This window comes from Pseudoalteromonas sp. APM04 (genome assembly GCF_022809815.1).
GTDB classification, from domain to species: domain Bacteria; phylum Pseudomonadota; class Gammaproteobacteria; order Enterobacterales; family Alteromonadaceae; genus Pseudoalteromonas; species Pseudoalteromonas marina.
This window is the reverse complement of record NZ_CP094442.1, coordinates 57,672-115,342: the sequence shown is the minus strand read 5'-3', so window position 1 is coordinate 115,342 and position 57,671 is coordinate 57,672. Positions and strand designations below refer to the sequence as shown.

The window sequence follows — 57,671 nt, the reverse complement described above, 5'->3', positions numbered from 1 at the left end:
TTCATTTACGAAGGTATTTTAGACTTTGAAGTGCTTACTTCACGTGTTGACGAAATGCCAAACCTACCAATGAAAGTAATGATGAACGTGGGTAACCCGGACCGCGCATTCGACTTTGCACGTTTGCCACACTCAGGTGTTGGCCTTGCACGTGTTGAATTCATCATAAACCGTATGATTGGCGTGCATCCAAAAGCATTATTAAATTTTGACGCACAAACAGATGCCCTTAAAGAAGAAATAACCGACATGATTGCTGGTTACGATTCACCAGTAGAGTTTTATATTTCAAAACTTGTTGAAGGTATTTCAACGCTAGGTTGTGCGTTTGCTCCCGAGCGAGTAATTGTTCGTATGTCTGATTTTAAATCAAACGAGTACGCTAACTTAGTGGGTGGCCAACAATACGAACCTGAAGAAGAAAACCCAATGATTGGTTTTCGTGGTGCAGCACGTTATATATCAGAAGACTTCCGCGACTGTTTTGCATTAGAGTGTGAAGCAATCAAGCGTGTGCGCAATACTATGGACATGACTAACATTGAGATCATGATTCCTTTCGTACGTACACTTGAAGAAGGTAAACGCGTAATTGAATTATTAGAAGAGCATGGCCTAAAACGTGGCGAAAATGGTCTTAAAGTAATTATGATGTGTGAGCTGCCGTCAAATGCATTACTTGCCGAAGAGTTCTTAGAACACTTTGACGGTTTTTCAATTGGATCTAACGATTTAACACAGTTAACACTAGGTTTAGACCGAGATTCTGGTTTAATTGCTCATTTGTTTGACGAGCGTGACCCTGCAATTAAAAAGCTTCTTTCTATGGCAATTCAAACAGCCAAAGCAAAAGGAAAGTATGTAGGTATTTGTGGACAAGGTCCTTCAGATCATGAAGACTTTGCTGCATGGTTAGTTGACCAAGGTATAGACTCTGTATCATTAAACCCAGATACAGTAATCGAAACTTGGTTATACTTAGCTAAAAAATTAGCTTAGTAACCTGTTATAGCTATGTAAAAGCCAGCATATATTGCTGGCTTTTTTGTTGGTCAATTTATTTTAACTGCGTGCTAATTTTTTATCTAAATACTGACAAGATTTAGTCAGTGCTTTTTGGCAAAGGGTCAAATAACGCGCTTTTGGGTAATAAAACGAATAACACAATAAACCAGCCATAAAAAATATAAGTGATGGACCAGGTACAACCGCAAATATTAATCCTAATAAAATAAATAACGCACCCATGATCTGTAATACAATTTTTTTCATATAAATGACCTCTCATGTAGTTAACTTGATTATAATTACAGCAGCGCTTAAATCGACTAAAAGAGTGTTACAAACTGTAAATTCTTCAATTTCTATTAGCAATCAGCATGATATAATTAACCAAATGTCTAAAAGTATGCCGTTATGATCGCAACAATTACTCAGCAAGATGCCGCGTCAGACCTTGTCGCAAATTACCTAAATACATTACAAAAGCAAGGCTTTACCGGTGATACCGATGCAAGTTATGCAACACGTATTACCGCTTCAACCGATAACAGTATTTACCAGCAATTGCCTCAAGGTGTCATTTTTCCAAAAAATGAAAAAGACATTCAACTTGCTTTGCAAACTGCATCACGGGACCCTTTTTTATCATTAACATTTGGACCGCGCGGTGGTGGAACAGGCACTAATGGTCAGTCTTTAACACCAGGTATCGTTGTTGATTTATCCCGCTACATGCGTGAAATTCTCGAAATTAATGTCGAAGAAGGGTGGGTTCGAGTTCAAACTGGCGTAATAAAAGATCAGCTAAATGACTTTTTAAGACCTTATGGATTTTTCTTTTCTCCTGACTTATCTACCAGTAATCGTGCAACTATAGGCGGTATGATCAGCACCGATGCTTCAGGGCAAGGTTCACTTGTTTACGGTAAAACAAGCGATCATGTTTTAGGCCTTACAACCTATTTAGTAGACGGTACACCAATGAGTACCGCTCCAATAAACGTCGAAAAAGCAAAAATAATTGGAGAGCAAGACACGCTAGTTGGCACAATATATAAAACTGTACTTAATATAGCCATTGATGAACGAGATGCTATTTTAAATAAATTTCCTCGGTTAAATCGTTTTTTAACCGGCTATGACTTAGAGCACGTCCTAAGTGATGACTTACTTACTTTTGATATGAGCCGTTTAATAACAGGTTCAGAAGGTTCACTAGGTATTGTCACCGAGGCAAAATTAAACCTTACACCGATTGCCGAATTCAAAACACTTATAAATATTAAATACGATAGCTTTGATTCAGCACTTCGACACTCTCCATTTTTAGTTGATGCCCGTGCAACTTCAGTTGAAACTGTCGATAGCAAAGTATTAAACCTTGCTCGCGAAGATATCATTTGGCATTCAGTATCGGACTTAATAACCGATGTACCAAATAAAAATATGCAAGGGCTCAACATGGTTGAGTTTAATGCAGTATCACCCGACGATATAAAAGACAAAGTAGATACGCTTTGTAAATTATTAGATGAATGTGTAGCCAATCAAACCAATGGTGTAATAGGCTACCAGCTAACAAATGATAAAAGTGACATTTTAAAAATTTACGCAATGCGTAAAAAGTCAGTTGGTTTACTTGGAAACGTAAAAGGCAGCCAAAAGCCATTGGCCTTTGCAGAAGATACTGCAGTACCGCCTGAAAATTTAGCCGATTATATAGTTGAGTTTAGAGCCTTACTCGACAGTCATAATTTACAATATGGTATGTTTGGCCATGTTGATGCCGGTGTTTTACATGTAAGACCCGCACTGGATATGTGCGATCCTGAACAAGAAAAACTTTTACGTACCATTTCAGATGAAGTGGTTAAACTCACAGCCAAGTACGGCGGTTTAATGTGGGGCGAACATGGTAAAGGCTACCGAAGTGAATATGGACCTGAGTTTTTTGGTGAACATTTATTTACCCAACTGCGCATCATTAAAACAGCGTTCGACCCATATAACCGAATAAACCCAGGGAAAATATGCACACCTATCGATAGTGAAGACTCACTAGTTAGTGTTGATGGGCAAAAAAGATCGTGGTTCGACAAACAAATTTCAATCGATGTTAAAACGAGTTTCAACAACGCCATGACCTGTAACGGAAATGGTATTTGTTTTAATTATGATGAAAACTCGCCAATGTGTCCGTCGTATAAAGTAACAGGCGATCGCCGTAACTCACCAAAAGGGCGAGCAAGTTTAATGCGTGAATGGCTACGCCTTCAAGAATCTAAAAGCATAGATCTGCTAGGTGTAGAAAAAGAATTAAATAAAGGTGAAGTAATTACCTGGTGGGAAAGGTTTGTACATAGCCGCGAAAAAAAGAAAGGCCTTTACGATTTTTCACACGAAGTAAAAGCATCTATGGATGAATGTTTAGCCTGTAAAGCATGTACAACTGCTTGCCCTATTAAAGTGGATGTACCTACTTTTCGAGCTCGCTTTTTAAATTATTATCACAGTTACTATGCGCGCCCACTTAAAGATTACTTAGTGGGTAACATTGAAAGTAGCGCGCCACTTATGGCTAAATTCGGTAAAATAATAAACCCAATTGTTAAAACAAAATTTGTTAGCAGCATAATTAAAAACACGGTGGGTTATGTTGATACACCACAACTTAGTATTCCGTCACTAGCAAATCGGACAAACAAAGCACAGCAATTTAATTTTGAATTTTTAAATAATTTAACTGCCGAACAACAAAGTGAATACGTCTTAATAGTTCAAGATCCGTTCACCAGCTTTTATGAAGCCGAACTAGTTGAAAGTTTTATAACCTTAATTACTCAACTTGGTAAAAAACCAATGTTGTTACCCTTTAAACCCAATGGTAAACCGCAACATGTAAAAGGTTTTTTGCACGAATTTAAAGTAACTGCCAAAAATGCCGCAGAATTTTTAAATCAGTTAAACGATATTAATGCGCCATTAGTAGGATTAGATGCGTCTTTGGTTATGTGTTATCGCGATGAATACAACACAATTTTAGAAAATAACCGCGGCGATTTTAACGTACAACTTGCTCACGAATGGTTGGAAACGCAATCTTTTAAAGGGCTAACTGCAAATAATAATGAAACTGAATTTACATTATTAAGTCACTGCACAGAAACTACATCTTTGCCAAAAGCAGCTAATGTTTGGAAAACTATATTTACTGATATCGGACTAACTTTAAATACAACTAATACCGGTTGCTGTGGTATGGCGGGTACTTACGGACATGAAGCACAAAATCAAGATAACTCACGCGCACTTTACGAAATGAGTTGGAAACCCATAGTTGAAAAAACTAAATCAGAGCAACTTTTGTCAACTGGATTTTCGTGTCGTAGCCAAGTAAAACGCTATGAAAAGTTTAAGCCTAAACATCCTATCGAATTACTTGCCCATGTACTAAGTTAAAATTTTTTTAAATATATTTAAAAGGCGTAACTTAAATTTAGTTACGCCTTTTTTATTTTACTTTGCACTTTTAAAACTATCAGCAATCGGTTTTGTACTAATACCATGAATAAATACACTAAACAAAATTGTAGTCATGGCAATGCTCGCAATCTGAAATTTATTTTCTATTTGCTCGTCAATCACCATAAGCGTAAATACAATTGAGGCCAATCCTCTTGGCCCAAACCATGCAAAAGTAAAACGCTCTTTTAAATTTAAAGATGTAAAAAGTAGTGACAACATTACAGGTATAATTCTTATCAATGTAGTACTTAATAATGCATACGTTACTATTTCAAAATTTAATTTTGGCAAGACTAAATAAGCACACGCATAACCGAATAAACACCAAATCATCAGAGACGTAAAATCAGCAATATGTTCTGAATCTTCTATTAATTCAGTACGCACTGTTTTAGTTGAAAACTTATCAAACAATAAACCTGCTACAAACACAGCAATAAAACCACTGCCATGCAAATATTGGGTAACAGAAAATACCGCCATTGCAAAACCTAATAATAAAAATGGGCTAGTGTTTTGAGCAAAGTAATGCCGCCTCATTGCAAAATTTAAACTTGGAATAAAAATCGAAATACTCGTTATAGCAACAAGTAATGCAATACCTAACTCTCTTGAAAATACACTCACTACATGAGAGGTTGTAATTGCCGACTCAGGATTTTTTGCCAATAAAATAAATATTAAAAATACGGGTACACATAATCCATCATTTAATCCGCTTTCGGTATTGATCCCTTCACGAATTTTTTCGGGCACTTCACTGCTTGATAGTAATCCTTTGCTAAGTGCTGCATCTGTTGGCGTTAAAATAATAGCAATTAATGCCGCTTGAATTAACGAAAGCTCAGCAAACAAAAATAAACCAACCGCAATTCCCAGTAATAATGTTAAGGGGAGGGCAATAAATAATAATAAGCCAGGGTATTGAAAACTATGCCTTAATACACTTAGTTTAGATTTAGCCGCATCCGAAAATAAAAATATACTCAAAGTTAATTCTATAAACGGCAGTAATAAATCAACGCCCGCTTTTAACTCACCGCCATTATTGGGCATTAAATTGGCTAATGTAATACCGCCAATAACAAAAAACATTGGGCCAGTTACTTCTGTTTTTTCTAGTTGGCGAAGCGTCAATGAATATATTAAAAACAAAGCGCCTATAAACGCTATCACTAAGTAGGTCATTAAATTTTCCTTTTAGCTCCGGATTTTGCTCGCTCTTTAATATTTGTTTGAATATAAATTTGATCGGTGGTCGCAATTTTTGCATGTCCTAAATCTTCAGATAAATGCTTAAGTGGCCGCGTTTGCGCATCGTGTGTTGCTCCCGTATGGCGCAACCAATGGGCAGTTGCAGCACCTAGTTGTTCAGCATCATCTTTAAAACCATCATCCAACAATGATTGTTGCGCATAATCAAAACTTTGTTGAACTAATCGCCTAATTTGCCTAACAGTCATACCACCTTGGCCTCTAATTTTATGAACCAGTGGCTCGGCTTCATCAACGCGGGGAAGGGCAGGCAGTCCTCTGTATAATCTATAACGTTTTAAATATTCAACAAAATCATCACTTAACGTAACATCTCGTAGCTTGTTACCTTTACCCATTATTCGTAAAAACCAAAAGCCGTCGTTATCTTGCCAAAAGTGAGACATAACTGGTGACCATTGAGGTCGCTCAGATAATTCAGAAATTCTTAAATATAATCCCTTTAAACACGCTAGGGTAAATAAGTTTCGTTCTAAATCTGGGTTTTGTTCACATAAATCGCGAGTTACTCCAAACACATACTCCCATTGTATATCGCTTAATGTGTCTGGGATCTGAATTTGAGATTGCACAACTAAATACGGGCTATTTTTTTTCACTACTGGTACAAAGTTAGCAAACGTTTTTTCTTCAAGTAATGAAAATTTATAAAATACATTCAGCGCTGTAAACATAGCCGACAATGTTTGTTGGCTAGCCGTAGATTCTTTAAGCATAAAAGGGCGCCAGTTTTTATTTAATCGGCGAATACCTTGCTCATCTTTATAACGCCACTGAACAGAAGTCGATGCCCACTTTTTATCGGGTTCAACCATAAAATCAACATAGGCTTCAATTTCTTCACGTTTTAATTCGAATACTGACTTTTCGGCAATTAACCACGACCATAAATAAAATCGTTCAAGTTCGTTTCTAAATCGACTGTATGTTGCTTCTGATTTTCGGCCATAGACATATAAAAATTGATATAAAAATTTAAGATCCGATTCTGATTCAGTTACAGTCAAGGCAACTTGCTGTATAAAGGTTGCAAGTTCTGGGTATTCCGAATTAAGAGTACCGTCATCAAGATGAGCAATTTGATATCTTAATTGTTTTAACGTATCGACCAACGCAACAAGCATAGTATATATATTCAATTAAATAAGTTAGTTACAGAATAACCTTTAAGTCCGATACTGTCTAGTATTGGACATAGTAAATAACTGTTTATTTTAGACTATGCTTAAATGGCCATGCCAAACCTTATTAAGGAAAAGTTATGAAACAAGTTAGTATATTATTTTTACTTACACTCTCGTTAATACTCACAGGTTGTGCGACTACTGGTAGTGCATCTCCTAGTGAAAAACGTTCTTTAGTACAAAGTATGAAAAGTAACACACTTAGTAAACTTTATACTAAAAAGCCAGATGTTAAAACGCAAATAGCAAACTCTGCTGGTTATGCTGTTTTTGATAACGCGAATGTTAACGTTATTCTTGCTAGTTTTGGTGGTGGTTATGGCGTAGTAAAAAATAACCTAACAGGTAAATCTACTTACATGAACATGGGTGAAGCTGGTTTAGGGTTAGGTTTAGGTGTTAAAGATTTTAATGTAGTTATGGTTTTTCATACCCAAGCAGCAGTAAATAGATTTATTGAACACGGTTGGGCATTTGGTGGGAACGCAGATGCTGCAGCAAAATACGAAGATAAAGGTGGAGCATTGGTGGCCGAAGCCATTGCAGACCAAGTTACTGTATATTCTGTAACCGAAAATGGACTTGCTCTACAAGCTGTTCTAAAAGGGACTAAATTTTGGGTAGATTCTGAGCTAAATTAACCGTTAATAACTCTCCTAAAAGCGGGCTGATTTGTATAATCACGCTCGCTTTATTATTAATGATTCAATTTAACATAACGTAATTTATGGGTTGTCAGTTGTCAGTTGTCAGTTGTCAGTTGTCAGTTGTCAGTTGTCAGTTGTCAGTTGTCAGTAACATGAAAAATTAGAACCGTTTAAAATCAAACTTAGCCGTATCTAAATCTTTATCAAATGCTTCTGCCAATTTTTCGGTTTCATTAAAAACGGTATTCCAATATTTTATACGCGTGTCGGCATCAAGATCGGTAAAGTCGTTTCGGTCTGGAATTTTTCCGTAAGGTAAGCCGGCTATAAATTCTTTTGATGGGGTGATCATCACCACATTGTCGTAATTTTGTGGTGCTACTTTGCGTTTTAAGTTTTTATCAAACCACCCTGCTTTTGGGTCGCTGTTAAAATGTGGATATAAAATTAAGCCAGGGTTATTAATTTTTACATCAAAGTGGTAATCAATTATTCCGCCATCGCGATATATGCCTTGTGGCGAGCCTGCAATATTTTTTATACCTTGCATAACAAGCGGTATAGAGCCCGATGCAAGTAAGGCATCTTTTAAGTTTGTTTGGTTAAGTGCTATGTTTTGCGTTTTAAAATTATAACTGTCGGTTATTGATAAATTACTGTTTGGCGCACCAAAAATAAAACGCTCGTATTGCGAGCCTAATAATTTTCGGTTAATTCTGTTAAGCATGTAACTTTTTGATAAACCTAAAAGCTGAATTAATTTATTTTCGCTGGCGATAAAGCCATTAGATTTAGCGACTATAAAATGTGCTTTAAATACGGGGTTATTTATTATTTCGGTCACGCCATTATCGCCAAATACATCTTCAAGTAATGCGCGGGCTTTAATTGTAATTTCAGCAGGTGTTGGTTTATTACTTGAATAACGCGTTTGCGAATACGATGTTGCTAAACGCTCAATGGCGGCAACCGGGTCGTTTTGTGCAAAACACGCAGAGCGAAATGCGCCAGCTGATGAGCCAATTAAATTAAGCGGTTGGGTTCGGTTTTTAAAAAATTCACCAAAAATATATTTGTCTAATCCAAATAAAGTAAACCATTTAGGCCCACCACTTGCGCCTAAAAATGAAGTAAATAGTTCAGGCCTAAAGCCTTGCTCGTTTATTATTTTTGCTGCGTTCTTCCCTGCGACAATGTCGATCATGTCTGTATTTTTACCTTTTATATATGTATTTTAAACTCTTTAACGCGCTACAAATGTGAATAGTTATGCAAAATTAAAAAGCGGTTTTATGCTGCCATAAAACCGCTATTTGTAGTTAAAGTTAGCTAAAATACATGAATTAATCCCAAATGCCGTCTTCGCATTTTCCCTGAACTTTTACATCTTTTACTTTAAATTCGGGTTCTATACCTTTGTCTCTTTGCGTGTGGTAATCGTGCGTTACCGACAAAATAGTAGGTGTTAACAGTATGATAGCTATTACGTTAACGACTGTCATTAACCCTAACGCAATATCGGCTAAATCCCATACTTCTTTTAATGTGGCCGATGCGCCCCACAACATCATTGATAAATATAGTAATGTGTAAATACCACGCCCTACTTTGTTATCAAGCTTAAATAGATGTAAGTTACTTTCAGCGTAGGCGTAGTTAGCTACCACCGAAGTAAAGGCAAATAACGTAATGGCTGCAGCTACAAAGTACACGCCACCTTGCGCCAAATGCGCGGTCATAGCGCTTTGTGTTAAACGTATGCCTTCCATTTCGCCGCTTATATCTACATCGGCTAATAAAATAACAACTGCGGTACAACTACAAAGTACAATGGTGTCGAAAAACACGCCAAGCATTTGTATGTAGCCTTGTGTTACTGGGTGATTAGGAATGGGGCTCGCGCTTGCTGCAGCATGCGGCACACTACCTGCACCGGCTTCGTTAGAATATAAACCGCGTTGAATACCATTTTTAATGGCAGCGCCCATTGCACCTGCGCCCGCTTCTTGCAATCCAAAGGCTGACAAAAATATATCTTTAAGCATGGCCGGTACTTGAGTAAAGTTTATAACGGTAATAATAACGGCGGCTAATACAAAAATAATGCCCATAATGGGCACTACGCGCTCTGCAAACCGGGCAATGGCTTTAAAGCCGCCTAATATAATTGAGCCTGCAAGGACTGTAATAACAATACCTGAGTAAAACGTGGGTACTTCAAATGCGTAGTTTAGTGCATCAGTAATCGTATTGGTTTGCATTGCGCTAAAAGTAAACCCGTACCCCAAAAATAAGCACGCGGCAAATACAATTGCGAAGGCACGGCTTCCCAGCCCTTGTTGAATGTAATACGCAGGGCCACCTCTAAATTCGCCGTTACTATCGCGAATTTTATACACTTGGCCTAATATACTTTCTGCAAATCCGGTTGCCATGCCCAATATAGCAATAACCCACATCCAAAATATTGCACCACTGCCACCAAGCGATATAGCGACTGCAACACCGGCTAAATTACCCGTACCTACCCGAGCACAAAGCCCTGTACACAATGCCTGAAATGATGAAATATCATTTTTATTACATTTACTGCTGCCTTTTAATAGGCTAAACATATGCTTAAATTTAACTATTTGAATTGCTTTTAAACGCACAGAAAACCATACGCCGGTGAAAAGTAAAATATAAATGAGTACCTGACCTTCTCCCCACAAAAGGTTATTTACACTTTTTACTACCGTATCGAACATTGCAGATTCCTTATTATATTTTTATAGTTATGCGCTTTAACATAGGCATTTTAAAATGTACTGGCAACGCTTAATATTTTATACGTACTAAAGGCAACCTTGTTGCCTTTAGTTTTTGTTATTTGCTTTGTAAATGTACCCCTGCAATCATACATCTTACTGAACCACCAGCAGATTCAATGGTAGGTATGGGCAAAGGCACCAGTTTAGCCGTTTTTTGTATTGCAATTATTTGCTCGGCTGTTAGCGCATTATAGGCGGTTTGTGACAGCGCTAAAATTCGCCCATTTTTACCTTGTAATTCAATGGCATTTCCGCAAAAGTTATTTATTTGCTCAACCGACAAATCAATTACTTCGTGATGGCTTTGTAAAAAATGCCCTACCAGCTCACTGCGTTGGTCTTCAGGCACCATATTTAAGCCAATCATTACAAACTTGCTAGCCACACACATTAGTACATTAGTGTGATACACCGCTATACCTTGCTCGTCAGTTGCGTTAAACACAACCGGCTTAAACGAAAGTAAATTACACACCGTATTAACGACCGATCTTGTTGTGCGTTTGGATTCTACCGCGTAGGCAAGTTTATATTGGTGATCGAGCACCAGTGATCCGGTCCCTTCCAAAAATGAATTTTCTTTCGCTAAATGCGCATAATCAGTCACTACCGCCACTTTATAGTGATCCGTTAAAAAATCAATTATATCTTTACGATATTCTAATCTTCTGTTTTCAACAAACATTGGGTAAATAATTAATTGCCCATTTTGATGGGTAGAAAACCAGTTGTTTGGAAAAACCGAGTCGGGTGTGTGTGTTTGCTCATCTTCAAATAAATGAACGGTTACACCTTCGCTTTGTAGTAACTCAACCGCGTGGGTCACCTCTTTAAATGCTTGCTCGCTTTCATTTTTCGCTTCACATTCGCTTTGAAATGCATTGTCGAGCATGGTTTGTGGATTAGACGTAAAGTGATGCGGACGCACCATAACAACCGCGCTCGGTGCTTGTTGTGTTAGGCTCATGCTGCACTCTCTTTATCTTTATGCGGTATTTCAAGAACTGAAAATAAATTGCGCGGGTCGCCCTGCTGAGTGATCAGGTCAAGTATTTCGTATTCTCCTGACTTAATAAGCTGCTCGCGAATATACACTAACGCGCTAAAGTCTTCGCTTGCAAAGCCTACACCGTCAAAAATAGTAAGCTCTTTTTCGCTTGTACGACCAAGGTGCTGTTTATTAATTACTTTATGAAATTCGGTTACAGCAAAATACCTGCTCATTTGTTGAATTTCGCCCTCTACTCTAGTTTGTGGTTCGTACTCTACAAATACATTAGCACGCTCCAACAACGCTGAATCAAGCTCAGTTTTTCCAGGACAATCGCCTCCAATCGCATTAATATGAACACCTTGTGGGATCATATCGTTTGTTAAAATGGTTGCGTTGGTTTTATCGGCCGTGCATGTGGTAATTATGTGCGCGCCCTTTATTGCTTCCTCTACACTTTTACAGATAGTCACGGTTAAGCCTTTATTGCTTAAGTTATTAAATGCTTTTTGAGAAGCTGCTTTGTCTATATCGTATAAACGAATGTGTGTAATACCCAATACCGCTTTAAATGCTAAAGCCTGAAATTCTGACTGAGCCCCATTACCAATCAGAGTTAAGGTTGTTGAGTTTTTTGGTGCTAAATAAGTAGCCACCAGCGCTGATGTTGCAGCAGTACGTATTGCGGTTAATAGGCACATTTCGCTAATCATTATCGGATAGCCGCTATCAACATCTGACAAAATACCAAAAGCCGCAACCGTTTGAAGCTCCTTAAACGTGTTTTTTGGATGGCCATTGACATATTTACAGCTAAACATTTTTCCATCACTTACCGGCATAAGCTCTATTACACCATCCGGAGAGTGAGCTGCATAACGCGGCGATTTATCAAACTCATGCCACCGAGCAAAATCCTGTTTTAACTTGTTAGTTAGGCTAACTAATACGTTTTCTATTCCTAATGTATTTATTAGCTTAGCCATAGCTTGAACACTTACAAATGGAACGCCTTGTTTTGGCTCTGCTATAAAATGACTCATGACTACCTCTGTAATAATATGAACTAATTAAAATAAGTTTATCGACTACAGATGCCATTTAATATGGCAATACTTTACACAAATAGTAGTAATTTTTATCAATTTGCTATGCATAAATGTAAAGTTTTAGTATTTTGTATGAAATTAATTAGAGGTAAGCGAATGATCCCATACATTTACGACTCATTAGATAACGCCTTAATAGCCGAATTAAGAAAAGATGGGCGTGCTTCTATTTCAGCCCTAGCCGATGTTTTAAAGGTGTCGCGCGGGACAGTTCAAAATCGTTTAGACCGTTTAGTTTCATCGGGCGCTATATTAGGCTTTACCGTGCGTGTACACGAACACATAGAAACCGAAGCTGTAAGAGCAATAATGATGGTAGAAGTGGTGGGTAAATCTACATCGCAGGTAATTAAAACTCTGCGGGGCATACCAGAGCTCACTAAATTGCATACCACTAACGGCGCTTGGGATTTAGTAGCAGAAATACAGGCGGCAAATTTAGGTGAGTTTGATGGCGTACTCAGGCAAGTGCGCGAAATAGAAGGCATTTTAAATAGCGAAACCAGTATATTATTATCATCTACATAGGTTTATTAACGCCATGTTTTACTTAAAGTATTTTAGGCAATACTCGATTTATTTATTAGGTAATGGAGTAGGCAATGAATAAGCTTTCTATTCGGTATTATTCGCAAGATATAAAGCGCCACCAGCATAATTACTATCAACTCGTTTTACCCCTACACGGGGAAATTTTCATAACGTTAAATAATGACTTTAAAACAACGGTGAGTACGGGCAGTTGTATCGTTATAGAGAAAAACGTAGTGCATGCTTTTACAGCCGATGAAGCCGCGCGTTTTATTGTGGCAGATTTAGACGCGCTTCCTGATAACCTTATTAACCTTTTATGCCCTAAAATCCCAATAGATAGCCGTTTATTAAGTTACTTACAGTTTATAGAGCAGCAACTGCTCGTTGTTAACGACGAAAAGCTTACTAATTCAACTTTTGATTTATTTTACTTATTACTTTGTGAGCAAAGCAGCCACAGTAATATTGATAAGCGAATAGATAATGTAATAACCACTGTTAAGCAAAATTTAGCCTACCCCTACACGTTAAAAGAGCTGGCTGATATAGCCTGTTTAAGCGTTACGCAATTTAAAACTGTGTTTAAAAAAAGTACCACTATGAGTGCGCTGCAATATTTAACTATGTTGCGAATGCAGCACGCTCGCGCCCTTTTAACCCATTCAGACTTACCGATTGCTTTAGTAGGCGAGCGCATCGGTTATAACGATGCCTCTGCGTTTAGCCGCCGGTTTAATTTATACTTTGGACAGCCATCTAAAGCATTTGCAAAGCAGTAATGTAGATAACCTACACACGAGATAATAAATAAAGCTCAAGCAGAACGTAGTTAAATAGCGTCAGAGCAAACAATAATACCGTCTTTTTAGCATATTTTTAAAAGCCTATATTGATACACTTAGTACATAGTATTTACGGAGGGTAATTAATGGCAACACACATAGGTTTTTTAGCAATATTTTCGTGGGGGCTTTTAGCTTTACTGGGTAATTTAACCAAAGCGCTCCCTGCTTTTCAGTTACTTTTTATGTGCTTTGCACTTTCTTTTATTATTTTATTAGTAAAACGTTTTGCTACAAAACAGCCATTATTGACCCCTCCAAAGCTTTCTAAAAAACAAATTGTAATAGGTGTTACCGGCTTATTTGGTTTTCACTTTTGTTATTTTATGGCTTTAAAATACGGTCCTTTAATTGAGGTAAGTTTAATAGTGTATCTTTGGCCATTATTACTTGGTGTCTTTGTGGCTACCCCTGGGTCTAAATTTAAAGCAATATTGGGCGGATTACTGGGATTTTTAGGCACGCTTAGTTTAATTACCGATGGCAGTGGGTTATCTATCAATAGTGAGTATTACTTAGGGTATTTTTTTGCAGGTTGCTGCGCAGTATTGTGGTCTAGTTATTCTTATTTAATGTCGCAATTTAATAGCCATGTAGATGACATAGGCTGGCTTTCACTTATTGTGGCTGTGCTTGCCCTTTGTGCACATTTTTATTTTGAAACAACCGTTACTAGTTTGTCTGTTTCACAATGGCTAGGCGCTATTTTATTAGGGTTAGGCCCAGTGGGAGGTGCATTTTATTTATGGGATCATGGTTTGAAATTTGGTAACCGCTCTCTATTAGCCTCGTTAAGCTTTTTAACGCCGGTGCTTTCTACTTTTATTTTAATACTCGCCTCGCAGGCTCCCTTTAATTGGTCAGTATTTATTGCTTTAGCACTTATTTTATTAGGCGCGGCAATTAGCAATAAAAAACCATCGATAAATCTAAAAAAAGCATCGCTTTAATTTTGCCAAGGCACTTTATTAACGCTTAAACTTAAGTTTAAGCGTTAATCACAGCTACATGGCGTAGCTGTGTGCGTAATCTACAATACGTGCATTTTGGCTTTTTAAGTATTCTCGGCCTGCTTTTACACCAAGCTTATGATCTTTACGTAGATCGTCGTTTGTACTGCCTAATAATTTGCTGTGCAGTGTTTCGTCTGCAAAAATTTGTATAATTTCTACATCGCTTGGCGGGTTTGCCATAAAGTTTAGTTCGTCTAAGTAAGCTTGTTCGTGCTGAATTAGGTAGTCGAGTGTTTTTGGGCAGTAACCGGCAGCTGTAGCAAGCGATCTAAGTTTTTGAACCCATGCAGATTGCGCTTGAAAATCAGCATCTACCGTTCTAATAACCACAATTTTACGTGCCCCACGGTTATACGCTTCGCGTACTGGTAATGGTGCTGCTAGCCCACCATCAAGAAAAAAATCTTCTTGGGCTTTGCTAATTTGCGTGGTTTCGTTAGCCGCTTGCGCATTTAACCAAGGCGTTAATTTAACACCTTGTTTGTATAAAAATGGTAAAGCACTTGACGCTTTTAATAGTTCTCTCCATTGATGCTCTTCACCCGTTGGCGATAAGTAATAGGCTTTTCTGTCGCGTGCGTTTGTAGCAGTAATAAGTAACTCACGTTCACCTAAAGACGTTTTAGCTGTTTTAAAGTCAATCGCTCTATTTACTTCTTTTGTTTTATCAAAGTACCAGTCTAAATCAACAATGTGTTTTCCCATTAGGCCGCGACCTAGCTGAAAAAAACGTTTATTACGAGACAGCCCTCTAATTAGGCGTTTAGCGTAACCTTTTTGACGTGCTAAATAGCTTGTTAAGTTTTGTGAACCTGCCGACGTGCCAATAAATAAATCGAATGGGTCGTAGTTTTGCTCTAACCACGCATCAAGTACACCTGCGGTGAAAATCCCTCGCTGTCCGCCACCTTCAGCAATTAACGCAACCTTAGGCTGTGCTATTTTAGTTACTGAAGAAGCTGTTGCGCTGTTTAGAGAGTTCACGGTGTACCTGCCTTTAATTTAATAATGTTTGTTTCAATGAATACATTTTATAGAATTAAAGTAATGCCTTAAAATTGATTGTTTAAATCAGTTTGATTGATAAAATAGAACAACAAACCATCCATTAGTACACTTAGCTAATAATGACCAATGCGTTTTTCTGATTTTAAATATTTAGGCATCACATCAATTAATTTAAATTGTAAATTACTGATTGATGCCACTACTTTAGCAAGCCTTAGGTGTACGCTTGCTTAACTAAAATAAAAAATGAGTATTGACGAGTGTATTAAATAGCTAAGTAACCTATTTTACTTAGCTATAAAAAGTTAAGCCGTTTGTTTATTAGCTTGGCGCTCTAACTTGTAGCTTTCTGAATTTAAGCCTTTTTTCCAGTAACCTGATGCCACTATGTTGCCCCTTGGTATAGAAAGCCTGTTAGTTAATGCCGCTTTAAGCTCACGCACTAGCCCAGCTTCAAGTGCCATAAATACAATAGGTGGCTGTTCATAATGCTGTAGTGTGGTTAATGCATTAGCCATCTCAACCTCTGGCGTTGTAGTTATTAACCAAGTGACTTGGCGCGTTGAATCTAAGCTGATTATATCCGCATCAGTTGGGGCGTGAATAAACGCGTCAATTTTGGCGTTTATTGGCAATTGCTTAATGTAGCCTTTTATAGCGTTTACTGAGGTCAAATCGCCCATCAATATATAACGAGGGTGGGTAAAATTATCTAGCTTTTTAGGACCGGGGCCTGCAATAGCCAGTTCATCACCTACTTTAGCGGCTTTAGCCCAGTTAGTTGCAGGGCCTTGGTGCATATTAATAACAAAATCGAGCGTAATTGCACCATTACTTTTATTTACATTTTGTATTGTGTACGAACGCATACACGCTGTTTTTAAATTGAAGTCGGCCACACCGTTTTTTGGAATAAGCACTTTTACATAACTACCAATATGATCAAAAGTTAAATCTGTAAACTCTTCAGAGCCTAAAACTATACGTTGTAAATGCGGGGTTATTTGCTGTGTGCTTAATACTGTTGCTTTGCGTACTTTTTTTGCCATATAAATTAACCTCATTGATTAAAAATCACTGCTTTATAAAGCAGACATTGCACAACGCCCCATTGGTTGATAAAATCAACTATATAGATTTAATTGACTTTGTCAACCATTTGGAATGTATTATGAACACCTCTTTAGCCAATACGCTATTTATGTTAATGCAAAACTACCGGGTAACCATACGCGAAGCCATTAATGCCAGCGAGCTCGGTTTAAATGCAATGCATGTACGTTGCTTACATATTATTGCAAGTACCTCGCAGTGCACAGCAAACGACATTGTGAATAAAACCCAACGAGATAAGGCTCAAATAGCGCGGCTTGTAAAAGAACTTATAGCTTTAAAGCTTATAAATAAGTGTGCCAGCGAACACGATAAGCGCTGTTTTATTTTAACGTTTACAGATCAGGGGGCCGTGCTTTTTGAAAAATTACTGGCCGCTGAAAAACATATAAACGATCAAATGTGTAAAACGTTAAACCCAAATCAAATCAATGACTTTTTAAACACGGCTCAGCAAATGATCAAAAATATGCAATGATCTTTACTTCATTACTTGGCATAAGTTAAACAAAACACATATACTGTACACTTATACAGTATATGTGTTTTGGTTGTTTATTTATGTTTGTTATTCCTATTTATATAGAAGCAGGTATTTGCGGGTTTGAATCTCCTGCCGCACAATACACTGAGCTTGGCGTTTCCCTTGATGAGCTATTAATAAAGCACCCTGATGCCACTTTTATTGGTATTGCGTCGGGTAGCTCTATGCAAGAAGTAGGGATTTTTGAGGGTGATTTACTCGTAGTAGACCGAGCAGAGCACGCTAAAGATGGCGATGTAATTGTGGCTAATTTAAATGGCTTATTTGTGTGTAAGCTACTTGATAAAACAAACGCTCGATTGCTATCGGCTTCGCCTTTATATCAACCCGTTAATATTACGCCTAGTGATGAGTTTCAGCTTGAAGGCGTAGTCAATTTGTCAATTCGGATGCATCGCCAAAGCCCTGAGTTACTTTCATGTATGCCTTAGTCGATGCCGTGGCGTTTTATGCCAGCGCCGAAAAAGTATTTGATCCCGCCATTCGCTCAAAACCTGTCGTAGTACTTACCAATAACGATGGCTGCGTTTGTGCGGTATGCCCTATTGCGCGTAAGCTTAATATTCCTAAATTTGGCCCTTATTTTAAAGTTAAGCAGTTATTAGAACAAAACAATGTGGTTGTACGCTCTAGTAACTATGAACTATACGCTAATTTAAGCGACCGAATGATGAGTGTGATTGGTCGCTTTTGTGATACCCAGCATATTTACAGTATTGATGAATCGTTTTTGCACTTTAGCGGCTATGAAAACGTTGTAAAAGATTGGCATACTTACGGGCACCTTATTAGACGAACCGTATGGCGAGAAACAAAGCTCCCCGTGGGCGTTGGTTTTGGGCCAACGCCTACTCTTGCAAAAGCGGCAAATCATGCAGCTAAAAAATTAACAGGCTTTGGCGGTGTTGCTGTCATAAATGACGAAGCAAGCCGGCGAGCTATTTTACAGCGCATGGACTGCCAAGATGTATGGGGAATTGGCAAGCGCTTAGCTAAAAAGCTAAAAATAATGAACATAAATACCGCATGGCAGCTTGCTCAACAAAACCCAAAAACTATGCGCCGCGCTTTTAGTGTGGTGGTAGAGCGCACAGTAAGCGAGCTTAATGGCTTAGTATGTTTAAACTGGGATGATGTACGCCAAGATAAACGCGAAATTTACTCAACTCGCAGCTTTGGAGAGCGTATTTATGAACCAACCGCTCTTAAAACCGCTTTAATTAACCATGTCACTATTGTGGGCAAAAAACTAAGAGCCCAAAAGTCGCTAACAAAGCAATTATATATTTTTGCATCTAGCTCATCTCATGAAGATGTATTTTATAAAAAGTCTTATATGTATCAGTTTAGTATGCCAACAAACGATACTTGCGTTATGGCCAATGCGGTGTCTGAGGTGTTTGAAAAAATTTACCAACCTGGCGTGCGGTTTTATAAATGTGGTGTAGGTGCACTAGAACTCACCGCTGAGCAATTTCAGCAAAGTGACTTATTTGCACCACAACAAGATAACCCAAAGTTAATGGGCTGTTTAGATGCTATTAATACCCGATACGGCAAGGGTATGTTGGGCTTAGCAAGTAGTAAATTAAACGATCGCTGGCATATGAACAGAGATTTTTTATCGCCTCAGTACACAACCCGCTGGCGGGATATACCAAAAATAAAATGCGATTTATAGACGCTTTAATTCAAACTTGCACTGAACACTAGCATTTTTAATCAAGTATTCTAACTGTGTATCAGAAACAAAATTTAGCGTACGGCTAACATCTAATGTATCGTTATTATTGTCACACCGGTCTTGGCGTAAATCCATTGTTAAACCAATATTCGTATATTTAAACTTTGTAGTCACTAGGCAAAAATCAGGGACTTTATTAGTTTGTGTACCATTATGTAAATCAATAAAAGAAATTAAACTGCCAAGTCTAAAACCCAAATCGGTATTATTTTTATCAAGCCACATTAATGAGCCTGAATCGCAATAGCGAGCATCGCCAGAAACTAATTCATACTCGCCAACTTTACTATTAAACAAGCTAACAAACTTAGTTTTGTTACTAGGCAAAATCGTTTTAGCAAAAGACTGGTTAGCAAAAAATAAACAACAAACACACAATAGAACTTTATAATTCTTCATTAAAGAAACCTAACAAGTCACAATACAATTAGCTTAACACATTAAACCTACTTACTTATTTTAAAATTTATGCAAAAAAATCCCTTGATAGCAATCAAGGGATTTAATAGTTATACAATTAGACTGTTGTTATTTGTGAAACAACTGTGCTCTTCTATAAACAAACAAAGCGGTTAAGAGTAATAAGAAGAAACTTAAAGACCCCCCTCCACTTTTATCACTTTCTTTAGGTGTTGGCAGTGCAACAGGTACATCATTAACGGTAACGATAACACTTTGCTCTGTCTCCCCTTCACCATCAGAAACGCTGAGTTTAAAGCCAAGTTCACTTGTTACAGATACACTTGGCGCTGTAAACGACAATGTATTTGAATTAGCATCTTCAATTGCGACTTCTATACCTTGTGTTTGAACCCAGCTATAAGTAAGTTCAGATGACTCTTTGTCTGTCGCTGTTGCTGTAATGCTAACGTCTTTACCCTCATCAACCGATAAAGAAGATGAGCTCAACTCAACTGCTGGTAATTGATTAACGTGCATAAAGGTCACTGTATATACCTCTGTGAATTGCTCGTAACCATCTGAGATTAATAAAGTGATATCTGTAGTGAATGTTTCCTCTAATTCACCTACAGTCAGTGTCGCTTTACTGTCTGTCTCTGAAGGCACCAGTGATAATTGAGGATGATCAATACTCCACTCAAAACTTAGCAAATCACCATCAGGGTCTGTTGTTCCTGACGCATCAAGCTCAATAGTTGAAAGCTCTTCAATGGTTGCTGGAATTGTTACATCTAAAACAGGCGCTTGGTTTAAGCTTTCTTCAGCTAACTTAGCAACTAATTCAATCACACCATTAACTTCACCGTCTAAGTCAAATTCACTGCCGTCTGTTACTGCAAAAGTAAAGCAACCTGAACAAATTTGCTCGTACACGTTACCAGTTAGCTTTGCGACCGACTGCCAACCAGTATTAGATAACAAACGAATTTGCATTTCTGAACTTAAAAGAGAGTTAACATACTCTGGTATCGCAATCTCAGCCGTACCCGATGAGTTTGAAAGTGTAATGTGGATATTTACAATATCACTTTTAGCTTGAAAGTGAGGTTCTGTAATGTCTAAGCTATCAAAGTAAGTACTTAAGTCTTGCTCTGAAATAGACATATCAGCAATCATTTGCGTTACAGTAGCCTGTTTAATATTACCTACCGAAAGGTGGTTAAACTCATCGATGCTACGAACCATATCACCTGAATCTAAAACAGCTGAGTGCGTAATAGAAGAGCTATCTAAGTAATCAACAATGCCGTCTTTATCGCCATCGCTCACACCTTCTTCAGCATCAGGAATACCATCACCATCAGTATCTAACTCAAGATCATTGAAAGTAACTGCGTCAATCACACGTAAACTAATTTGATCCGTTGCAACAGCTTCACTATTTTGTTTTATAGTGAATGCAATGTCTAAATTATCAGAATCTGTAAGTAATTGAGGCGTCAAAGTAATATTCCACTTTGAGTGACCAACTTTATTTACAAAGTAATCACCTTGTGAAGATAGCTGAAGCTCTATTGAATTATCAGCTGCTGCACTAGGTAAATTAACTGCATTAACTTCAACAATAAAGTCTGATGAATCACGTTGGACTATATTGCTTATTACTTTTCCATCTTGATATAGATTAGTAATAAATTCAGGTTTTGCAGTTTCATTTAGAAAGACTAGCTGGCTAGTATCATTTCTATCGGTAAATGAACTACTTCTCCTATTAATGCGAATATTAGACGCATTTTCAAAGAACTCACGTTCTAACTCTACCTTGACAAGGCCATGATGGTTTGTAGATATATATTTACTAGTATTATTTCCAATCAAATCAAAGCTTACTGAACCGTATGGGCTTTTACCACTTATGAATACATCAATAACCGCATTACCATTTTGGTAAACATACGTAGTAGGCTGGATACTGACTTTAGGAAAAACATGAGCATTTACTTCACCTGTAGAAGTATTACCCGCTCCATCAACGGCTGAAACAGGAATTAAGATATCCCCGGTTCTAAACACAAAGTTACTATCAATATCGATATTAGCTACATCCGATACGCTATCGTAGATAGCATTAGAGTTAAACAATGCCGATTTTATGTCATCGATTGAGCTGCCATAAACATTAACTAAGTAATAGTCTTGTATAACAGGTGGCGTTGTGTCAACTATGGTTACCGTTTGAATAGCCGTCGTCTCGTTACCAACAAAATCACGAGCAACCCATGTAACTTGATGTTCACCAAGGGGCAAGTAAGACCCAGAAGCAGTATAAACATAAGGTTCTAAATGCCCGTTATCAGTTGCCTCAGGAACAAAAATATTTGTAAGGTTAGTATATTGAGAGGTTGCTTCAAGAGTAATAGGCTCTAAACTTGATACAAAAACAGGGGCTATATTTTCACCCAAACTAGAATCAGTTGGGTGGCTATCTTCACTATCTTGCACACCGTCGCCATCTGTATCTGTAGAAAGCGGATTACTCGACATCTGATACTCGTTTAAATTAGATAAACCGTCGTAGTCTGGATCATTTGATGCATCATAAGAATCAAGTGCATTTAGTCCATTCTGTGCTTCCCAATAATCTGGAATACCGTCGCCATCAAAGTCACTAACTACATCCAGCTCAGCAGTCCATGAGATATTATCAACTGAAAAAGGCATATCTGCTAAGTAAGGACTTTCGTATTTTACCTTCACAATATTAAAACCATCATTTACCGGAATTAACAAACGAGAGCGATAATGCTTAATATTGTACTGAGTACCGTTAACACTAATTTGGAATGACGAGTTACTGTTTGAAAAGTAATCTAAATTAATGAACCCTGCCTCAAATAACCCTGCAATAGCAAAGCCGCTTATGCTACCGGCTGGAGAAGTATTTAGGCTTAAACTTGATGTACCATCCGTAGACCAGTTGGTATTAAGCTGCCATTGTGTAGTATGTTCTGCAAGCTCAGTAAACATAGCTGGCAAAAGCCCTTCTTCAAAGCTTTCATTTAGCTGAGAAAAAGACTGCACAGTTGATGTTGCGTCATTAGCAAGGCTTTGCCCATAGAACTCTTGGATATTAGTGTAACCATCAGCATCAAAATCTAAACTCGCATCTGAAGGGTCAAGTGGTAGCAAGCTATTATTAACTTCATAGCCATCACTTAACTCATCAGAATCTGTGTCAGCTGAATTTGGATTTGTTCCTAGGTTATACTCATCGAGGGCTGAAAGGCTGTCAGTGTCATTGTCAGATTGTGCATCACTTGCATCAAAACGATTTAAACCATTTAGTACTTCCCAGTAGTCTGGCATTTGATCGTTATCAGTATCGGTTTGATCACCGACTGGAAGCATAGCAAAATTATCAAGCCATACTGCATCAGCATCAGTTGATACTGATCCGTCTTTGGTATATTTGAACTCAATCTTATGCACCCCTTCACTAATATTAACTAAAAATGAAGTTGGATCAGGTGCGTCCAAATTTCCACGTTCAGCATTACCAATAACTTCTTGGCCATCTATAGTCACGATAAAAAAGTCACAACAAGATTCAGAATCTATTTTATAATCAAACGCTAGAACCCCTTCTTCAAATAAGCCCGTGACGGTAAACCCGCTAAACTGAGAATCAGAGATATCCCCAGAGCGAATACTTTGTGAGCCCTGTGTGGCAAAATCGTCTGTTATAAACCACGGTGCACTTGAGTCTACAGATTCGATCATCCATGTTGGAAGTGTATCGCTTTCAAATGACGTTGTGATATTTAAAACAACAGGGTAAGAGGTATCTGACTGAGGATCTGTATTTGCTTGATACTCTGTAAAGTTAGTAAATCCATCATTGTCAGCATCTTGTGACGCATCTGCGGCATCTGTAAGATTTAGGCTGTTGTTATACTCCCACCCATCAGGCATTAAATCGCCATCAGTATCTGAGTTGTTAGGTAAACCGTTATTTAAAAACTCAAGAAGGTTAGATAAACCATCGTTGTCTAAATCAAGTGCTGAATCGTCAGTATTTATATCCAAACCATACGATAATTCCCACATATCTGACATACCATCACCATCAGAGTCAGGGAAGTTAGGCCCAATATATAAATTATCGATAAATACAGCGTCTAAACCTTCAGATACTATAACGTCTTTAGTGTACAAAAACTTAACTGTATTGAACCCAGCAGGTACGGGAAAAGAAGCCACCTTCCAGTCAGTTAAGCCTGACTCATCAAGCACTAATGTATCGTTAATATAAACTTTGAAGAAGTCATAATTTGTTTCAGTTTCCAATAGGTAGTTAAAGTTAACAAAACGTTGTTCGTCACTTAAAAATTGAAACTCAATGCTCGTTTGTTGCGAATCAGTAATATCACTGCTAGATAACACTAAGCCATCATGACCGTCATAATCAGTAATAAACCAAGGCGCTTGAGGATTTGAAGAAACTAAAAATTCAGGGACTATTGCGTCATCAAAGTTATAGGTAGTTTCAGGAAAAACAGAAGGTTCAGAGTTTGGATCAGTTGGGTCGCTGTTGCCATAATACTCAATTAAGTTAGCCCAGCTATCGGCATCAAAATCAAGTTCTGCATCAGCTGCATCGAGTGGATTAAATGCAAAAGTGACTTCCCAACCGTCTGGCATACGATCAGAATCTGAATCCGCATTGTTAGGCATCGTCATGTAGACGTTTAATTCATCGTAATCAGATAAACTATCAGCATCAGTATCAACTGAGTTTGGAAGGGTATTTGCCAAGTATTCTTCCAAGTTAGAAAGGCCATCTTGGTCTAAATCTAAATTGGCATCATCAGCATCTGAAGGGTCTAGTCCGTATAAAAGCTCCCAGTAATCATCCATTAAATCTGAATCAGTATCGACAAACTTAATATTATCGCAAATAACTTCTACTTCATTAAATGCTGAAATTACATCAGATGCATTATAATTTAGGTCAATTGCAGAGTTGATTGCACCACATGCACCATCAATAAAACCACTTGAATTAACCCAGTAGTTTTGATTTGCCTTTAGCATTATTTCAAATGCTTTTTGAGGATCCCAACCTTCAGTATTTGAAAGCAGGAAAAAAGCACGATTGAAAACACCACTACTAAAGTGAACATCCATGCCGGGGTAAAAATCGCTGGCTTTATCAATAGAAACGCCATCTAATGAAGGCGTTTCAAAGTAACGTAGAGCTGGATCTACTTTTGAAATATCCGCCCCTGATAGCCAGTCGGTTTCACCACGTAAAAAATATTCTGCGGTTTCGCCTGCCATATCAGAGAAAGACTCGTTAATTCCGCCTGATTGATTAGAGTAAATTAGATTGGAGTTTTGACTAGTAAAACCGTGACTAACCTCATGAGATACAATATCAAGTGAAACCAGCGGGTAAAACCTATCAGCGCCATCACCAAAGGTCATTGCTTGGCCATTCCAGGTGGCATTTTCCCAGTTATCTCCACTGTGAACTCGCATTAACAATTGAAATGTAAGCGGTGCAGTGTTGTACCATTGCTGATACATATCAAAAACAGCGGTTCCAAATGCATGAGCGTCATTTAATGGAGAAAAAGCACCATTTATTTCCTTATGTGTATTACGATCACACGAGAATGAAAAGGCTTCACTTGGCTCAGAGCCCGACTCCATAGTGACCGTTTTCACTTTGTCATTCTCTAAAAAACAGGTCTCACCAACTTGAGTAACATTAAAGGCGTCTTTATCTGTACCGTATTCATATTGGCCAATTTTTTGATTACCACCAGGCCCTGTTCCGTCAACGCTCTGAATATTGTCCCACAGTTCAAAAATCTGGTAAGTAGATTCACTTATTAAACCAATTGGCATTTTTTCAATGCCATTCTCAGTTACTTTGAGTTCAATTAAGCGAACGTAATAAGCTTTGCCATCGTGAATATAAATGTAGCGCTTATTATTTATTATTTCACTCTCTAGTGAATCATCTAATTTAGACTTAGTCAGCAAGGATTGAACCGCTTTTGACTGATCAAAAGTGGTGCTCGCTGTTTTATTCAAAGATGCAAAGTTAATGTTTTTAGCAAAAAAACCACTAATATGTTCAGAGTTAGACTGAACTCTGATTTGCTGACCCCACACTGGAACTCCAGAGAAGTATTGCTGCATCTTCTTCGAAGACGCATTAACTTGTTGTGAAAGGCTTAACTGAGGTTGTTCTAATTCTACAAAATAAGAACTTGCAGAAGGGTTATTAGCTATAGAGGCGTTTTGATTTAAAAGTTGCTTAACTTCTTGGGTGGATGATTTATTTATTCGCTGTGAAACAGCAGCTTGAGAACTTAGAGTGTTCAAAAAGCAAAATGCTATCAATCCCGATGAAAGTGTTTTATACATAACATTCCTATGTCGTATATTGTAATTATTCAGTGTCTATTCATTTAAAAACGCTCAAATGTAACATATTTGATAATGAAGAGTCATTCAAAAAGCTAGTTTAATAGGTACAATTGTTAACTAATGTAAAAAGTAACTGAATAATTAATTGAAACTATGATTTGAATTTTAAAGGTGTAAAAAATAAATGATAAGCGTACAAAAAACTGCATAAACAAATTAAATATCTACGCAGTACTCTGTTTCAAAAAATCGTTAAGAATAATGCAAAATTAGCGTCTTACTGCCAATATTTTGCGAATAATTGCGGGTAGGCTTGTTTTAAAAATTTTGCTTTGTCTTTAAAGCGTTTACCTGCGGGTTGATCGCCTGATGGCACGAAGGGTAATTCATCTTCGTTGCGCTCTTCATATAATAAGCCGGCGATGAGGTCGTACTCATCAATGTATGGGTAAGGCTGTTCATTTAAGTGATAAACAGGTGTACATGATGCAATGGAGTCGGCATTAACGAGCGCGTTATCAAACACTGCTTTACCGCGTGAAATAAGCCAACATCTAAACTCACTAAAACCATATTCGTCATTGCAGCCTGCCATAACAAATGCAGCGCCAAATAAATCCCATGTAAAACATTTACGCATATTTATGCCAAAAAACTTATCAAATGCAATAAGTTGCTGATCGTCTAAATTGCTTAGGTTTGCTTTAAGGTGGTCGCTTACACTTTGCGGATCAAGGCCTAAGTCGGGTGTAGTCACTAATTCCCAAAAAGCCTGCTCTGATAACGCTGCCATTATAGAATCTCTTTTACTCGGCCTACTTGGCCATCTTCTAATCTCACTTTAATACCATGCGGGTGGTTTGGTGATTTAGTTAATAAACGCTCTACCACGCCTTCCGTTAATGTACCGCTTCGTTGATCTTCTTTTAAAACAATATTAACTACAGTGCCTGGTGATATTTGCGAACGAGAAGGAACAGCCATTATTTAAACCCTAAATATAATTTTTTTAATTATAACGCCCAACTGCAGGCAAACCAACAAAACCCATTTTAATTGGCAAAAAACACGATATGTGTCGGTTTCATCGTCAATTTAATACCCGCTAGTTGAGTAATAATTATAGATTTAAGGTGTTCAAACTCAGAATCAGCGTTATTAAGCGCTATAGTATCTTCAAAATAGCAGTTAACTTTTAAGGTGTTAGCTTCGTTATTTAAATCAACAGTGTGAGTAAGGTATGCAAAATCGGTCACTGAGTCTTTTATAGACTCACAGGCTTTAGTCAGCGCTGCGCGTATTTGTTTGTCTCGTTGTTTTTGTGTTTTAGTCATGAGGAAGATTATTTACTTTTTTCTGCTTGTTGTTTTTTAAATTCTTCGTAATTTGAGTCTTGCTCTTTAAGGCACTCATAATACTCTTTATCGGCTTTGTAATTACATTCGTTAAGGCGGGCTGATTGCAATTGTTCAAAGCGTGCGTCGGAACTACACCCGGCTAAAATAGGTAATCCGATTATAAATACAGCACACACTTTTAATTTATTAATAACCATTAAATTTCCTTACACTATTGCGTTTAAAAAGACGTTAAATTATGCCGAATATATTGTATATTAGCGCCATAAAAATCTTCGTATTTACAGGACCACTTATTATGATGTCGCAGTTACAAGCTTTGTTTCAGCGTATAGACAAAAGCAAGATATTTCAATCATTTGTTATAGCTGTCATTATTGTTTCTGCCCTTACTGTAGGCGCTCATACCTATAGTCTTCATCCTACGGTTGAGCTTGCACTTAACTGGATGGATATTGGCATAACCGCATTCTTTTTAATTGAGCTGATTATTCGCTTTGTTGCAAGCAAAGGCATAAAAGACTTCTTTTCGAAGGGCTGGAATATATTCGACACCATTATTGTATTGGGTAGTTTATACCCCGCTGCGGGCTCTACAATGCTAATAGCGCGTTTACTACGTATATTTAGAGTGCTCAGATTAGTGTCGATGATCCCTGAACTTAGATTACTCGTTAACTCCTTGCTTAAAGCAATCCCGCAAATGGGCTACATAGCTCTGCTTATGTTTGTTATTTTTTATATTTACGCCGCTATGGGCAGTATGATGTTTGCCGACATTAACCCCGTGCTTTGGCAAGATGTGTCTATTTCAATGCTAACGCTATTTAGAATAGCGACCTTTGAAGATTGGACCGACATAATGTACGAAACAATGGCGGTGTACGAGCTAAGCTGGATTTACTACCTGACCTTTATATTTTTAACCGCCTTTGTGTTTTTGAATATGATGGTTGGCGCAATTTTAGAAGTAATGGGTGAAGAACACCGAAATGCACGAGAAGAACAGGCCGATAACGACTCGCTTCCTGCAACACAAGGACAAGTTAACGAATTACAAGCGCAAATAGCAGAGTTAAAAACATTGCTGAGTAAAAAGTAACAGTTTAAGCCTCACAAAATATGTTTGTGGGGCTTAAAACTCAATTAGCCTGTTACTCATTTGATGTACTTTCTACTGTTTCAAACGATATCACGTCGTCCACTTCCATTTTAAACGCCTCTAAAAACGCATTTTTTAATACCGACACCACTGCCTGAAACGTAGATATATCGGTGTTGTTTAATGTGCCATCGATCGGTATGCGCGCAGCAACTAACTCAGACTTATCATTTTCAAGTAATTCGCTGAGTATATCTATACTGCCTTCAAAAATAGCAGTGAACAATCCGTCTTCGTCTTCTTCTATATCTTCACGCCACGAAAAAACACTCAAGTTATAAACACCGGCCTTTGCATAGCCGTTTAAAACATTGTCTTTTGCAGCAACCTCCATTGCACCATCTATGCCACCAGCTTCAATGTCAAACGGGGTATACACTTTAAAAACCGTTTCTAGGTGTTTAACCGAAAAACGTTGAACCTCTACATTAAAGTCAAAGTTTGCTTTTTCACTAAATGGGTCTAATTGCCCTTTAAGAGACAATGCAGCTTCGCCCATTAAATCCCCTTCTACGTTTAACGAAGTCACTAAGGTTTTTGTAAGGTTTTGAGCATTGGTTATGTTTTTAATCTCTGCATCAATATTTGAGATATAGGTAGGTTTATCACCCTCGCTGGTGGCATTTACTAACGAAACTTTACCGTTATCAATACTTAAAGTGTCAATTGAAAAAGGGACTAAATTATTAGCAAGCCCTACCCAGGTTGTTTCATTTTTAACTTGTTTATTTTGCTCTGTTTTATTAGGGGCTTTGTCGTAAACCACAATTTCAGGGTAGGTAAATTGCATATTTGTCACTAAATTCCCTTTCAGTAGTGCTGACCATGAAAGTGAAAAATTGAGGGTTGCAACGCTAAGTAGCGGTTTAGGCGCTAAATTATCCTCTTTGGCATAAATTTTTATGCCGTCAATAGCATACGCACCATGGTATAAATATAAATCAACGTCACCTACGTGGCCTGTTATTCCCTGCGTGTGTTTAATTTGTTGATTAACATAATATTGAATAGCATGGGGCGCACCAACACGGAATATTAATAAAAGCACAATGATTAAAACAAAACCAGTAAACCATTTAGCTTGAGTAACCTTTGAAATTAACGCCATATAACCATCCTTATTTGTGTAATTATGAGCATGACAATGTGTAAAAACTACACAAAATAAGCACAACTGCGCTGTAAAGTACTTAAATTACTGGGTGCACGCAAAATACTATTTTAGCTTTTGCAATGGCTATGCCACACAGGCGGTTATTTAAAGGCCACAAAAAAGTGTGAAAGGAAGGAATAAAAACTAAAAAGGGTTAGCACTATGCTAACCCTATAAAATAGAAAAGTTAAAAACTGAAATTATTCAGCGTCTACAATAATGCGAAGCATACGACGAAGTGGCTCTGCTGCACCCCATAAAAGCTGATCGCCCACTGTGAAAGCGCTAATATATTTAGGTCCCATAGCAAGCTTACGAATACGTCCCACTGGGATACTTAGCGTGCCTGTTACTTTCACCGGCGTTAAATCGGTGGATGTAATATCACGCTCATTTGGGATAACCTTAACCCATTCGTTGTGCGAGGCTAATATTTCTTCTATTTTTTCGACGCTTATGTCTTCGCGTAATTTAATAGTCATTGCTTGGCTATGACAACGCATTGCGCCAATACGAACACATAAACCATCAATAGGTACAGGCTGCTGGGTAGAGCCTAAAATTTTGTTAGCTTCAACTTGTGCTTTCCATTCTTCCTTTGATTGTCCACTTGGCATAGGCACGTCAATCCATGGGATCAAGCTACCTGCTAATGGCACGCCAAATTGATCTTGTGGTAAATCGCTTGAAGCCATTTTTTCACTGACTATTTTATCAATTTCTAAAATAGCTGAACTTGGGTTATCGAGTTGCTGAGCAACACTTGAATGAATAGCGCCCATTTGTGAAATCAGCTCTTTCATATTGCGTGCACCCGCACCCGAGGCTGCTTGGTAAGTCATAGGGCTTACCCATTCAATAAGGTCTTTCTCAAACAAACCACCTAAAGCGAGTAGCATTAACGACACAGTACAGTTACCGCCAACAAAGGTTTTAACGCCTTGCTCTAAACCTTGAGTAATGACATCTTTATTTACAGGGTCAAGCACAATAATGCTGTCATCACTCATACGAAGTGCAGAAGCTGCATCAATCCAGTAACCATCCCACCCCGATTCACGAAGCTTTGGGTAAACCGCTTTGGTGTAATCGCCCCCTTGACACGTAACAATAATATCCATTTTTGCAAGTTCAGATACATCGCTTGCATCAAGTAGCGGTTTTGCATCACCCGCTAAATCAGGACCAAGTTGTCCGGCTTGTGAGGTAGTAAAAAAAGTGGTGTCTATATTGGCAAAATCATTTTGCTTTTCCATACGCTCTAATAACACAGAGCCAACCATGCCACGCCAACCGACCAAACCTACTTTTTTCATTGTTTTATCCACTGTTTTGTTCATAAAAAATGCCTTAATACATTAAAAATTAAATTCATTGCGTGAGATTCAATTTTCAAGTTAACAAACTAACACTGCTAGACGGCTAAAACTAGTCAATAAAACAGAACTTAAAAATTTTTCATGCGAAATTAAGGTATAAAAAAAACCCTGTATTTAATACAGGGCTTATAGCGCGAATGTACAAGGTTTAACGCAAGCTAAAATTAAAATTCATAACTATAGCTTAAGCTAAACTCGGTGCCTGTATCTTGGCCCCAAAGGGTTAAACCTTCTTGCTCTATTTGTTTTTCTTGGCCAAGAATATTCTTCACTTTAAAATTAACTTTAGAGTTAAAGTTAGGAAAGTAAGAATAAACTAAATCAAGTGAGTGAAATGACTTTTCTTCAGCATCTTCATTTCCACGCGTACCTGGTACGATAATTCGCGGCCCAAACACATTGTAAATAACCGATGTTGAATGAAAACCGTCATCTGAATCGTAACCCATTTGTAAGTTAGCAACCCATTCAGAGTGGCCTACTAAACGGCGTTTGTTGTTAGTAACAATGTTTGAAACGGTATCGGCTTCGAGTGCTTCTTTAAGTTGCGTTTCAAATAATGAATCGACATTATCTGAGTCATTTATACCTAAATTGACGCTCGAATCAGATAGCGTTACGTTACCCGACAAAAATGCAGACGACCAATCTTTATTAATAAAACCAAAGTCAGTTAAAAAATCTACCTCAATACCAGATAGCTTACCCGACTGCGCATTAGCCGTAAGTAATTGCGGAGACGCACCACCTACACCTGCAAGTTCAACCATTTCAATTGGGTTTTCTATGTCCTTGTAAAACAACGCAACTGACAGGTTATTCCCTGTTGGCATGTACCACTCAAACCTAAAATCAACATTCGTTAATTCAGAGCTTTGTAAGCTAGGCGAACCACGAACCAAAAATTCAGTAAGCGGGTCAACAAAGAACGAAGTACTTACATCACGTAAATCTGGGCGAATAGTGGTTTCACTCACGTTTAAGCGAAACTGCATTTCTTCATCCATGATGTACGTAACAGCAAGTGATGGAAAAAAAGTATCTTCGTTAATGACAACGTCTTGAATTTCTTCAAGCGTGTTTTCGAATAAGTTTGAGTGTGCCTGATAGCCAATCGATACTTGTTTGAAATCTTCCCAGCGAACACCGCCGGTAATACGCCATGTATTTTCAAAAAAGTAGTCAGCCATAAAGTAATAAGCATCTAACTTATGCGCTGCACTGTATTTGTCACCGTCAGTTGTGCCATCATCAAAAATACCTGAACCCGTAGCACTTGTGTAAAACGCGTCGTTTGATGTGTTTGCATCAGCAAAAATATCGCTAATGTTATTACCAAACGTAAACTCATCGCTTATACCACGGTGTGTTATGCCAAATTTAACATTGCTTGCATCACGTTTTTTTTCTGAAAAGTCACCGCCAATTTTAAGTTCGAGCTCGTAGCCGTCCCCATAAAAAGGTAACCCCATGTTCCAACCAAATGTTTCTACGTCATCGTGAAGTACCTGGTATTCACGCGTAATATTAGTTGCTGCAACATCTTGAAGCTGCTCTGACTCAAATACACCGTCGTTATAGTTTTGTTGAAAAACAACATCTAAACCGCCTGGTGCGTTACGATTAGCTCTACTTAAGCCACCATACCAATCAAAAAATAAATTATTTAGCTCTGGAAAGTTATGCGTGCCTTTAAGCTGAGAAGAAAACATTTCACGTTCTTCGTAGCTAATATCAACACGGCGAAGCTCAGTAACACCCTCTTCGGTTTCATTAGCATCGTAATAGTTACGATTACGAACCCGATCGCTCATGTCGTGTAACGCAATGTTAGTAAGCTCAAATCGATGGTTTGAGTTAAACTCATAGCCAAGGTTTAACGTTCCGCTCCAGCGAACATTTTGTTCAGTCGATGTACCATCGTAATATTGTGCAAAACATTTGTTCTCACAACCCAAACTACCTAGGCTTGAACCACTTTGTTCTTGAACAACTTCCCATTCGTTGTCATAAGAAACAGCCGCAAGCACACCAAAGGTACCTATTTCGCTTTCTAGTCTGTCGCCCACGGCAACAGAAAAGCTCATAGCTGGGTCAACATCTTCCTTGCTAATGCCTACATTCCAATCAAGCGATTGAATAAGATTTTTACGCTCTTCAAGCGTAGAATTAATATTGCCTTCAAGGCCTGCGTCGCTGGTAAGTGCTGTAGTAAATACATTAGATAGCGCACGTGTGCCATCATCACGGCCCATCCAGTCATCATCACCGCCTTCGTAAAAGTAGCCAGAATCACTATTTGACGTGTTATACGATGAGCCTACTTGTACTTTAAATAAAAAGTCAGACGGAATAGACTTGGTACGAATGTTTACATTACCACCACCAAAATGCGCAGGCATATCTGGTGAAAATGATTTTTGTACACTTAAGCTTTCGATTATTTCAGATGGAAATAAATCGAGTGGCACAACCGAGCGAGTAGGATCGGGGCTTGGTACATACATGCTATTTAATTGTGTACTTGAGTAACGCTCACCTAAACCACGCACATATATAAATTTACCGTCAACTAAGGTTAAGCCTGTTACACGGCGAAGAGCCGATGCAGCATCACCATCGCCGGTGCGTGAAATTTGGTCGGCACCCATAATATCAGCAACAAACGCCTGATTTTGGCGTTCTTGCAGTACTGCACCTGCGCTCCCTTTGAGTCGTTGCCCTACTGCAACCACTTCTTCTATTTCTTGCTCTTGAATGTCGGCTTCTGCAGCAGCAGTATTTACCGACCAACCAAATAGTGCAGCCAAAACGGCGCAATTTAATGTTGATAAGGCAAGTTTAGAGGGTTTATAAGAATTCATTTTTATACTCCGAAACAAAACAAGACATTAGCCGGGCTTTCGCCCGGCCTAAAGCGTTTAAGGTTAAAGACCTACTTTTACCCAACCCGCTGTCCAGTCTGTTTGTGCATCCATTGCACCAATGTAATCTACTGTATCAAAGTAGCTATCTAGGCTAGAAGAATCAAAACCTGCACCTAGTAGTAATGATTCACTTGAAGGCATGTAACCATTACTCGCTAGTGCAAGGCTTGCAGCTGTTTGCACTGAGTTACCCGCTTGACCTAAGAACCAAGACTCAACATTGCCATCACCAATTGCTTGAGTACCAAAGTTGTTAGCTGTTTCGCACGCAACCACTGAGTGAGTGATAGTAAGTGAACCGTCTTCGGCACGTGGTGCTGAGTCAGAACCTACACGTAAACAGTTTGCGTAATCTGTGCCACCGGTTACCACTACGTTTTTAAGTATGCCGGCAGTACCTGCACGTAAGCGAATACCGTTTACGCCTGCGTCACCAATAATGGTTACATTAGAGATAGTAGGCATAGTAAGCGGTGATGCATCTGAATCAAATTCAGAGTTATCAGCTTCAATCGCGTTATCGCCCTCAGAGCCTGATTGTTTGATAAGTACGTATTGCGCTTTACCCGTCCAACCAAATGACCAATCTAAAGAGTCGTCACCAATATTAGTAAGCACTAAGTGGCTGATGTTTGCAGTGCCACCGAAAAACTCTACGCCGTCATCTAGGTTTTCATGAACGTGGATGTAATCTAGCTCTGTTTGGCTACCTACACCAGCAAGTGATATACCGTTTAGTTCATCACCATTACCTAAAGTTTTGCCGGCTTGTTTTACAGCAACATACTTTAATGTACCTGAGTTATCTTCTGGGTCATTACCACCAAATTGGCCAGCATCACCTTCAGCAGATACACCACAGTTTGCAAGTTCATCAGCTGTTGCTTCACCTTCTTGATCTCCACATGAGTTAGCCGGTGCATTACCTAATAATACTAAGCCGCCCCATTGGCCAATCGTTGTTTCGCCACCCGTTACATCTTGAATAGATGTCATGGTGATTGGCTGAGTTGCTGTGCCTACGGCCTCAATTTTTGAACCACGACGAACAACTAAAAAGTCATCACCCGATTCACCAATTAATGTTGTACCAAACTGAACATACAATGTTGTGTTATCTGCGCGGTCATTACCAACAGCTGTACGTCCTTTTAAGATCCAATGTGCATCATTTGTTAGTGTTACATCAGCTGTGAATACAACATCTGAATTTAACTGGTAAACAGGCTTATCGGTAATAGCTGGGAAACTTGCAGACACATCTGTTGCTAGCCCTTGCTCTAATGCGTTTTGGATATCAGTTGGGAAGCTAGGTTTAATAGCAACGGTCCAGCCTTCCATCCAATTATTATCACCGTCAAACGCACCAATGTAATCGGTTTTAGTGAAGAACGAATCAAGGCCAGAGGTATCAACACCTGCACCAAGTAAAGGTGAACTTGACTTAGGTGTATATCCATCAGTTGCTAAGCTTAGGTTTGCAGCCGTGAGTGTTTGGTTACCTGTTTGGCCTTCAAACCACGATTGAACGTTACCACCAGCAATTGCTTCGCTACCGAAGTTATTATCTTCATTACAGGCTACTACTGAGTTTTCAATAGAAAGCTCACCCGATTCTGCATTTGCTACCGAGTCAGAACCTACACGTAAACAGTTTGAATACCCATCTGGGCCAGTGATAACAACATTACGAAGCACACCCGCTGTACCTGCACGTAAACGAACACCGTTAGTACCATCTGCACCTACAATTGTTACGTTAGAAATAAGTGGCTTAGTCAATGGCGTTGCATTTGAATCAAATTCAGAGTTATCAGCTTCAATGGCATTATCGCCTTCAACTGCACTTTGTTGAATATAGATATTTTGTGCACGACCTGTCCAACCAAACGACCAATCAAATGCGTCATCGCCAATATCAGTCAGTACTATGTTACGTACATTTACTGTACCACCAAAAAACTCTACACCGTCGTCTAGGTTTTGATGAACCTGGATATATTCAACCTTAGTTTGTGAACCTACACCAGCAAAAGAAATACCGTTTAGTTCATCGCCATTACCCAGTGTTTTACCAGCATGTTTTACAACAATGTAACGAAGAACACCTGAGTTATCATCGCTGATATCACCACCAAACTGACCTGCATCACCTTCTGCCGATACACCACAGTTAGCGAGCTCTTCTGGTGTAGTCTCACCTTGTTGGTCGCCACATGAGTTAGCAGGTGCATTACCAAGTAATACTAAACCACCCCATTGACCAATATTTGTTTCGCCACCCGTTACATCTTGAATAGATGTCATAGTGATAGGTGCTGTTGCGTTACCATTAGCGTTAATTTGTGAACCACGGCGAACAACTAAGAAATCGTCACCAGTTTCACCAATAAGCGTAGTGCCCGCTTGAACGTAAAGTGTAGTCGCATCAGCGCGATCGTTACCTACCGCAGTACGGCCATTTAAAATCCAATGTGCGTCGTTTGTAAGCGTTACATCGGCTGTAAACGTTGTATCTTGTGTTAAACGGTAAACAGGCTTATCGGTAATTTGTGGAAATTCACTTGATACATTGGTCGCTAAACCCTGCTCCAATGCATTTGAAATATCTGTTGGGAAGCCGCCATTAATACCTACTGTCCAACCTTCCATCCAGTTAGTTGTACCATTAAATGCACCAATTTGCCCATTGGCAATAAGCGGTGAACCCGGCAGTGGTGTGTAACCATTATCATCAAGCATTAAATCTGCTGGAGTTAGCGTTTGGTTGCCGTCTTGAGCTTCAAACCACGATTTAACATCGCCGCCATTAATCGCTTCACTACCAAAGTTGTTAGCTGTTGTTTGACATGCAACAACTGAATTAGTAATAGTTAATGTACCATCTTCTGCGCGTGGTACAGAGTCTGAACCTACACGTAAACAATTTTCATAAGTAGCTGGACCCGTTACGAATACATTACTTAATGCGCCCGCAGTACCTGCACGTAAACGAATACCGTTGTTACCTTCAGCACCTACAATTGTTACGTTTGAAACGGTTGGCATTGTAAGTGGTGTTGCACTTGAATCAAACTCAGAGTTATCTGCTTCAATCGCATTATCGCCCACGTTTGCAGCTTGTTGAATGTATACGTTAGTTGCAGAGCCTGTCCAACCGAACGACCAGTCAAGTGAATCATCACCAATGCTGGTTAATACAACATTGCTTACATCAACTGTACCACCGAAAAACTCGATACCGTCATCAAGGTTTTCGTGTACTTGAATGTAATCAACGGTTGTTGCAGAACCTACACCGGCAAACGAAATACCGTTTAGCTCATCGCCATTACCCAGAGTTTTACCTGCTTGCTTAACGATTAAATACTTTAATGTACCTGAGTTATCATCTGCAACATCGCCACCAAACTGGCCTGCGTCACCTTCAGCAGAGACACCACAGTTAGCTAGCTCGTCGGCTGTTGCTTCACCTTGTTGGTCGCCACATGAGTTAGCAGGTGCATTACCTAGTAATACTAAACCCCCCCATTGACCAATGGCTGTTTCACCACCTGTTACATCTTGAATAGAGGTCATAGTAATTGGCTGGCTTACTGTACCAACCGACTCAAGCTGTGAACCACGACGAACGACTAAAAAGTCATCGCCAGATTCACCAATAATTGTTGTACCTTGTTGAATATAAAGCTTTGCGTTATCTGCACGGTCATTACCTACTGCTGTACGACCATTTACAATCCAATGCGCGTCGTTTGTAAGTGTTGCATCGGTAGTGAACGTTGTATCTGCTGTTAGGCGATACACTGGCTTATCAGTAATTTCCGGAAATTCGCTTGATACGTCTGTGGCTAAGCCTTGAACAAATGCGTTGTCAACAGTGGTAGGGAAACCAGTTGTGCCGTTTTGTGAATCATCACGAGATGACGTTTCACCGCCTGTGTCTGAGCCGCCTTCAACAACGTTTGTTATTGTATCGCCTTCGTTAATTGTTGTGTCGCCTTCAGATACTACTAAGTCACCACCACAACCCGCTAAAGATACTGCAGTTGCAATCAAACTAACTTTGAATAAGTCAGATAATTTCATTGTTCACTCCGTTAAAGTATTTAATTATTTTGTTAGCGCTTTATAAAAACTCAAGTCACTTTAAAGCACTTAATAATGCGTTAAGGTCACTTGAGTTATCAGCAGGGCTTACCTTACGGGAGCTATATGACACTGGAGTTACACTTTAATAAACATAACATGACAAAACTATATTATTAAAATTCAACAACTTAATTACCAAGGCAATAAAAAAGCCGACTCAATTATTATTGAGCCGGCTTGCGTAGTGCGATTATGAAATTGATATTACAAGCACCAACGAAGTAGTGACTTGTTGGTTTAAAATTTAAAGCAGAGCGGTTCTTAACGTTTCAGCATGTACTTTTTCACGTTTAACATACTTAATCCATTGCTTAGCCAAACGCTGTGATTTTTTGTGTTTTTCAGCTTGTTCAAACGCTAAAATAGACGCATCGAAATTTTGCAAATTGTACTGCGCCATACCCAGTGCAACAAAGGCATTTGACTCAAAATCAAGTCCCCCTTTATCAAGCGCTTTACGCGCTGAATCGGCAGCATCTTCATAGTGCTCTGTATTAACATACACCTCAGCTAAACGCTGATCGTATTGCCCATGATCTGATAAATCGGCGGCTTTAACAAAATACTCTATCGATTTTTCATCTTCTTTTGCTTGGATCATCGCCTCGGCTACAAACGCATAGTTTTTAGCTGTTTTTTCGGCAATGCCATTATCTATTGCTTTACTCATAACTTCTGCCGCTTTAAAAGCAAGTCCATTGTATAAGTAAACTTGAGCAAGTTGGCGTAAGTCGGCTCTTGATGTTAAAAACCCTTGCTGATAGGCAGCTTCAATAACAGCTAATTGCTTCTTCTCTTGCCCTGTTTCACCATACATACCCGAAAGCTGTACCCAGTATTCTGGTTTATCATAAAGCTTAACCATGCGTTCAAGCACTTCAACCACTTTGTTAGTTTGATTTAGTGAATAAAACATAGCGCGCTGTAATACAAGCCAATTTTCTTTTGGGGTTTTACCTTCGTCATCACTTAATGAAATAACTTTAGTGATGTAGTCTAGGCCTTGCTTATAGTCTTTCAACTGGTAATACGTTTGTGCACGAAGTAAGTAATACCCTTCAGGTATTGGCTGAGTGTTAATCTCATCCCAGTTATCCAAAAAGGCAATGACTTTATCGTAATCGCTGTTTGCCATTGCAAGCTGCGCTAAACTAAAAGTGGTGCTTAAACGCAATGTTTCAGGGATCCCTTCTTCTGCCACAACGCGTTCAAATGAAGCTATCGCTTTTGGTAAGTCATTTTGATTGTAGTAAATGAACCCGTAAAAATTATGCATCATGGCTATTTCGTACGAGTTCATACTTGAAGAACGTTCATTAATGCTATCGAGTGCTTCAAGTCCAGCTTTTACATCGCCATCGTCTGCCAATTTTTGTGCGCGAGCCAGTTGGCTGTATACTTTTTCACGAAGCGCAGGAACGCGTTTTGTTTTTTGCTCCTGCGCCGCTTGAGCACTTGCTATTGATACGCCAGGTAACAACGTTAGTGCACTGGGTGTAACAATACTGAACCCTATCGCAGTGGTACAAAGTAGTGTTACTTTTAAAAGTTTAGTTTTGGTTAATAATTTCATAATCGCCTCACGATCTTTTCTAGTTAGCTACTATCCGCCAATTTGAAAAGATATTTTGTTCTGAACACCCGCTACTTCAACAGCTTCACCGTTGACAACACGCGGTTTATATTTAAATTTAAGAGCAGCGTCCATTGCAGCCCGATCAAATAACGACTCAGGCTCTGCTTTTAATACTTGCGGGTCGCGAACGGTACCTTGCTTTGTCACAGTAAATTCAACAATCACATACCCTTCAATACCGCGCGATAGCGCACGACGCGGATAAACCGGTGCAACTTTTACAATGGGTAAATACTCGCCATCGCTCGTTTCCAGTGCTAATCCACCCGCCAGGTTCACTTCGGCATCAACATTAGCACCAAAGTCAAAGTTGTTAGCGTTGGCATTAGCATCACTACTTTGCATTTGTGGCGATTCCATTGGTGGTGGCGGCTCTTTTGGCGTAGGTGGCTTTTGTGGTTTACGCTCTTTCTTTTGAACACTTTCTTCTTTTTTCAAACGAACAAAATCAAGTACATTGCCTTTAGCTGGTTCGCTCATTGCCTCTTCACCGCCGGTTATAAGTGCTTGCATGCCCAAAAACAGCATAAACGTGACTACACCGGCAACAATTAATGCTACTAAATAACGCATTACTTACCCTTACGCTTCTTGAGCCGCAATTGACACATCAAACACGCCTGCAGCGCGTGCGGCATCCATTACTTTAATTAACGTATCGGTGGTTGCTTTTTTATCGGCTTGAATTACAACGCTACCTTGTGGGTTTTCAGCTTTTAATCGTTCAATATTCGCCTGCACTGCGCGAACATCTATTTGGCGTTTGTTAATCCAAATTTCACCCTTATCTGAAATAGCAACTAAGATATTGGCTCTTTCTTTTTTAACCGCAGTTGCGGCTTCTGGGCGGTTTACGTCAATGCCTGCTTCTTTAACAAATGAAGCTGTTACAATAAAGAAGATAAGCATAATAAATACAACATCTAGCATGGGTGTCATGTTTATTTCTTCAGCTTCATCTTCTTGCATTAAATTACCTAAAGGCGCTCTCATTTTTATTCTCCTGACATGAGCGGGTATGTTTAGCCGCTCATAAAACTTATTTAGTGATCTAGCAACATGCTATCTTCAAGTAGTTCTACTTCACGTTTGGCTTTACGTTGTAAGTACGTTGAGGCAAATACACCAGATAACGCCCCTACCATACCCGCCATTGTCGGGATTGTGGCTTTAGATACACCTGACGCCATTGAACGCGCACTCCCGGTGCCTGTTATAGCCATTACATCAAACACTTCAATCATGCCCGTTACTGTGCCAAGCAACCCAAGTAGTGGACACAAAGCTACCATGACATTGATAAGCGGAAGGTTTGCATTTAAACGCATACTTGCTCGCGAAATCATAGCTTGGCGTATTTGCTCAGCATTCCAACTATTGCGTTCGTTACGCGTTGACCATGTTCCTTTAATGCTATTTTTGTATCCGCGAAACCCGTTGAAAAAGTATATAAATCGCTCGAGTATCAATAACCACATCGCGAAGATTAACACCCCAATGACCAAGAGGACTTGGCCACCGGTGTCGAGAAAATCACGGATAGCATTGATTGAGTCAATCAATAGCACCATGGTTTATTCTCCCTTCTCGCTTCGCTCAGCAATGATACCTGCGCTTTGCTCTTGTAAAATAAGCAGTAAGCCTTTTGAACGCGTGTTTAGTAATGTGTATATAAACACTGTTGGGATTGCCACAACTAAGCCAAGTACGGTCGTAACCAGTGCCTGAGAAATACCACCAGCCATTAGTTTAGGGTCGCCAGTACCAAATAATGTGATTGCTTGGAACGTGTTGATCATACCGGTAACTGTACCTAGCAAGCCAAGTAATGGGGCAACAACAGAGATGATTTTTATAAGCGTTAAGTTACGTGTGATTTTTGGCATTTCACGTAAAATTGCTTCACTTAATTTAAGCTCTAACGTGTCGTAAGCAACATGTGGGTAGTCGTCTTTTACTTTCATTACACGACCTAGCGGATTGTCGTCACGCGCTACTGAATCTTTTAATTGGCGACGAATTTTTCCACCAACAAGTAACAATGAAATAAAGCGCTCAATTGCAATTAATAAAGCAAGCAAACCAACACCTAAAATTACATAACCAACCGCACCACCTTGATGAACTTGCTCTGATGTATCTGGTGCTTGAACAAGTAAACCTAAAATAGAGCCTCCTGTTGGGTCTAATGCAAACTGTACAACACCACTTTTAGCATCTTGTAAGTCAGCAGCTGTAGCGGTATAACGAGACACTGGTTGGCGAGTAAGCGCGCTCAGCGTGTTTGTTCCTGGGTTATATTCTAAGTATTGACCCTGTGAAATTAAGTTAAAGGCACCAACACGAACAACTTCTTGCTCTGCTTTATTTCCACCTTCAACAATAACTGAAGTATTAAAGCGACTGACTTTACCTTGCTCAGTCATTTCACGTTGCAGCTCGTACCACACCTTTTCAATATCTTCTATTGATGCAAGCTTAGACGTTGAACCCATTTTTTGAGCTAACTCGTCCATAAAGTCACTACGGCCCGGTAATTCTGCTGATACAACCGAAGTAGCAAACTTATTGCTAGAGTCCCCAGCGACTTGCTGTAATACCCCAAATAACTCTTTAAGTGATCCCATTCGCTTAGATAAGGTATCGGTTAAGTTTGCTAGTTTAACTTCGTTTTCTTCAAATTGTGTTTCAAGGCGCTCTGATTCAACAAGCATTTGGTTACGCTTTGCAGTTGTATCATTTAACATTTGAACTTGCTGGTTTTGGCGAGAAGTAAACTCCTGCTCTCGTTGTTTATTTTGAGCACTTTGAACGGTCTTGCCGTTTTCTAATGTTTTTAATAATGAATCAAGATCCATTGTTTCTGCCGCAGTGCTAACGCCTGCAAAACCGAGGCTTGTAACAAACAATGCCATTTTTGTCATTTGAGTAAACAATTTCATTTTTAACCTCTTATTCTGCTGCGTGTACTGGCAGAGTTAGCATATCTGGGGCAAGTTGCTTGCGCGCAATACGTAAACCTTTATTGATTTGACTAATTGTTGAATCTGGTAATGTTTCAAACGTTTTAGTCTCTGTGTTGTAGCTACCAGCGTGTTTACCATCACGTGTTAGGTAAATCAGCTCTAATCGGCCAATGCGTAAAAAGTCAACTTCACGCTCTTTACCGTTTACATCTAACAATGCGGTGTAAGCTTCAATTGTGCGCCCGTAGTCTACCTCTACTTGGTAAGCTTCTAGCACACGACGAAATTTTTCACTCGAGGTGATATCAGCGCGGTCCATCATGGTTTTCAGTGATACTAAACGCTTAGCGCGCTCGTCTTGCAAAAAGGGAATGTCTAACGATACAAACTGCTCAAGACCTGTGATCATTCGCATCATAAGTGGTGTAATTTGGCGCTCAATAATAGAAACCTGATCCATTGATAGGTTAAGCGATTCCATTTCTTCAATTTGATTATTAAGCTGTTTATTTAACTGCGCGTTATAAACAGCTAAACCGTCAATCTCTTTATTGAGCGTTTTAAATTGCTGTAAACGTCCTTGCATTGAATCTGCAATCTTGTCTATTTTTGTTTGTGATTGCGCAGCTGATTTATTAATTTCGCTGCTTTTATCAATAACCTTATCTAAATCGTTAGCGTGTACTGCTGCACTTGCGGCCACAATACCAGCTAAGATTAATGGTTTAACGCCTTTCATCGTATACACCTTTACTCGTTAATTAGCGGATTTGCTAGGTTGTATTTCAAGCCAATAAACAGAGCTTTAGTGGCTTGAATAATTCAATGAAGGGAAGTTTATAGATAAAAGATGACAAGGATGTTGCGCAAAAAAGTCGCTTTTATGACAGCTGTCATAATCAGGACTTATAGCAGAATAAAGCCGGTCGAGGCGTTAAAATTAACGCTTCCTAATCAATAATATTTAAAATTTGGCTGTAAGTACTTTGCCAATCAGTGTAATCAACGCCAATAGGATAGTAGCTGTTGTTATGAATAAGTACCAAGGAAGGAAAGCCATTAATAGGCAACGCTTTAACAAATGCCAACTCGTCACTCAATTCATTATTTAATGATGAACTGACTAATTCATTTGCAAATCCCTCTTCATCTAGACCAATGCTTTTAGCGAGCGCTACCAAGGTGGCTTCATCAGAAGGGTTTTGCGCATTTAAATAGTAAGCATGTTGGATTGCTTCTATCATTTGCGCTTCTTTATTGGTTTTACGCGCGATCAGAGCTGCTCTACAAGCCGGGTAAGTAGAACGTCGAGGTTCGCAATTACGCCAAAAGTCATAATTAAACTGTGTACCTAACTGCTTTTGTATTTTGTGCCACGTGTCTTCAAGCATTTCTTTCATTGCTTTTGGCATAGGCTGCTGACTATCGGCAGCTAAGCCGCCCACTTTATATTCAACAATAATTTTATGCTCAAGTTGTTCTTTTAATTTTAGCCACGTAGGTACATAGCCCCAACACCAACTACACATTGGATCGTGTATATAAATTAACTTACTTTGAAACATAACAACTCCTACATAAAAGCTGAAACCACTTTATTTCGACCCGTTTCCTTTGCTTTATAAAGGCATCGATCGGCTTGTTTTAAAACATCATTGTAATCTGATAGTTTATTTACTTGTGCTACACCTATGCTACAGGTAAGTGCTACGTTTTTACTATCAACATTCAAAAGTGTTGTATTGGCAACACTTTCTCTAAAGTTGTTAGCAATGTGCTCTGCAATTTGAATAGTCGCTTTTGGGAGAATAACCACAAACTCTTCACCACCATAACGCGCTTTTATTGAATCGCAACTGAAGTGTGACTCCAGCATTTTAGTAAATTCTATTAGGACAGTATCACCACTATCATGACCATAGTTATCGTTTATAGACTTAAAATGGTCGAGGTCTAATAATAAAATACTAAATGGTAAATACTCATCTGGGCAGTCACTTACTAAGTTAAAAAAGTGAGATGTGACAAAACGTCTGTTTGCAGCGCCAGTTAGCTGGTCGGTATACGCATCCTTTTTTTGCGATAAAGTAATTTCAGCAATAGACGCATGACTTTTTTGCCTAAAAAATTCGCCAATAAATGAAAAAACAAACACTAAACCAAAAGATGCCATAAAACGCGATTTTTCTACATCGCCATAATCTACCTGACCGATGTTAGGGCCATACAGTAGCCCTAAACAACAGACTAATAAAAACCCACTAAGCCATAACCCTAATTTAACACCGAGAGTAGCAAAGGTAACAACTGGATAAAACATGAGCCAATACAGCGCTGTGTTCTCTTTACCACCTGTGTAAATAAGCGCAATACACATAATAAAAATGATTAGCATGGTTATTAAAGACACAACCTCTAATTTACCTGTTTTAAAAAAGTAAACGGTACAGGCAATAATCGTCATATTAGCAACGAGCAAAGCTACACTTAAAATAGGTGAATACACATCATAATTAGATAGAAGTAAAAAACCCAATACAACAATAGCAAACGCTATCATTGTAAATAATGAAAATGCTTGACGCTGCCTGTCTGAGTTATAAACACTGTCTATATTAATCAAGTTGCGCCAACTCGATTTATTTAAGTTTTCATCATCCATATCTATACTCTAAACTTTTTAACCATTTGTTCTAAATCACCGAATTGTTGCCTCAGTTTTGTACATTCGTTTAGAGTATTATTTAGGTTGGTTTTACTTTGAATAGACAGTTCGCTGATAGTTTGTATATCTGCATCTAGTGATTTAACAACTTGATTTTGTTCTTCTGTAGCGCACGCAACGGCATGGTTAGCAGCACTTATTTGTTTTATATCCTCTATTACTTGCTGCATTAATTCTCCAACTGCATCAGCTTCTGACACGCTTTTTTCACTGCCTTGCAAACTTGTTTTCATTAACTCTACAGCCAAAGTTGACCCTTTTTGCAATTCTATGACTGTTTCTTCTATCTCTTGCGTTGATTCTTTGGTGCGATGAGCTAATTGTCGAACTTCATCAGCCACTACTGCAAAACCACGTCCGGCTTCACCTGCACGAGCTGCTTCAATAGCCGCATTCAATGCAAGTAAGTTGGTTTGTTCACTCACGCCTTTAATCACTTCTAAAACATTACCAATGCTTTCTGTATGTGCATTTAAGCTATTAATAGTTTGTTGAGCCTGCACTATATTTGCAGATAGCTCATGGATCCCAGCAACATTAGTGCTTAATATTTCTTGGTTTTGTGTAGAGTGCTTATTAGCATCTTTTGCAAGTGATGATGCGTCAGACGCACTATTGAATATATCTGATGTCATCCCTGTAAATTGATTAATTGCAGCTGCAACGCTATCAGTACGCATACTTTGATCGTCATACATCGCAAGTGAAGAATGTGTTTGTGATAGCAGACTGGCTATTACGCCATCAAGAAGTATTGTTGTATTTTTAACTTGTTCGATTGATGATTGAATTTTTTCGATAAACACATTGAATGAATGGCTGAGTTCACCAAACTCATCGTCATTTTCTATCTCTAAACGACGTGTTAAATCACCTTCTCCCTGTGAAATATCTTTTATAGCGTCATTTAACCGATTCATTGGACGCATTAAATATCGAAGTAAGAATTGCATTAAAATTACAATTACGATTGTACCCACAATTAAGTAAATAAATGCCGTTTCACCAAAACTAGATACACTAGCAAATGCTTTTTGTTGATCAATAACAACCCCTAAATACCAATTTACATTTTCAATACCACGTATTTTATTAAACGAAACTAATTTAGTTTCGCCAGCTATTTGATATTCAACAAACTCGCTACTAAGTAATGGTTTGGTGCCAAATAACTCAGCGATATTTTTTAGGTTAACATTGCTTTGTGGGTGACTTAATATTTGGCCGCTGTCATCGAGTAAAAAACCATAACCCAGCCCTAAAAAATCAATATTATTAATAATTTCTGTCACAGTTTGCATATCAATATCAGCACCAGCAACACCAACAAAACGGTCATTTTGGTTTATAGGCACAACAGCAGATATAGTTAACTCGTTAGTTGTTACATCAATATAGGGAGTAGTAAAGGCAGTATTGGTTTTGTTTTCGACTAGCTTATACCAAGGACGTGATGTTGCATCAAAATCTGGCGGTAAAACGATGCTTTGATCATTTAAAATAAAATTACCGTTAGATTGGCCAATATAGGTGTTTTTAAAACTACCTGCTAACCCTGCTGTGTTTAATTGTAGTAATGTAAGCGTATTTGGATCTGATGGTTGGTGGGTTTTAGCAAACGCGCTAACAATGGCCAGCTTTGCATTTAACCAGCTAGCTATATTTTGAGAAACAGATTCTGAGTTTTGTTGCAACACGAGAGCAAGCTGATTTTGTGTTTGGTTTTTTAAGGTAAAGTAGTTATTTACAGTGAATAACCCTAATACCAAAACGAGTACAACAGACGCTGCTATTGTGACTTTTGTCGTAAACTTGAATGCCCCAAACATAAATGCCCTTTAATTTATTTTTAGCACTCTAGTTTTAGCAAATATTGTGAGCATTGTCTTAGCTATTTTCGGTTTTTCCGAAAATAGCAGCTAAAAACAATAAAAAAGGACTAGAAAAACTTAATTACAAATTTTAAGTAATTAATTTTACATAAATAATGTTCAATATATAACGAATTTGGAATGTTCCAAATAAAAAGAAAATAATAATGACTGAATACGTATTCAGCCATTATTATTCAATACATTTTCTACCATTTTTTAGCTAAACGAACAGCATTTAAACCATACCAAGCTATAAATACATAACATACCATAGGTACGAAAAAGCTATCTTGAATATTTACGGTATCGGCAATATACCCTTGTAATAAAGGCACTAATGCACCACCTACAATAGCTAAACATAGCCAACCAGAGCCTTTACTTGTTAACGGGCCTAATTTTTCAATCGCAACAGAAAATATAGTTGGAAACATAATTGAATTAAACAACCCGATTGCCAATACTGAATACAAAGCGACATCACCTTGTGTAAAAATAGTGATTAATAACAACGCAATAACACTGATAGCGTTAAAGGCAATTGCTTTAGAAGGCGCAATTTTTTGTAACAACGCAGAGCCTACAAAACGCCCAACCATTGCTCCGCCCCAATAATAACTAATAAGTGCCGCGGCAGCATGCTCTTCAAGCCCAGCAATGTGTGCTTCACCAAAGTAATTAACTAAAAAGCTACCTATAGCTACTTCACCGCCTACATAACAAAATATTGCTACAACCCCCATAGTAAGGTGAGGTGCTTGCATTAAAGAACGAGTTTCGGTGTCTGTGCTGTCTTCCTTATGGGCTTCAATTTCAGGTAACTTTATAAATGCAAACACAATGGCAATTAATAAAAGTGCTACAGCCAACATTAAATAAGGCACTTTTACTGATTCTGCCGATGCAGCAGACGTAGCCAATGTACCAGCAGTACCGAAAAAGAGAATGCCTCCTACGTAAGGCCCTACTGTAGTACCCAAGGCATTAAGCGCTTGTGCTAAGTTTAATCGTGAAGAGGCGGTTTTATCAGGACCAAGAGCCGCAACGTATGGATTAGCTGATACTTGCAATACGGTTATACCAGCAGCAAGCACGAACAATGCGCCTAAAAACAACCAATACTCATGCACTACTACTGCAGGGTAAAAAAGCATACAACCAATCGAAGCAATAATAAGCCCCGTTAAAATACCTTTTTTATAGCCAAGCTGTTTAACTAAAATACCAGCGGGGATAGATACAATGAAATAGGCACCAAAAAAGCAAAACTGCACTAGCATTGCCTCAAAGTAGCTAAGATCAAATACGCCTTTTAATCGTGGAATCAGTACATCATTTAATACTGTAATAAAACCCCATAAAAAAAACAGGGTTGTCATTGCCGTTAGGGGAAACAGGTAATTTTTGTTGTGCTGTTTATTAACGCCATAATCGTTATGTGTGTTCAGTGTGCTCATTTTTATTTTCACTCCATTAACAAGTTAAACTGATTCTACATTGTTAATAAGTTATTTGGGCACAAGGTAATTAGAACGATCCAATTCATCATCTTTATTCAAACTGCACCCCCTTCTGATACAGTATTGATTAAACGCTCAGTTTCACCGCTATTAGAAAATATATATAAGGCTTGATTTATATCATCTAGCACTCCAAGCCAGTTAGGTGTTAGCTTACTTATAGCAAAATACAATGAGTTATAATGTAGTGGTTTACCATCTTGCTCAACTACATTAAGCAGTTTTATTTTTTCATTTTGGTTAAGCTCAGAAAACGTAACTGAATGGGTTAACACCGAAGGATCGCCTATAATAAGATCGACCCGCTTGGCAAAAAGTAATTGCATTAACTGCAAATCGTTTACCGCACTAATAACTTTAAACTCTTCATTATCCATCATGGCATCAAATTCAGGCGTGTTTTGATATCCTCTTACAACACCTATTGTTGAGCCTTTTAATGAGTTTAGATTACCTGTAAAAATACCAGGTGCGTTTTTTCGCTTTAGAAATACAATATTTCCACCTTGAAACGAATTTGAAATACCAAGCAGCTCTCTTCGCATTTTATTTTTAACATAGTCTGAAGGCGCAGTGTCTTCAATAAAGTACTCAGGCATTAAAATATAGGCTTTTCCAAGTTCCACATTACGCACAGCTCTTGCCCAAGGTAAAAATTCTAAATAAACGCTGTAACCCTGACTATTAAGAACAGCAACGGCAAAATGATAGACCCACCCTTTGTTACATAAGTCGTTACTTATATAAGGCGGCCAATCTAAGGTAACAATATGTAATGTGCGTTTACTATTTGGGGCGCTATATAAAAGCCCCGATTTATAACGCTGTCCTTCTACAGTTTTAAGGCTATTTTTATGAATGAAGGTTACGCTTTGACTCGCGAAACTAAAACAACTAATAAAGGACAACAAAAAGACTACAATGCGCATAATAAAGCTATCGTCAAACTAATAGTCAGTTAAGTGTAGGCGTTATTTACACTTTTGAAGGAGAAATAAATCTAGAGAATGAAAAATTGGTAGAACGTAAAATTGAATATAGACAGTGTCTAATGCCAACTAGCAGATTTAATTGGCATTACAAAAGTTATAAAGCAGGTTTAACCCATTTCATTTTATTGTTGGTATCGCGCGAACTTATTATTGTGTCATCACTGCTTTTAACACCACCTAATTTAGAAAGCCTATCGTAAAGTACTACATTACAGGTTGCAGCTAAGTTCATGCATCCTATAGTAGGAATGTAAACTACTTCATCGCACCACTTTAGTACGTCTTTAGGAACAGAACCATCTTCTGGGCCCAAAACATAAAATGCATTTTCTGGGTGCTTAAATTCAGGGAGCGGTGTAGCCCCTTCAATTAACTCAACGACAACAACGGTTGCCCCTTCAGGTTTTACTTTTTCTAGGCTATCAGTAGAGGTTAATGGAATACGTTCAACCACATTTTTAGTATCGGTATGAAATTTTTGCGCATTAAGATATCGATTACCCGTAAAATAAACCTGCTTTGCGTCGTAACACCCAGCAGCTCGTAACACACCGCCAACGTTAGTAGGGCTCTTCGGGTTTATTAAACCAATACTCGCTTTTAACTTGCTCATTAATCGCAATCCTTTGTTGGCCACTCAGCAATGTATAAATCAAAATCATCTAATTTTACATTACTGTCTTTGACTGTTTTATCTTTTACTGAAATACCGAGATCATGCATAAGTGTTTTATCGCCGTTATTTAATAACGGGTGCCACGAAGCTAAACCACGCCCTTCATGCAGGCGGCGGTAACTGCAGCTCTGCGGCATAAAGAAAATATCTTTAAGGTTTTCTTTAGTGAGTTTTACGCAAGAAGGGACAAGTGTTTGGCGGTTTTCGTATTCGCTACACCCACAGGTATTATTATCTAAATACTGACAAACAATATTTGTGAAAATGAGCTGTTCACCTTCACGTAGCTGATCTGTGGGGGAAAAATCGTCTTCGTCTTCACTATCTATAAACGTATTTAAACAACATTTACCACAGCCATCGCAAATAGCTTCCCATTCATTTTGGCTCATTTCGCTCAAGCTTTTTGTAAGCCAAAACTGTGTATTTGCTAACTGTTGATCAAACATAGTGTACTCGCGCCCTTTTAAGAGCGCGCATTCTAACGTATTGCACTAAATGGCGCAAAGCGAATACCTTAAATTGATAAGCACTTTACGCTATTCATTAACGCTGCGATTGCACCCAACGCTTTATTTTTTTCTCCAAAATAGGCATGGGTAATGCGCCATCTATTAGTATTTGCGTATGAAACGCCTTAATATCAAATTGAGAACCTAGCTCTTTTTTACAATAATCGCGAAGTTCTTTAATTTTAAACTCCCCTAATTTGTACGAAAGTGCTTGCCCTGGCCACGCAATATAACGTTCAACCTCTGCCACTACATCGCTTTCAGCCATTGATGAATTAGCAAGCATGTATTGTATACCTTGCTCGCGCGTCCACCCTTTTGCATGAAAACCAGTATCGAGTACTAAACGCATTGCCCGTAATTGCTCGTCAGCCAAACGCCCATACCACATATACGGATCGGTAAATAATCCAAGCTCTTTTCCTAAACTTTCTGCATACAGTGCCCACCCTTCAGCAAAAACCGTATACCCACCAAATTTACGAAAATCAGGTAAACCGTCTATTTCTTGTTGAAGAGCAATTTGAAAATGATGACCAGGTGCCGCTTCATGAATCGAGAGTGTTTCGAGTAAAAACTTAGGTTGTGCTTTTAAATTAAAAGTATTGATATAAAAAATACCCGGACGTGAGCCATCTGGTGCAGGGGCTGCATAAGAAGCACCCGCCGCAGACTGAGAACGATAAGCTTCTACTGGTTTTACAATGTAAGGCGCTTTAGGAGCCACATCAAATAACTGCGGTACTTTGGCATCAATTTTTTTCTTCACATTTTCGTACGCTTCAATAAGCTCATCAGCGGTATTAAAGTAGAACTCATCTGAATCACGCAAGTGGGTAAAAAATGCAGGCAAATCGCCGTCAAAGCCAACGGTGTGTTTTACCTTTTTCATTTCGCTTAAAATACGCGATACTTCGCTTAAACCAATATTGTGAATTTCGTCAGCAGATAAGTTAAGCGTTGTGTTTTTCTTTATTTGGTATTCGTACCAAGCTTTACCATTAGTAAAATCACTGTAGCCTACTGACACACGACTACTAGGTATATAATCGTTAATTAAAAATGTGTGCATGCTTTGATAAGCCGGCACTAATTGCTTCATGATTAAATCGCGGTATTGCGCTGTTATTTCTTGTTTTTGCTCAACTGTAAACGAATTTGGTAAGTTTTTTATAGGTCCCCAAAACAGTGAATCTTCAGCCTTATTTACAACATGCGCACTAAATTGTGGGGCTAACTTTTTTGCAAGTGGCAAAGGTAAAACAATATTTTGTTTTATACCTTCAGCCATAGAAAGATCAACACTTTTAAGCCATTTGATATAGCTATCGCTACGTTTTAAAAAATTATCGTAATCCTGTACTGTTTTAAAAGGTTGTGCACTTTGCCCAGAGCCAAATCCAGCAAACACATTATGCGCTCCCGACATTTGATTAATAGGCAGAAAGTAGCTTGGAAACTGCATCCCCTCTAGGTTAAGTGCAAGGTCACGTTTTAAAATCTCATAACTTAATAGCGCTTGCCCTGTTAATTGTTGTGAATCAATGTAAGCAAGGCGTTGTTGATACTTTTTATAAAAAGCCGCCTTTTTGTTACGATTTGTCGCTGAAATTTCAGGCGTGAACTGATCATTAAATTCATCTTTACCGCTATATGTTGCCCTGATTGGCGAAAATGCAAGCGACTCGTTGTAGTATTGATCAACAAGCACGTCTAATTGCTGCTCGGCCGATAATTCTGAAACCACAGCATTTATAGATGATGAAACCGGTTTACTATTATTTTGTTGAGACGTTGTGCTACTACACCCCATAAGCGCACCGATCACTGAAGAAGCTACCAGTGCTAATTTTAATAATTTCATATTAATCCTTATAAAAAACTCAGCTCGATTATGTGCTTTAAATTAAGCTAAATAAAGTAGTAACTTAGTCGTTATTTTATTGCACTTTTACTTGAGCTTGGTAAAGTCAAAACAACGTAACTTTCATATAAAAGAATTAAAAAGTGAAAAAGCACCTATTATCAGCCTCAATAGCCATATTATGTTTGAGCAGTCTACCTGCCCAGGCAGTCACCTACATTTCTGCAAAAGCCATGTTAGATGTAGAGGATGGCACACTCATTCAATCGCCATTAATTACTATTGATGATGGTGTGATCACCTCAATAGAACGTAATAAAAAGCCGAAACTAGGTAAAAATGATGAACTTATTAACCTGCCACAGTTAACACTAGTCCCTGGATTGATGGACATGCATGTACACTTAACAAGTGATCCTACTGTTTCTCGAAGTGAGCGCTTGGGTCAATCAATCCCACGCATGGCAGTTAAATCGGCTTATTTTGCTAAAAAGACCCTTGAAGCAGGTTTTACTACCGTAAGAAATGTGGGCGCAGATGGTTATAGCGTTATTGCGGTTCGAGACGGTATTAATGCGGGTGACATTGTAGGCCCACGAATTTGGGCTGCAGGCCCTTCACTGGGTATAACTGGCGGGCACTGTGACAATAACCGTTTACCGCCTGAGCTAAAATATACCTCAACAGGTGTAGCAGACGGGCCATGGGCGGTTAGAACAAAAGTACGTGAAAATATAAAGTACGGTGCAAACGCTATAAAGTTTTGTGCTACAGGTGGTGTTTTTTCAAAGGGTACCAAAGTAGGTGTACAACAATATTCGCTTGAAGAAATGAAAGCCATTGTTGAAGAAGCTCACATGCGCGACCTGCCCGTTGCAGCGCATGCACACGGCACAAGCGGCATAAAAACAGCCATCACTGCAGGTGTTGACAGCGTAGAACACGCAAGCTTTTTAGACGATGAAGCCATAGCCCTGGCAAAAAAACATGGCACTTGGCTTTCTATGGATATATACAACACAGAATACACATTAAGCTTTGGCGAACAAAATGGTGTAGACGAAGAAAACCTAAACAAAGAACGCCAAGTTTCTAAAAAACAAAGAGATAGCTTTAGTCGAGCTGTGAAAGCTGGTGTGAACATGGTATTTGGAACCGACGCTGCCATCTACCCACATGGTGATAATGCAAAGCAATTTTCACGTATGGTTGAATTTGGCATGACTGAACTGCAAGCCATTCAATCAGCTACCATTAACAGCGCTAAACTGCTGAAAATGCATAACAAACTAGGGCAAATAAAAACGGGATATGCCGCCGATATTATTGCTGTTGAAGGAAACCCATTAAAAAACATTTCAACATTAGAGCAAATACCGTTTGTGATGAAAGCAGGTATTGTTTATAAAACTGAAAAATAAAATTTAAATCTAAGTTAAGGCTGGCTTTATAGTGTTAGCCTTTACTTTTAACGTTAAAATTCATTAAATTTTAATACTCAATCCTAAAAACACTAAAATTAAAAGCATTGTAAAACAATGTGTTAAAGCTTTAATAGCATTGTTTTACCTGATCTCTATTGTCACTTTTAGTTTATTACTCTTAATTCGGGAGAGTTGTTAAAGAAAATCATATTGCAATTTGTTTTTCTTAATTGCCAAATTCGTCCCCTCCTTTATATTTGTTTGGTTTTTATTAACTAAGCCGGCCTATTTGTATAAAAAACACGCAAACAGTTGTTTTAATCTAATATTTATTGAACTTTTAGTATATTTTGCAAATAATAATCATTACCATTACCGCAAATAAATAAATGCGAATAGTTATCATAATGAAAAAGTTTAAATACTCACTCCTCACCCTTGCTTGTTTAAATGCACAAGCCGCTTTAGCATCAACCACTGCAGAACAAGATATTGAACACATAAGTGTTTATCAAAAACAAAATCAAGTTGTTATGAGTTCGGGCCTTGCCACAAAGTCAGATATGTCCTTAATGGAAACCCCTGCACCTGTTGTTATTATTGATCGTGAATTAATTGAATCACAGGGCGTAGACAACCTACAAGATCTTGTCCGTAATGTGAGTGGTTTAACCCAAGCGGGTAATAATTATGGCATTGGCGATAACCTGGTTATTCGTGGTCTTGACGCCAATTACACTTATGATGGTATGTATGGGGGAGCTGGACTTGGAAACACCTTTAATCCAACTCGCTCATTAACCAATGTTGAGTCGGTTGAAGTGTTAAAAGGCCCAGCAACAGGTTTATATGGTATTGGTAGCGCTGGTGGTGTAATTAATTTAATTGAAAAAAAACCTGAATTTGAAGAAAAGCATAAAGTCGCTTTAGAGCTTAGTCAATGGGACAGCTACTCTCTTGCTTTTGACAGCACAAATGCACTTGGCGACAACTTAGCGTATCGCGTAATGGCTAAAACGGCCTCGAGCGATGGCTTTCGCGATTTAAAAGAAGAGCGTGATGAAATTTATACATCACTTAAGTATGTGTTAAACGATAAACAAGACGTTATGATCTCTGCTGCCTATATTAAGGATTCAATTGCTGTTGACTCAATTGGCCACCCTATTCGCATATACAACGCAGAGACAGCGAATGGCTTAACTGCTGGTGAAGTAACCGCTGCAGACTTAGTAAACGATCCGACAGGCAGTGGCTTACAACTGACAAGTGAACAGCAATTACAATTAGCGAACTCTCTTTCTGCAACAGATGGTTTAACACCCTATGACTTTGGTACCAATGGGATTATTTCACCAATGGCCGATGATAATGAAGGTGAAGAATTACGATTTAAGCTTACGCATAATTACTTTATCACTGATGACTTATTCTTAAACCAGCAACTACAGTACCGTAATTACACATCAAGCTTTGCTCGTCAAACAGGGGCTTTTAATTACGTGTACTCAACTCGCAGTGGCGTTATTAATCAAGACCCTCGTGCTCCTTTAGTTGAAAATGATGTACTTTATCCATTTGCAGCTAGGCGCCAAGAGTATCGCCAAGTAGAAGCAGATGAAAAATCATGGCAGTACTTTTTAGATTTAAGATACGACTTTGAGATAGGCGATATTGATAACGAACTCTTAGTTAATGCAAATTATGAAGACCGAGATATTGGTTTCAAACAATACTCTATTTATGACAGCGATAAAGTAATTTACGACACTGATGGTAATGTGCTTTATCAAGGTGCTTTACCCTATATCTATGACATGAGGCAACCAAATTGGCCAATCGGTGGCTTTGACGATTACGACCCGCTAAAAACGAGTGATTATAATAAAAAGGTTCAAGCATGGGGAATGGGCGTTCAGCATGTAGGTTATATTAATGACACACTGACTACACGCATAGGAGTCGCCTATAACCGTATTAAGCAGAGCTACGAACATAATGGTGTAGATGAACGTTACAGTTCAAGCCGTGCAGAGCCAACCCCTGAGGCAAACACATCTGATTCAGGTTTAACCTATAATTTAGGTGCTACTTATCAGCCTACTGAAGATTTTTCTGTGTTTGTTAATCACTCTAAAGGCCGAACCGCATACAGTGTATTAGGCTCTGTTGCTGGTAACGAAGCAGATAGAGAAGACTCAGAATCAATAAGTAATGACTTAGGCTTTAGGTATAAAGCATTTGACGACCAGCTACTAGCTACTTTAGTTGTGTTTGAAAGCGCTCGTACAAATCTTGAATACAGTAACCCACTGTATGAAGCTGGTGTGTCTGGCCCTGATATAGTAGAAAGCTACTTTGATGGCGAAGAGCAAACCAAAGGCGTTGAGCTTGATTTAAATGCGTATTTAAATGAGCAGTGGAAAATAAATGTTAACGGCGTATATCAAGACGCGCGTGATAAATCTAACCCCAATAGCAGCGCTTACGACACTCGTCAAAAAGGGGTGCCTTATGTAACTGCAAGCACATGGGTTACTTACTATGCAAACATATTTAATTTACCCGAGTCAGTTAATATTAGCGGGGGTATTACTTACGTTGATAACAGAAGTACTAACTCAAGTTCATTTAGTATTCCTGATGGCTATGTACCTGGCTACACTGTGTACGATGCTGCAATTTCGTATACAACTAAACAGTGGAACATGCAGCTTAATTTAAACAACCTATTTAACAAACAGTATTATTCTAAAGCGATGTTTTTAGGCGGTATGCCTGGTGAAGAGCGTAATGCTAAATTAAGTTTTAGTTACACACTTTAGCGTTTAAAATTTATGGGTGCTTGTATTTACAAGCGCCCTTAATATTTAAAAACTATGCATAAAATGGCTTAAATTGTATTTAAGCCAAACTAAGATTATTTTAGTGCACTTAATGCCTTGCTATCGCAAATCAACATGCTAGCATTTAATTTCTGAAATTACTGAAAGTTAATGATATGACTTTATCTGAAAAGAATTTTACCTTTGTGATGCATTGTGGCGAAATGGGCAGCCGTTGGGGCTTTAACCGTACAATAGGCCAAATGTGTGGTTTACTAATCATTACTAAAAACCCGATGACAGCGAATGAAATTGCCGACTCACTAAGTATCTCTCGTG

At 38.6% G+C, this 57,671-nt stretch carries 46 protein-coding genes (2 of these 46 cut by a window edge); 13 read left to right on the top strand and 33 right to left on the bottom strand.

What is annotated here, in order from left to right; genetic code table 11:
- Positions 1–999, top strand: the final stretch of a protein-coding gene (ppsA, locus tag MTP24_RS16470; RefSeq protein WP_033025757.1) for a phosphoenolpyruvate synthase. Its footprint begins 1,374 nt before the window's first position; the window shows 999 of its 2,373 coding nt (coding positions 1,375–2,373); its start codon lies beyond the left edge, outside the window; its stop codon occupies positions 997–999.
- A gap of 63 nt (positions 1,000–1,062) precedes the next feature.
- Here ppsA and MTP24_RS16465 read toward each other — a convergent pair whose 3' ends face one another.
- Positions 1,063–1,272, bottom strand: a complete 210-nt coding sequence (locus tag MTP24_RS16465; RefSeq protein ID WP_243534267.1) for a PGPGW domain-containing protein — start codon at positions 1,270–1,272, stop codon at positions 1,063–1,065.
- Between the two features lie 144 nt (positions 1,273–1,416).
- Between MTP24_RS16465 and MTP24_RS16460 the strand changes: the two genes are divergently transcribed.
- Positions 1,417–4,461, top strand: a complete 3,045-nt coding sequence (locus tag MTP24_RS16460; protein ID WP_243534265.1) for an FAD-binding and (Fe-S)-binding domain-containing protein — start codon at positions 1,417–1,419, stop codon at positions 4,459–4,461.
- A 57-nt stretch (positions 4,462–4,518) separates the two neighbouring features.
- On the opposite strand, the gene MTP24_RS16455 is transcribed toward MTP24_RS16460, so the two are convergent.
- Positions 4,519–5,715 (bottom strand): cation:proton antiporter, encoded by a 1,197-nt coding sequence (locus MTP24_RS16455; RefSeq protein WP_243534263.1) that lies wholly within the window; start codon positions 5,713–5,715, stop codon positions 4,519–4,521.
- A complete protein-coding gene (locus MTP24_RS16450; protein WP_243534527.1) occupies positions 5,715–6,926 on the bottom strand; it encodes a tyrosine-type recombinase/integrase in 1,212 nt (403 codons plus the stop codon). Before MTP24_RS16450 ends, MTP24_RS16455 begins: the two co-directional genes overlap by 1 nt.
- 137 nt (positions 6,927–7,063) lie before the next feature.
- Between MTP24_RS16450 and MTP24_RS16445 the strand changes: the two genes are divergently transcribed.
- A complete protein-coding gene (locus MTP24_RS16445; protein WP_006794784.1) occupies positions 7,064–7,627 on the top strand; it encodes a YSC84-related protein in 564 nt (187 codons plus the stop codon).
- A gap of 166 nt (positions 7,628–7,793) precedes the next feature.
- Here the strand turns inward: MTP24_RS16445 and MTP24_RS16440 are convergent, their stop codons facing one another.
- From MTP24_RS16440 to MTP24_RS16425, 4 genes are all read right to left on the bottom strand, one after another.
- The gene (locus tag MTP24_RS16440; protein WP_243534261.1) at positions 7,794–8,837 is read right to left on the bottom strand and encodes a patatin-like phospholipase family protein; all 1,044 of its coding nucleotides are present in this window, start codon (positions 8,835–8,837) and stop codon (positions 7,794–7,796) included.
- Positions 8,838–8,976: 139 nt separating this feature from the next.
- Positions 8,977–10,383: an alanine/glycine:cation symporter family protein gene (locus MTP24_RS16435; RefSeq protein ID WP_243534259.1), complete on the bottom strand. Its 1,407-nt coding sequence runs from the start codon at positions 10,381–10,383 to the stop codon at positions 8,977–8,979.
- Between the two features lie 118 nt (positions 10,384–10,501).
- Positions 10,502–11,413, bottom strand: a complete 912-nt coding sequence (locus MTP24_RS16430) for an arginine deiminase-related protein (protein WP_243534257.1) — start codon at positions 11,411–11,413, stop codon at positions 10,502–10,504.
- Positions 11,410–12,480: an ornithine cyclodeaminase gene (locus tag MTP24_RS16425; RefSeq protein ID WP_243534254.1), complete on the bottom strand. Its 1,071-nt coding sequence runs from the start codon at positions 12,478–12,480 to the stop codon at positions 11,410–11,412. The genes MTP24_RS16430 and MTP24_RS16425 overlap by 4 nt, the downstream gene beginning before the upstream one ends.
- Before the next feature lie 162 nt (positions 12,481–12,642).
- Between MTP24_RS16425 and MTP24_RS16420 the strand changes: the two genes are divergently transcribed.
- The 3 genes from MTP24_RS16420 (at position 12,643) to MTP24_RS16410 (ending at position 14,872) form a co-directional block, all read left to right on the top strand.
- On the top strand, positions 12,643–13,074 hold the full coding sequence (locus MTP24_RS16420) for an Lrp/AsnC family transcriptional regulator (RefSeq protein ID WP_010556171.1): 432 nt from the start codon (positions 12,643–12,645) through the stop codon (positions 13,072–13,074).
- A 74-nt stretch (positions 13,075–13,148) separates the two neighbouring features.
- Positions 13,149–13,859: a helix-turn-helix domain-containing protein gene (locus MTP24_RS16415; RefSeq protein WP_243534249.1), complete on the top strand. Its 711-nt coding sequence runs from the start codon at positions 13,149–13,151 to the stop codon at positions 13,857–13,859.
- 149 nt (positions 13,860–14,008) lie between these two features.
- Complete coding sequence (locus tag MTP24_RS16410; RefSeq protein ID WP_243534247.1) at positions 14,009–14,872, top strand: EamA family transporter; 864 nt, start codon at positions 14,009–14,011, stop codon at positions 14,870–14,872.
- A 54-nt stretch (positions 14,873–14,926) separates the two neighbouring features.
- On the opposite strand, the gene MTP24_RS16405 is transcribed toward MTP24_RS16410, so the two are convergent.
- On the bottom strand, positions 14,927–15,919 hold the full coding sequence (locus MTP24_RS16405) for a patatin family protein (protein WP_058552270.1): 993 nt from the start codon (positions 15,917–15,919) through the stop codon (positions 14,927–14,929).
- 329 nt (positions 15,920–16,248) lie between these two features.
- A complete protein-coding gene (locus MTP24_RS16400) occupies positions 16,249–16,992 on the bottom strand; it encodes a siderophore-interacting protein (protein ID WP_243534245.1) in 744 nt (247 codons plus the stop codon).
- A 122-nt stretch (positions 16,993–17,114) separates the two neighbouring features.
- Between MTP24_RS16400 and MTP24_RS16395 the strand changes: the two genes are divergently transcribed.
- From MTP24_RS16395 to MTP24_RS16385, 3 genes are all read left to right on the top strand, one after another.
- The gene (locus MTP24_RS16395; protein WP_243534243.1) at positions 17,115–17,534 is read left to right on the top strand and encodes a MarR family transcriptional regulator; all 420 of its coding nucleotides are present in this window, start codon (positions 17,115–17,117) and stop codon (positions 17,532–17,534) included.
- Between the two features lie 83 nt (positions 17,535–17,617).
- On the top strand, positions 17,618–18,031 hold the full coding sequence (gene umuD, locus MTP24_RS16390; RefSeq protein ID WP_243534241.1) for a translesion error-prone DNA polymerase V autoproteolytic subunit: 414 nt from the start codon (positions 17,618–17,620) through the stop codon (positions 18,029–18,031).
- A complete protein-coding gene (locus MTP24_RS16385) occupies positions 18,019–19,281 on the top strand; it encodes a Y-family DNA polymerase (RefSeq protein WP_243534239.1) in 1,263 nt (420 codons plus the stop codon). The genes umuD and MTP24_RS16385 overlap by 13 nt, the downstream gene beginning before the upstream one ends.
- Here the strand turns inward: MTP24_RS16385 and MTP24_RS16380 are convergent.
- The 6 genes from MTP24_RS16380 to MTP24_RS16355 form a co-directional block, all read right to left on the bottom strand.
- A complete protein-coding gene (locus MTP24_RS16380; protein ID WP_243534237.1) occupies positions 19,276–19,743 on the bottom strand; it encodes a hypothetical protein in 468 nt (155 codons plus the stop codon). The two genes, MTP24_RS16385 and MTP24_RS16380, sit on opposite strands and share 6 nt — an antisense overlap.
- Positions 19,744–19,872: 129 nt before the next feature.
- Positions 19,873–26,184, bottom strand: coding sequence for a M4 family metallopeptidase (locus MTP24_RS16375; protein ID WP_243534235.1), 6,312 nt, complete (start codon positions 26,182–26,184; stop codon positions 19,873–19,875).
- A 280-nt stretch (positions 26,185–26,464) separates the two neighbouring features.
- A complete protein-coding gene (locus MTP24_RS16370; protein WP_243534232.1) occupies positions 26,465–26,980 on the bottom strand; it encodes a DUF4240 domain-containing protein in 516 nt (171 codons plus the stop codon).
- Positions 26,980–27,171, bottom strand: a complete 192-nt coding sequence (locus tag MTP24_RS16365) for a YwbE family protein (RefSeq protein WP_006793492.1) — start codon at positions 27,169–27,171, stop codon at positions 26,980–26,982. Before MTP24_RS16365 ends, MTP24_RS16370 begins: the two co-directional genes overlap by 1 nt.
- A gap of 68 nt (positions 27,172–27,239) precedes the next feature.
- Positions 27,240–27,521 (bottom strand): hypothetical protein, encoded by a 282-nt coding sequence (locus MTP24_RS16360; protein WP_243534230.1) that lies wholly within the window; start codon positions 27,519–27,521, stop codon positions 27,240–27,242.
- Positions 27,522–27,529: 8 nt separating this feature from the next.
- A complete protein-coding gene (locus MTP24_RS16355; protein WP_008131755.1) occupies positions 27,530–27,742 on the bottom strand; it encodes a hypothetical protein in 213 nt (70 codons plus the stop codon).
- Positions 27,743–27,843: 101 nt separating this feature from the next.
- On the opposite strand from MTP24_RS16355, the gene MTP24_RS16350 reads away from it, so the two are divergent.
- Complete coding sequence (locus tag MTP24_RS16350) at positions 27,844–28,647, top strand: ion transporter (protein WP_006793489.1); 804 nt, start codon at positions 27,844–27,846, stop codon at positions 28,645–28,647.
- A gap of 52 nt (positions 28,648–28,699) precedes the next feature.
- Here the strand turns inward: MTP24_RS16350 and MTP24_RS16345 are convergent, their stop codons facing one another.
- From MTP24_RS16345 to MTP24_RS16260, 18 genes are all read right to left on the bottom strand, one after another.
- A complete protein-coding gene (locus MTP24_RS16345; protein ID WP_243534228.1) occupies positions 28,700–29,815 on the bottom strand; it encodes a DUF748 domain-containing protein in 1,116 nt (371 codons plus the stop codon).
- Between the two features lie 245 nt (positions 29,816–30,060).
- Positions 30,061–31,200, bottom strand: a complete 1,140-nt coding sequence (asd, locus tag MTP24_RS16340; RefSeq protein ID WP_138740591.1) for an aspartate-semialdehyde dehydrogenase — start codon at positions 31,198–31,200, stop codon at positions 30,061–30,063.
- Positions 31,201–31,403: 203 nt separating this feature from the next.
- A complete protein-coding gene (locus MTP24_RS16335; RefSeq protein ID WP_243534226.1) occupies positions 31,404–34,103 on the bottom strand; it encodes a TonB-dependent receptor in 2,700 nt (899 codons plus the stop codon).
- Positions 34,104–34,166: 63 nt separating this feature from the next.
- Complete coding sequence (locus MTP24_RS16330) at positions 34,167–38,255, bottom strand: hypothetical protein (protein ID WP_243534224.1); 4,089 nt, start codon at positions 38,253–38,255, stop codon at positions 34,167–34,169.
- Positions 38,256–38,562: 307 nt separating this feature from the next.
- Entirely contained in the window at positions 38,563–39,891 is a 1,329-nt protein-coding gene (locus tag MTP24_RS16325) for a CDC27 family protein (protein WP_203987583.1), read from the bottom strand.
- A 30-nt stretch (positions 39,892–39,921) separates the two neighbouring features.
- On the bottom strand, positions 39,922–40,527 hold the full coding sequence (locus MTP24_RS16320) for an energy transducer TonB (RefSeq protein WP_243534222.1): 606 nt from the start codon (positions 40,525–40,527) through the stop codon (positions 39,922–39,924).
- A 9-nt stretch (positions 40,528–40,536) separates the two neighbouring features.
- Positions 40,537–40,947: a biopolymer transporter ExbD gene (locus tag MTP24_RS16315; protein ID WP_006793481.1), complete on the bottom strand. Its 411-nt coding sequence runs from the start codon at positions 40,945–40,947 to the stop codon at positions 40,537–40,539.
- Positions 40,948–40,997: 50 nt separating this feature from the next.
- The gene (locus tag MTP24_RS16310) at positions 40,998–41,525 is read right to left on the bottom strand and encodes a MotA/TolQ/ExbB proton channel family protein (protein WP_006793480.1); all 528 of its coding nucleotides are present in this window, start codon (positions 41,523–41,525) and stop codon (positions 40,998–41,000) included.
- A 3-nt stretch (positions 41,526–41,528) separates the two neighbouring features.
- Positions 41,529–42,896: a MotA/TolQ/ExbB proton channel family protein gene (locus MTP24_RS16305; RefSeq protein WP_006793479.1), complete on the bottom strand. Its 1,368-nt coding sequence runs from the start codon at positions 42,894–42,896 to the stop codon at positions 41,529–41,531.
- A gap of 10 nt (positions 42,897–42,906) precedes the next feature.
- Positions 42,907–43,659: a DUF3450 domain-containing protein gene (locus tag MTP24_RS16300; protein WP_243534220.1), complete on the bottom strand. Its 753-nt coding sequence runs from the start codon at positions 43,657–43,659 to the stop codon at positions 42,907–42,909.
- A gap of 211 nt (positions 43,660–43,870) precedes the next feature.
- On the bottom strand, positions 43,871–44,485 hold the full coding sequence (locus MTP24_RS16295) for a DsbA family protein (RefSeq protein ID WP_243534218.1): 615 nt from the start codon (positions 44,483–44,485) through the stop codon (positions 43,871–43,873).
- Positions 44,486–44,493: 8 nt separating this feature from the next.
- Positions 44,494–45,582 carry a GGDEF domain-containing protein gene (locus tag MTP24_RS16290; RefSeq protein WP_243534216.1) on the bottom strand — a complete coding sequence of 363 codons (1,089 nt, stop codon included), beginning with the start codon at positions 45,580–45,582 and terminating at the stop codon, positions 44,494–44,496.
- Between the two features lie 2 nt (positions 45,583–45,584).
- Positions 45,585–47,474: a methyl-accepting chemotaxis protein gene (locus MTP24_RS16285; RefSeq protein WP_243534214.1), complete on the bottom strand. Its 1,890-nt coding sequence runs from the start codon at positions 47,472–47,474 to the stop codon at positions 45,585–45,587.
- Between the two features lie 251 nt (positions 47,475–47,725).
- Positions 47,726–48,976, bottom strand: a complete 1,251-nt coding sequence (locus MTP24_RS16280; protein ID WP_243534212.1) for a sugar MFS transporter — start codon at positions 48,974–48,976, stop codon at positions 47,726–47,728.
- Between the two features lie 98 nt (positions 48,977–49,074).
- Positions 49,075–49,968 (bottom strand): transporter substrate-binding domain-containing protein, encoded by an 894-nt coding sequence (locus MTP24_RS16275; protein WP_243534210.1) that lies wholly within the window; start codon positions 49,966–49,968, stop codon positions 49,075–49,077.
- A gap of 157 nt (positions 49,969–50,125) precedes the next feature.
- Positions 50,126–50,644, bottom strand: coding sequence for an RNA methyltransferase (locus MTP24_RS16270; protein ID WP_006793471.1), 519 nt, complete (start codon positions 50,642–50,644; stop codon positions 50,126–50,128).
- The gene (locus MTP24_RS16265) at positions 50,644–51,156 is read right to left on the bottom strand and encodes a YcgN family cysteine cluster protein (protein ID WP_006793470.1); all 513 of its coding nucleotides are present in this window, start codon (positions 51,154–51,156) and stop codon (positions 50,644–50,646) included. Before MTP24_RS16265 ends, MTP24_RS16270 begins: the two co-directional genes overlap by 1 nt.
- 97 nt (positions 51,157–51,253) lie before the next feature.
- Complete coding sequence (locus tag MTP24_RS16260; RefSeq protein WP_243534208.1) at positions 51,254–53,083, bottom strand: DUF885 domain-containing protein; 1,830 nt, start codon at positions 53,081–53,083, stop codon at positions 51,254–51,256.
- Positions 53,084–53,226: 143 nt separating this feature from the next.
- Here MTP24_RS16260 and MTP24_RS16255 point away from each other — a divergent pair, with 143 nt between their 5' ends.
- The 3 genes from MTP24_RS16255 to MTP24_RS16245 all read left to right on the top strand — a co-directional run.
- Positions 53,227–54,504 carry an amidohydrolase family protein gene (locus MTP24_RS16255; RefSeq protein ID WP_243534206.1) on the top strand — a complete coding sequence of 426 codons (1,278 nt, stop codon included), beginning with the start codon at positions 53,227–53,229 and terminating at the stop codon, positions 54,502–54,504.
- 410 nt (positions 54,505–54,914) lie between these two features.
- The gene (locus MTP24_RS16250) at positions 54,915–57,332 is read left to right on the top strand and encodes a TonB-dependent receptor (RefSeq protein ID WP_243534204.1); all 2,418 of its coding nucleotides are present in this window, start codon (positions 54,915–54,917) and stop codon (positions 57,330–57,332) included.
- Between the two features lie 176 nt (positions 57,333–57,508).
- Positions 57,509–57,671, top strand: the beginning of a protein-coding gene (locus MTP24_RS16245; protein WP_006793466.1) for a MarR family transcriptional regulator. It continues 383 nt past the right edge of the window; only the first 163 of its 546 coding nucleotides appear in the window; it begins with the start codon at positions 57,509–57,511; its stop codon lies off the right edge, out of view.

Bases quoted from the DNA above. Each gene is read 5' to 3' on its own strand.
- MTP24_RS16435 (WP_243534259.1), bottom strand. From the start codon at position 10,383: ATGTTCGATACGGTAGTAAAAAGTGTAAATAACCTTTTGTGGGGAGAA.
- MTP24_RS16310 (WP_006793480.1), bottom strand. From the start codon at position 41,525: ATGGTGCTATTGATTGACTCAATCAATGCTATCCGTGATTTTCTCGAC.
- MTP24_RS16300 (WP_243534220.1), bottom strand. From the start codon at position 43,659: ATGAAAGGCGTTAAACCATTAATCTTAGCTGGTATTGTGGCCGCAAGT.
- MTP24_RS16285 (WP_243534214.1), bottom strand. From the start codon at position 47,474: ATGTTTGGGGCATTCAAGTTTACGACAAAAGTCACAATAGCAGCGTCT.
- MTP24_RS16375 (WP_243534235.1), bottom strand. From the start codon at position 26,184: ATGTATAAAACACTTTCATCGGGATTGATAGCATTTTGCTTTTTGAAC.
- MTP24_RS16420 (WP_010556171.1), top strand. From the start codon at position 12,643: ATGATCCCATACATTTACGACTCATTAGATAACGCCTTAATAGCCGAA.
- MTP24_RS16365 (WP_006793492.1), bottom strand. From the start codon at position 27,171: ATGGCTGTTCCTTCTCGTTCGCAAATATCACCAGGCACTGTAGTTAAT.
- MTP24_RS16345 (WP_243534228.1), bottom strand. From the start codon at position 29,815: ATGGCGTTAATTTCAAAGGTTACTCAAGCTAAATGGTTTACTGGTTTT.
- MTP24_RS16460 (WP_243534265.1), top strand. From the start codon at position 1,417: ATGATCGCAACAATTACTCAGCAAGATGCCGCGTCAGACCTTGTCGCA.
- MTP24_RS16370 (WP_243534232.1), bottom strand. From the start codon at position 26,980: ATGGCAGCGTTATCAGAGCAGGCTTTTTGGGAATTAGTGACTACACCC.
- MTP24_RS16430 (WP_243534257.1), bottom strand. From the start codon at position 11,413: ATGAGCCTAACACAACAAGCACCGAGCGCGGTTGTTATGGTGCGTCCG.
- MTP24_RS16425 (WP_243534254.1), bottom strand. From the start codon at position 12,480: ATGAGTCATTTTATAGCAGAGCCAAAACAAGGCGTTCCATTTGTAAGT.
- MTP24_RS16335 (WP_243534226.1), bottom strand. From the start codon at position 34,103: ATGAATTCTTATAAACCCTCTAAACTTGCCTTATCAACATTAAATTGC.
- MTP24_RS16270 (WP_006793471.1), bottom strand. From the start codon at position 50,644: ATGAGCAAGTTAAAAGCGAGTATTGGTTTAATAAACCCGAAGAGCCCT.
- MTP24_RS16440 (WP_243534261.1), bottom strand. From the start codon at position 8,837: ATGATCGACATTGTCGCAGGGAAGAACGCAGCAAAAATAATAAACGAG.
- MTP24_RS16380 (WP_243534237.1), bottom strand. From the start codon at position 19,743: ATGAAGAATTATAAAGTTCTATTGTGTGTTTGTTGTTTATTTTTTGCT.
- asd (WP_138740591.1), bottom strand. From the start codon at position 31,200: ATGAACAAAACAGTGGATAAAACAATGAAAAAAGTAGGTTTGGTCGGT.
- MTP24_RS16330 (WP_243534224.1), bottom strand. From the start codon at position 38,255: ATGAAATTATCTGACTTATTCAAAGTTAGTTTGATTGCAACTGCAGTA.
- MTP24_RS16320 (WP_243534222.1), bottom strand. From the start codon at position 40,527: ATGCGTTATTTAGTAGCATTAATTGTTGCCGGTGTAGTCACGTTTATG.
- MTP24_RS16415 (WP_243534249.1), top strand. From the start codon at position 13,149: ATGAATAAGCTTTCTATTCGGTATTATTCGCAAGATATAAAGCGCCAC.
- MTP24_RS16445 (WP_006794784.1), top strand. From the start codon at position 7,064: ATGAAACAAGTTAGTATATTATTTTTACTTACACTCTCGTTAATACTC.
- MTP24_RS16410 (WP_243534247.1), top strand. From the start codon at position 14,009: ATGGCAACACACATAGGTTTTTTAGCAATATTTTCGTGGGGGCTTTTA.
- MTP24_RS16455 (WP_243534263.1), bottom strand. From the start codon at position 5,715: ATGACCTACTTAGTGATAGCGTTTATAGGCGCTTTGTTTTTAATATAT.
- MTP24_RS16395 (WP_243534243.1), top strand. From the start codon at position 17,115: ATGAACACCTCTTTAGCCAATACGCTATTTATGTTAATGCAAAACTAC.
- MTP24_RS16450 (WP_243534527.1), bottom strand. From the start codon at position 6,926: ATGCTTGTTGCGTTGGTCGATACGTTAAAACAATTAAGATATCAAATT.
- MTP24_RS16355 (WP_008131755.1), bottom strand. From the start codon at position 27,742: ATGGTTATTAATAAATTAAAAGTGTGTGCTGTATTTATAATCGGATTA.
- MTP24_RS16360 (WP_243534230.1), bottom strand. From the start codon at position 27,521: ATGACTAAAACACAAAAACAACGAGACAAACAAATACGCGCAGCGCTG.
- MTP24_RS16385 (WP_243534239.1), top strand. From the start codon at position 18,019: ATGTATGCCTTAGTCGATGCCGTGGCGTTTTATGCCAGCGCCGAAAAA.
- MTP24_RS16275 (WP_243534210.1), bottom strand. From the start codon at position 49,968: ATGCGCATTGTAGTCTTTTTGTTGTCCTTTATTAGTTGTTTTAGTTTC.
- umuD (WP_243534241.1), top strand. From the start codon at position 17,618: ATGTTTGTTATTCCTATTTATATAGAAGCAGGTATTTGCGGGTTTGAA.
- MTP24_RS16260 (WP_243534208.1), bottom strand. From the start codon at position 53,083: ATGAAATTATTAAAATTAGCACTGGTAGCTTCTTCAGTGATCGGTGCG.
- MTP24_RS16325 (WP_203987583.1), bottom strand. From the start codon at position 39,891: ATGAAATTATTAACCAAAACTAAACTTTTAAAAGTAACACTACTTTGT.
- MTP24_RS16350 (WP_006793489.1), top strand. From the start codon at position 27,844: ATGATGTCGCAGTTACAAGCTTTGTTTCAGCGTATAGACAAAAGCAAG.
- MTP24_RS16265 (WP_006793470.1), bottom strand. From the start codon at position 51,156: ATGTTTGATCAACAGTTAGCAAATACACAGTTTTGGCTTACAAAAAGC.
- MTP24_RS16290 (WP_243534216.1), bottom strand. From the start codon at position 45,582: ATGGATGATGAAAACTTAAATAAATCGAGTTGGCGCAACTTGATTAAT.
- MTP24_RS16465 (WP_243534267.1), bottom strand. From the start codon at position 1,272: ATGAAAAAAATTGTATTACAGATCATGGGTGCGTTATTTATTTTATTA.
- MTP24_RS16295 (WP_243534218.1), bottom strand. From the start codon at position 44,485: ATGTTTCAAAGTAAGTTAATTTATATACACGATCCAATGTGTAGTTGG.
- MTP24_RS16400 (WP_243534245.1), bottom strand. From the start codon at position 16,992: ATGGCAAAAAAAGTACGCAAAGCAACAGTATTAAGCACACAGCAAATA.
- MTP24_RS16250 (WP_243534204.1), top strand. From the start codon at position 54,915: ATGAAAAAGTTTAAATACTCACTCCTCACCCTTGCTTGTTTAAATGCA.
- MTP24_RS16315 (WP_006793481.1), bottom strand. From the start codon at position 40,947: ATGAGAGCGCCTTTAGGTAATTTAATGCAAGAAGATGAAGCTGAAGAA.
- MTP24_RS16305 (WP_006793479.1), bottom strand. From the start codon at position 42,896: ATGAAATTGTTTACTCAAATGACAAAAATGGCATTGTTTGTTACAAGC.
- MTP24_RS16280 (WP_243534212.1), bottom strand. From the start codon at position 48,976: ATGAGCACACTGAACACACATAACGATTATGGCGTTAATAAACAGCAC.